Origin of the sequence: Paraburkholderia sediminicola (assembly GCF_046027355.1) — a bacterium.
GTDB classification, from domain to species: Bacteria; Pseudomonadota; Gammaproteobacteria; order Burkholderiales; family Burkholderiaceae; genus Paraburkholderia; species Paraburkholderia sediminicola_B.
The window spans coordinates 114,119-171,789 of the sequence record NZ_JAQQEK010000015.1 but is presented as its reverse complement, the minus strand read 5'-3'; the positions used below and the strand labels follow the sequence as shown (position 1 = coordinate 171,789).

Below are 57,671 nucleotides of genomic sequence, written 5' to 3'. Positions count from 1 at the left end.
GGCCGCGCTCGCCACTGCCGAATGCATGGCGCAATCTCTCGCGAACGCATAAAGGAGCATCGACATGAGCAAGAAAATCTACATCTCCGACGTTACGCTGCGCGACGGCATGCATGCGATCGGTCATCAATATTCGATCGCAAACGTGCAGGACATCGCCCGCGCACTGGACCGGGCGAAAGTCGACAGCATTGAGGTCGCGCACGGCGATGGCCTGCAAGGCTCCAGCTTCAACTATGGCTTTGGTGCGCACAGCGATCTCGAATGGATCGAAGCGGCGGCGGATGTCGTAAGCCACGCGAAGATCGCGACGCTGCTTCTGCCCGGCATCGGCACGATTCACGATCTCAAGGCGGCATACGATGCAGGCGCGCGCGTCGTGCGCGTGGCGACCCATTGCACCGAAGCCGACATCTCGAAGCAGCACATCGAATACGCGCGGGAACTCGGCATGGACACCGTCGGCTTCCTCATGATGAGCCACATGACCACGCCCGACAAGCTCGCTGCCGAAGCGAAGAAGATGGAGAGCTACGGCGCGACCTGCATCTACGTGGTCGACTCGGGCGGCGCGATGAACATGAACGACATCCGCGCGCGCTTTCGCGCGTTCAAGGACGTGCTCGATCCCGCCACGCAAACGGGTATGCACGCGCACCACAACCTCAGCCTCGGCGTCGCGAATTCGATCGTCGCCGTGGAGGAGGGGTGCGACCGAATCGACGCGAGTCTCGCGGGCATGGGCGCGGGGGCGGGCAACGCGCCGCTCGAAGTCTTCATCGCGGCAGCCGGGCGCCTCGGCTGGAATCACGGCACCGATCTCTACACACTGCTCGACGCTGCAGACGATCTCGTGCGGCCGTTGCAGGACCGCGCGGTGCGCGTGGACCGCGAGACGCTGGCGCTCGGCTACGCGGGTGTCTATTCAAGTTTCTTGCGGCATTCGGAAGTCGCGGCGAAGAAGTACGGCCTGAAGACCGTGGACATTCTCGTCGAGCTTGGCAGGCGCCGCATGGTGGGTGGCCAGGAGGACATGATCGTCGATGTCGCGCTGGACCTGAAGCGCGAACTCGAAACGCGGATCTGAACGGATGCACTCATAGCCCCAGCATCATCGCCACCAAGAGCGACGCTAAACCTACATCGGAGACTTTTCATGAACACGTCAGCACCGCGCCGCGCAAGCGGCGCCATCACAATCGCCCTGTGCCTCGTCGTCGCGCTGCTTGAGGGACTCGACCTGCAATCGACCGGCGTCGCCGCTCCGCGCATGGCGCGCGAATTTCACCTGGCCGTCGCGCAGATGGGCTGGGCGTTCAGCATCGGTGCGCTGGGGCTCCTGCCGGGGGCCGCGATCGGAGGACGCCTCGCCGACCGGATGGGCCGCAAGCGTGTGCTGACGTTGTCGGTTGCACTCTTCGGCCTCTTCTCCATCGCGACGACGCAGGTCTGGAACTTTGAGAGTCTGCTCGCCGCCCGCTTCATGACGGGTCTCGGACTCGGCGCCGCGATGCCCAATCTGATCGCGCTCTGTTCCGAGGCCGTGCCGCCGCAGCAGCGCAGCACGGCGGTCGGAGCGATGTATTGCGGCATGCCGTTCGGCGCGGCGATCGCGGCGGTGATCGGCATCGTGAGTCCGGGCGATGAAGGATGGCGGCATATCTTCTACGTCGGCGGTATCGGACCGTTACTGACCCTGCCGTTGCTCGCGCTGTTCCTGAAGGAATCCGCTCAATTCATCGCGACCAGGTCCGGCGAGGCGGCCCATCATGAGGCGGCAGCGGGGGTTACGCAGGCACTGTGGAAGAAGGGTCGCGCCGGCACGACGCTCGCGCTGTGGGTGAGCTTTCTCGGCACGCTGATCGTGTTGTACTTTCTGATCAACTGGCTTCCGTCGATGGTGCTAAGCCGGGGGCTCACGCGTACGCAGTCGGGCGTCGTGCAGATGATGTTCAACGTCGGCGGCGGTATCGGCGCGATCGTCATCGCGGGTCTGATGGACAAAATCGGCCGGCGGCCGACGGTCATGGGCATGTATGCGGGTATAGCCGCGGCGCTTGCTGTGCTCGCCAGCGCGAGCACCGGCGCCACGATGGCGTTCGGCGGGCTGCTGGCGGGTCTCTTTCTCGTCGGCGGGCAGTCGGTGCTGTATGCGCTTGCCAGCAGCATCTATCCGACGCAACTTCGCGGCACGGGAGTGGGCGCCGCCGTCGCGGTGGGCCGCATGGGCTCGATCCTGGGGCCGCTGATCGCAGGGCAGTTGCTGGCGATCGGCCAGAGCGCGTCGGTGCTGGTGATGGCGAGCATCCCGCTAATCGCGGTGGCCGCCATCGCGGCGCTGCTCGTGGTGGCCCGGTTTCCGCGCGGGCAACTCATGGCGGTGGCGCACTAACCCGATAACCCACGGTGGGTCTTTGCAACGTAGCGCCCGCTCCGATACGAACACTGAAACGAGGTAACTTGAAATGACAGCAGCGATGAAGCTTCAAAGCGAAACGGCAACCAGCAAATTCGTGAGCATCGGCGAAGGCGATGGCGAACTGCGCCTGCACTATAACGACGCCGGCCACGGCGACGAGACGGTCGTGATGCTCCACGGGTCGGGCCCGGGCGCGAGCGGGTGGGCGAACTTCAACCGCAACGTCGACGCGTTCGTCGACGCCGGATATCGGGTGATTCTGCTGGACTGCCCCGGTTGGGGCAAGAGCGATTCCGTCGTATGCAGTGGCTCGCGTTCCGAACTGAATGCGCGCGCGCTTGAGCGGTTGCTGGATGCGATCGGCATCGCACGCGTGCACATCATCGGCAATTCGATGGGCGGGCACAGCGCGGTCGCCTTTGCACTGGCGAATCCCGAGCGTGTCGGCAAGCTGGTGCTGATGGGCGGCGGTACGGGCGGTCCCAGCCAATTCGTGCCGATGCCCACCGAAGGCATCAAGCTGCTTCAGGCGCTCTACCGCGAGCCGACGCTCGACAACCTGAAGCGGATGCTGAACGTCTTCGTGTTCGACACCAGCACGCTGACCGAGGAACTGATGCAGACCCGTCTGGAGAACATGCTGGCGCGTCGCGATCACCTTGAGAACTTCGTGAAGAGCCTGGTGGCGAACCCGAAGCAGTTTCCCGATGTGGGCCATCGTCTTTCGGAGATATCCGCGCAGGCACTCGTTATCTGGGGACGCGACGACCGCTTTGTGCCGATGGATGTCGGGTTGCGTCTTGTGTGGGGCATGCCGAACGCAGACCTGCACGTGTTCAGCCGATGCGGCCACTGGGCGCAGTGGGAACATGCCGCGAAGTTCAATCAAATGGTGCTGGAATTCCTGGGGCGTTGAGGCGCTTCACGATCATCAAGCGCGTGAAGTCGGTGTCCGATCAAAAGACGAAGCGCGGCGATTCCGTGACCGTCAGGTTCACGTCGGACAACGGGCAGTCACGAGCGGTCCTTTAGGGGCCGCAAGGGGTCGTGCACTGCCGCTCGGCGACGTTCAAAGCGGCCGTTCGCCCGGACTGGTCGACCATCGTCAGTTGAGGAAACCATACCTGCCGTTGACGCCTTGAGGGACCAACGACCGCTGTGGCCGATGACATGCCGTGCCGGGTGCGTAGCCGAACGGCCGTTGCGCCCCGGAAGCTGCCCCCGACTTTGTACGTGCCTGAAGGGTGGTTCAGGGTCGATTTCGGGCCTACGCGCTGTCGGCCTTTTTACCTACTGGAGCTTCGACAGAAAGCGCTGCTATTGAAGAATGGTCGGCGCCCGGGTCTTCTTCGTTCGGGTAGTCTTCGCAGAAGATGTGGACGGAGGCGGGTTCATGCTGGCGCGCCTCGGCTCGGACATCAAGCGCGTGCACTGCGGACGCGGCGCCGAAACGGGTGTGCTGGCAGCGCTCATGGCGCAGGCCGGCCTGCAATCGCGTCTCGATACCTTCGAGCATGGCGACTGGGGCTATTGCCGCACGATGGTTGCGCGCAGCGACGGTTTCGATCTGAACGCAATTACCGCGGGCCTTGGCGAAGATGTCGTTGCGTTTCGCCGAACCGCTATCAAGTACTACCCGGTGGGGGCCGAAGTGCTGGGTGTGATCGACACGATCACCGCGCTCAAGCGCGAACACCAGTTCGCGGCCGACGACGTCGAGCGCCTTGAAATTGGCACGCCGGCGTTCTTCGTAAAGGCTGAGGCGCACGAGTTTCCCGAGCGCGACGCCCAGATTCATTTCAACTCGGAATATGGTGCCGCGATGGCATTGGTGCGCGATGTACGGCCAGTCTACGACGACCCGTCGATCCTGACCTATTGGGCAAACGTCTATCACGACCCGGCGGTGCGCCGGATCGCATCCCGTATCACAGACGTGGTCGATCCCGAAAGGGATCGGCAGAACCCGTACGGCATCGATTCGACGGTGCGTGTCGAATTGCGCGATGGCCGACGTTTCGAGGGGCGGACGGGCTATGTCGACCGCGCTGACTCCAGTGGCACGATGCAGTTCAATACGATGACCGAAGCGCGCATCGTCAGCAAATTCCATGCGTTACTGGAGCGCCTCGCGCCGCACGAAGCGCGTTCGCGAATCATCGACGCGGCGCTCAATATCGGCGCCTTGCGAGACGCCAACGCGTTGTGGGCAACGTTGCAGGAAATCACAAAGAGCAACTGATTTAGGTCTCAGTGGGAAGAGTCGATTTCCGGGTCGACTCCCGTCTCACGGTACAACAGACTGCGACACGCAGCCGTCCGAAAGATCTGGAGAGAGACACCATGATGCAATTGTCATCTGCAACGCCGACGCCCGATCCGCTCGCCGCTACTGCTCACGATTCGCTTTATCGCAAGGTCACCTGGCGAATCATTCCGTTTCTGTTCATGGGCTATGTGATCGCGTTTCTCGACCGGATCAACATCGGCTTCGCGCAGTTGCAGATGAAGCACGATCTCGGCTTCAGCGACGCGATGTACGGGCTCGGCGCGGGCATCTTCTATGTCGGCTATGTGTTTTCGAGGTGCCGAGCAACATGCTGCTGGCCCGTTTCGGGGCACGCTTCACCTTCACCCGGATCATGGTGCTGTGGGGACTAACCTCGGCCTGCATGATGTTCGTTTCGCGGCCCGGTGAGTTTTACACGCTACCATTTCTGCTCGGCGTGTTCGAAGCGGGCTTTTTGCCGGGCATTACTGTCTACATCAGCTACTGGTATCCGCCGCAACGCCGCGCCGGCATCATGTCGATCTTCTTCGCGGGCACATTGATCTCCGGGGTGATCGGTGGTCTTTTCTCCGGCTGGATCATGCGCGATATGGCGGGCGTCGCCGGTCTGTTCGGCTGGCAGTGGCTGTTTGTGATCGAAGCCGCGCCTGCCATCGTTCTCGGCGTGTTCGCGGCGTTCTGGCTCGACGACGGACCGCAGCGCGCCAAATGGCTGAGCGATGACGAGAAACGTAGCCTGCTCGCGCAACTCGACGCAGAGGCGAATCCGCTGCTGGCGCGCGCAAAGAACGCGTTGCTCGACGCACTGCGCACGCCTCGCGTGTATCTGTTCGCGTTCGTCTATTTCTCGGTCGCCTGCGGAGGCTTGCTCATTAATTTCTGGATGCCGCTGATCATTCGTGACTTTGGCATTCAGGGAATCGTCTCGATCAGCCTCTATACAGCGATCCCGAATGCAATAGGCGCCATCGGTCTGCTGCTCATCGCGCGATGCTCTGACAGGCGCCGCGAGCGCCGCTGGCACTTTGCAACGTGCACGCTCGGTGGTGGGATCGCGTTGTTTTTGTTGACGCTGCATATCCCGAGTTTCGCGGTAATGTTGACCATTCTTTCGGCTGCTGCGGTGCTGATATTTGCAGCAGTGCCGATTTTCTGGGCAGTACCGTTCGAGCACTTGTCGAAGCGTGCGGTCGCGCCGGGCATTGCGTTGATCGGAAGTCTCGGCATTACTAGCGGGATCGTGACGCCGTGGGCCGTCGGTCAGATCAAGACGCTAACCGGCAGCATCGACAACGCCTTATACATTCTTTCCGCGTTGCTGGTTGTGAGCGCGCTGGCTTTCCTCGCCGGTGTGCCGCGTCGCGCGGGACGCCGCAATCCTATCGGCACGGAGACCCTGTCATGAGCCTCGCTGGAGTCATTGCAACCTATGGCGTGACCACGCCCGGCAGTGCAATTCCTGAGCAGGTTTACAAGGCAAGGGCGCGTTGCGGCGGTGGATGCGATCAGTTGCATGATCGCCGGCGCACGAACGGACGTTGCCCGCGCGGTGGGAGCGACCCTGGAGGATGTGCCGTCCGGGCAAGGCGCCAGCGTGATTGGCAGCACGCGCCGGATGAGTGCGCGAGATGCGGCAATGGCCAACGGAACGAGCGGGCACGCGCTCGATTTCGACGACGTGCTGTGGTCGCAATATGGCCACCCCAGTGTCGCCGTACTGCCTGCCGCACTCGCAGTCGCTGAGCTATGTGCTGCCAATGGCCGCGAAGCGCTCGCGGCGTACGTGCTTGGCGTCGAGGTTGTGTCCCGGCTGGGCCGCTTCGTCAATCCGACGCATTATGAGCACGGCTGGCACACGACTAGCACTATCGGCGTGTTCGGCGCGGCACTCGCGGCGGCGCGGCTGATGCATTTGAGCGTCGCGCAGACCGCGACCGCGATCTCGATAGCCGCATCGATGTCGGGCGGCGTGCGGCGTAATTTCGGCAGCATGACGAAGCCGTTCCACGCGGGCAACGCTGCACGCTCCGGTGTGCATGCGGCTGAACTCGCTCGCGCCGGAATGAGCGCCGACGGCGAGGCGCTTGAAGGTCCGGCGGGCTGGTTCCTGGTGCTCGGCTCGCGGCAGATGCCGGACGATGCGGCGTTGCAGGCTGCGCTCGCCGACGGCTGGGATCTGCTGACGCCAGGAATCGCATTGAAGCGCTACGGGGCGTGCGGATGCACCCATTGCGCGTTGGATGCGCTCATCAGTCTGAAGCAGACGCACGGCTTCAAGGGAGCGGATATCGAAACGATCGAGTGCGTCTCGCATCCTCTCGCAAAGAAGGTTCTGCAACACTCCCGACCGAACACTGGACTGGAAGGCAAGTTCAGTATGGAGTACTCGCTGGCGGCGGCCGCCGTGGACGGGATGTTGACGTTGGCTCACTATGAAGACGCCTCCGTGCAACGCGAGGACGTGCGCAGACTGATTCCGCGGGTGCGTTTCGTGATCGACGAGGCGCTTGCGAGCGTTCCATTGGCCGATGCAGTCCCCGCAGTCATCACGGTACGTCTGCGCGACGGCCGGGCCTTCAGCGAGCAAGTCGACGTGCCGCTTGGGGATCCGCGTCGCCCGCTCTCGGATGCGGATCGACGCCAGAAACTCGCCACCTGCGTTGCCCCGAGTGCCGATGTGGCCACTGTTGACGCCTTGTGGAACCGGCTCGAGCGGCTGGGTGCCGAAAACGACTGGCGCTCGCTGTGGACGCTGGCGGCGCAAGTTGCTTAACGTTTGACGCCTGATTGGGGATACTTTGGAACTACACCGTGCGACTGTACCGCCCTCGCGCTTTCGCTTTGAAGGCTCGACATACCGAATGCGCAACCACGATCGCGCACATCCGTCCGAATACCTACTTCCGGCGAAAAATTTCAAATGTGGCCGGCAGTTCTGCGGCGTCGAAGCCCTTGGCCCTTGTTTTCTCCAAATAATCTGAGAATAGCTGGAGCAGGCTATAGTCGACTCCGGCCGATCTTGCTCGATCGCGAAGTGTTTGAACACCGTATGAGTGAACAACAATCGAGGCTTCGTGTCCCGTGTAGTCGTTTCGAGAAAGAGAATCTGTCGCCCTGGCAATCGTCTTGTCTAAGACATGCCGGAAAGAGTCAACCGCATTTTTTAGCGTTTCGACTGATACGTCTGCCGCTTGCAACATGGCGGCGCTTTGCAAGAAGCCGAAGGTCGTTGCGTAGTACAGCGTCAACAGGCCGCCGTCGAGATGATTTGCGGCGGCCGGATTTTTTCCAACATAGGTAAATCTGCCGCCCAATAATCGAAGGTGGTCTTCGTAGTGGTTATAACTTGCTTCGGGACCCGAAGCCAGCAGCAAACACTCGGCGGTGCCGACGGCCGCGGGATAGTCCATGATCGCGCCGTCAAGATAGGAAAATTCGGCGTCCTTTGCCCAAGCCGCAGAGCGAGCGGCCTCATCTCCAGTTCCAGTGGTCAGTTGTATAAAAGTCTTGCCGCTCAACAGCGCCTGAACTCTCGGTTCGCGGAATAACGTGTCGCTGATATCGTAGCTACTCAAGCAAACGACGATTAGCTCGCTCGCTTGCACCGCATCTTCTACGCTGTCCGCTAGCTGAGCACCGAGGGCCACAAGCGGTGCGGCCTTTTCCTTGTTTCTGTTCCAAACGGTGACTGCATTTCCGCCTCGCAAGAGCGGCGCGACCAAGGCACTTCCCATCTGCCCCAAACCTACGACCGATACAGTAATTGGTTTCATCATGCTCTCGAGTTGTGTAAAGACAAGGGTCTGACAGCCTGTAAGAAGCAGTTTGCCGGCGGCGCGCTACAACATGGATTGTCAGAACTGACTGGAAACGACATTTGGCTGCGTCCGGCAACTCAAACATTCAGCTTGTTCGGAATTGGAAAACGGATCCCGGTCAGAAATGGCTTTAATGCGGGTCAATTTGCGAAGTGCTCGCTTGGCGCCACGATGGCTGTGACCTGTACGGAGATCCTTGGTCTCGTTTCATGGCGTGGGCGAGGACGCTGCGGTTTTTTCTTTCTTCCGCTGCTTCAATGTTTTGATGGTGTGATGTCTACCGCTAGCTCCGCCCATCTCTGCTCGATTATTGTTGCCGGCGGCGCTGGCACCGTGCGGCGCATCCTTTCCAGATCCTGTACCGCTGCTGATTCCGTTTGCAGTACCACCGCCGCCCACGGCTCCGCCGCCGCTAAACGCGCCAGCGCCGCCACCCTGTGCAAATGCCGGGGGAATGGTAATTAACGCGAAGGCGACTGCAACAGCGAAAACTGTCTTCATCGGTTGCTTCTCCATATAGTTGAAAGGCGGGCATCAGGCGCCGATGTGTTGAGCCGAGGCAAGCGTGTCGTCCGTCAGTTCCGGGTGACTACGTCTGCTAATTGTTTCGGCAGGTCGATCATGTGCGATCGAAATATCTCCGCCTAGGTTCGCGCGAGCCAAGTTTTGTGTGAATGTGGGACATCCATTCGGACGCTCTCCCTCATTTGCTGCGACACGGCAGCGACCGTCAGCTTGATAAGCAGCCGCGCTTGCGTTGGCATTTTGAAAGCCAAGTGCGTTCAGCATGTCAGGCATCGGAATTCGCCGGCTCGAACCAGACTTGGCCGTTTTGCACACGACACCGGCTCTCACGCACCTTTTTTCTACCCAGCTTTCGGCCCATGCTCTTGTAAGATGCGCGGGCCTTGACTTCGCGGGTCAGCATCCGGCCGTCGAGATTCGGCCGCTATTCGCGCGGTAAACGCTAACGGTGGTTTGACGTAGCTCCATGACCGGGTCCGTCGGGTGGGAGATGTGACCCGTTCGCCGCAAGACGATTGGATTTTCCTCTGGAGATTTGCAGTGACTCAAAACGCGCGACGAAGCGAAGTTTCGGTATTCGGACTTGGCGCAATGGGTGGAACCCTTGCCAGGGCGATGTTGGCGGCTGGCCATGCCGTCACCGTGTGGAACCGAACGAAAGGGCGGACGGATGAACTCGTGGCGGCGGGCGCTTTGGAAGCCCAAGCGCCTTCAAACGCCGTCGAAGCCAGTCCGTTGCTTGTAATGTGCACTATCGATAAGGTCGCGTGCGAGACAGTACTACGAATGAGCGAGGTTTCAGGTTTGCTCACGAATAAGACCGTGGTGAATTTGAGCACGGGGAGCTCAGACGACGCACGCCGTATTAGCGAGTTTGTCGAGCGACAGGGAGGACGATACGTTGACGGTGGGATCATGGCGTACCCGCGCGACATTGGAAAACCCGGCACGACGATACTGTATTCGGGCAATGAACCAGGTTTCTCCGAAAACAGGAAAGTACTCCAATCGATGGCGGGCAATGCCGTATTTCTTGGAGATGACGCGGGAACCGCCTCAGTCGTTTACCTGGCGCTATATGCCTACTATTTTGGCGCGGTGACTGCCTTCATGGAGGGGGCTGCACTGGCAGAGAAAGCGGCAGTCGCTCCAGAGGCTTTTAGAAAACTCTCTGGCATAGTCGAGACGATGCTCGCCGATGGCCTGGTCGATATAACCAGGCGCCTTGACGAAGGGGATTATTCGGGTGATCAAGCGACGATCGATGTGCATCACGCGGGTCAAACTGCCGTGCGAGACGCTTATATCCAGGATGGCATCGGTTATGAAACAACGAAGGCCTATATGAGTTACCTGGAGAAGGCGCAACGCGAAGGCAACGGCGATAAAGATATCGCTGCGATGTACAGCGCTGTCAAGACGCGCAACTAAAAATGCAGTCGTCGTCAGCGCGTTTCAAGCGCGCTGGCCTCAAAGGCTACCTTGCTGAGGGATGGCTTCATCAGCCCTAAACGCGGCTTTTCCATTCACTCATTGTATCCAGTGTTCTTGAGATGCTTCTGCACTCACTCTTTCGGGTGAACTGCGTGGGCGTTCGGCACGTCCATCAAGTTTTCATTGGCTCAAGCACTACAGACGGGTTCTTGCTGAACTGTCACTACTGCGCGCGAGCGTTGCGCACTGCAGGACAGTCATTCGCTTCCTGACTATCAGTCGTGCCGGTGTCATTGTCCGCCTGGGACCGACAATTGTCCCTCGAAAACATGTTTCGCGCGATACGCCTGCTCTAACCTTATTCCATCGCATATGGAAATCAAACGAAACGCGGTGGATAGCAGTATTCATTGCTGACAGGTACGTGGAAGCCGTTCTTCACGGATCTTTCGATTTGAGCGATTAGCCCGGCCGTTAGCACGGCGTAAACCGCAGAGGACGTGATGTCGATTTCTCGAACGAAACTACTTGCCGCAATTTCATTGGCGGCTATCTTGTTTGACTCGACGGCGGCGGCAGTCGCTGCCGATCTGACCTACGCCGGCGCAGAGGCCGGTGCCGGAAAAGACGGTGTTCCGGCTTTTGACGGCGCTAGTAGCATCACGCCGGGATGGACGCCGGAAAAAAGTCGCGCAGACTCCTGGAAGTACAAGGGTGAGAAGCCGTCCTTCGTCATCGATGCATCGAATGTCGATAAATATGCGGACAAGCTCACCCCTGGACAGATAGCCCTACTGAAGACAAACAAGGGTTATTCGATGCCGGTCTATCCTTCACATAGGGATTGTGTGCTTCCTGCGTTCGTCCAGGAAAATACCAAGGCCGCCGCCGGCAAGGCTACGATCGGAGCCGATGGGTGGTCGTTGAACAACGCACAGATGCCAAGTATTCCGTTCCCAGAACCAAAATCTGGCATTGAAGCAATGTGGAATTTCCTTACCCGCTATCACGGCGTCGGTATGGAATGGACTGATGGCTACACGATGGTCTCCGCGAGTCCCGGACAGAGCAACCGAATTGACATTCGCTGGAAGCAAACATATTACTTTCCGTGGGGCAAGAAGGGGCAGACTACGCCTATGTCGAGCAACGAGTTGCTCATGGGCGCCTTCTATGGTTACAACACGCCAGCCGCCCTTGCCGGGCAGGCCGTTGTGAATCGTGTTTATTTCAAGGAAGACAGCGAGTCATACTATTACTTCACTGGTCAACGTCGGGTGCGCCGATTGCCGAGCTATTCTTACGATGCTCCACTCATTGGCTTTGAGAACCAGTACACAGTCGACCAGAGTCTTAACTTCTTCGGGCTCCCTGACAGATTCGACTGGAAGCTCGCGGGCAAGAAAGAAATCTACGTTCCGTACAACGCGTTCGGTATGCTCGATACAAAGACATCTGCAACGGACGGCGCACAGGACCACTTCATCAACCCGAACAACCGCCGTTACGAGTTGCACCGGGTATGGGTAGTCGAGGGAACGGTGAAGTCGGGAACGCGCCACATTATGCCGAAGAAGGTCTTTTACCTTGATGAGGACTCTTGGATTGCGGTCGCAGGTGACGACTACGACACTCAAGGAAAAGTCTGGAAAGTCAAGGAATCGCCTGCAATCCCCATTGCCGAGCTGGGCGGTGCATGTACTGCAGACCAGTTTGTCATGTACGACGTCAACTCGAGCCGTTACGTTGGCGATGGTCTTGTGTTCGGAGGAACGAAGCCGCCGAAGTACTTCCTGGATAGCGGCGACAACCCGATTCTACGCGACGACTTCTATACGATGCAAAGTCTACAGCAGCAAAGCAGCCGCTAACCGGTTGCACTGCGCGAGCCTGGTTTTGCATGGCTCATCTTGAAGGGTGACGCCTTGTTTATCGGCCTGACAGCTTCCGCGGTCAGGCCGTTTCTATTGGTGCGTGTTAGCACGACGCAGAAGCCCAACGGGTAATGGACCGGCAAAGAGAGCAAGTCGCCCTTGACGCTCCTTTGCAGATCGTCAATGTCACGTCTCGGCACGGCTTCAATAGATCTTCCCCCACGGCTACGCAACTTGTGAGCATGGCCAGAGCTAGCCTCTTCTAACTTGGCCCCTGCAAACCACACGCTTGGCCGTTTCCAACATTGGCTGACAAATTTCCGCTTATTACTGTGCGGTTGTCGGATCCTTATGCGCCGTGGTCTCGAAATCTATCGTGGTGAAGGCGTCGCGCGAGTCGGTTCTTACTCACGTCCGCTCGTGAACAAAATTGAACGTTTAGGGGAGAAGCATGAAGCTTCGGAAGACTAAGTTAGCATCCGTTGGCGTATTGACTGCAGTAGCAGCATCGTGTGCACAGGCTTTCACGTTCACATACGGCGACATATCAGGAAATTTCGACTCAGCCTACACTGCGGGACTTGGGTATCGGCTACATGGCCCGAGCTGCGCGCTGACGGGGGATTCCGCAGTTTGCGGTGGCCCCGCCAATACGGCTCAATGGTCTAACGGAGATGACGGCGACCTCAATTATCACCGGAACAAACTGTTTACCGCTTATTTGAAGGGAACGAACGAGCTGTATCTGGATGACCCAGCGATCGGTGCCAAGTTCCTCGCGCGTGCGACGTACTTCTATGACTTTGCCGCCGCCAACACTGATCGTACAGAGCTGAGTTCGGCCGCGTACGCGCAAATGGTGCGAAATATTCGACTACTCGACCTGTGGGCTGAGAAGGACTTTCGCATCGCCGATCAGTCTGCACACATCCGGGTGGGTAACCAGGTGATCAACTGGGGCGAGAGTCTCTTTCTCGCTGGTGGTATCAACGCAACCAATTCCTTCGACTATCAGAAGCTTCTCGTCCCCGGCACGCAATTGAAAGAGGCGGTTTTGCCCGCACCGATGGTCGAGTTTTCGTCGGCACTGGGGCGTGGCCTCACTATGTCTGCGTACTACCAGCTCGGATGGAACGGCAATATCTATCCAGCGGTTGGCTCCTATTTCAGTACCTCGGATTCGCTTAACAACGGAAACGTGCCGCTCAGCGTAAGCACAACGAATGGCAACGTTAGCGCGTCGGACGGTGCGACCATTGCGGGTAATGGCTCTCGTAGTGCGTATGGAGCAGCGAATGGTGCTCTTGTCAACGGCGTGTTTGCCGGTGCGCCATACAACGCCATTGGCGTTCCCGTAGCGGGAAATGTCTACGGTAAGAATAGTGGGCAGTACGGGATTTCGATGCACTACAAGCCTAAATCGATTGAGGCTGATTTTGGGCTTTATTACCTCCGCTACAACGATAAGAGCCCGGTGCTCAACATTACCTCTGCGGGGCAGTATCAATATCAATACCTGAATAGTCGCCAGCTCTTCGGCGTGAGCACAAACTTTCAGATCGGTGATTGGGCCATCGGCGGGGAACTGTCCTACCGTCCCCACGATGCGGTGTCGCTGTCTGGGTGCTACAACGCAGGCGGTGCCATCGACGCTTCCAATGCAGCGGCCGGATCGTGTCCTCTCTGGGAGGATAAAAAGAAAATTAATCTCGACTTGACGGCACTTCTAGGCATCACGCCGGCAAACTATCCGTTTATTCTCAAAGGGCTCGGTAACGCCAGCGCGGCCAACCTTTCCCTTGAACTGGGCTTGACGAAATATCCTGGCGTCAGCTCATCCGGCGAAATTGTTCGGACCGTCAACGGACAGCAGGTGGTGCAGGTGCCGGCAGCAGGTTACATCACCTGGCTGAACAACCCTTCCAGCGCGAGCGCTTCGCCGATTGGCGTCGGGACGTCAACTTCGGCTGGAGCCGTCGTCGACTTCAACTGGACATACGACGGCACGTTGATTCATGGCTGGCAGGTGACGCCTGGAGCGACCTATTCGCGCACTCTTTTCGGCAACACACCGACGTACAGCGCCAACTACCTCCATAACGCAAGTTCTCTCAATGTCTATGTGCTCTTCAACCAGAATCCGGCAACGTGGCAAGCCGGTATTAACTGGACCACATACATGGGCAAAGCACCTTACCAGTACTACCGTGATCGCGACTTCGTTGGTGCATTTGTAACTCGCAATTTCTAGCAGTCGGTCCTCCTGCTCGGGGGACGTCGCTTTTTTTGAGGAAGAGACCGTGCTTATACGTGTAATTGGAAAACTCGAGCGTTGGTTGTTCGCGCATCGAGCCATAACCCTCATCGCCTTCTTGCTTTTCACGGTTGTGATGGGAGCGTTCGCAATCCAACTGCGTATGGAGGCGGGCTTTGAGAAGCAGATTCCCATCGGGCATGAGTACATCAAGACATTCCAGAAATATCGCGACGACCTGCTGGGCGCGAATCGTCTCACGGTAGTCGTCCGTGCAAAGCATGGAACCATCTGGAACCAGGAGGGGTTGACGCGCCTATACCGCGTCACTCAGGCGGTTGCCTATCTTCCCAACGTCGACCGTCTCGGCGTGCAGTCCCTCTGGACGCCAAACAGTTTCGTGAATGAAATCACAGAAGAGGGTTTCCGCGCTGAGCCGATTATTCCAGGGACGGTAACGCCGGAAAATATCAGTGCATCGCAGGTTGAGGCCGCCAGGAAGGCGACAGACCAAGGCGGCTACATGGGGTCACTTGTTTCGCGAGACCAGAAGGCGGCGATGGTGACGGCATCGATCAACGAGGTCGGAGCCGACGGCAAAGTGCTCGACTACGTCGCCTACAACAAGTTGATCGAGGAAAAGGTCCGCAAGCCTTTCGAAGACGCCGGCTACGAGGTCCAGATTATTGGTTTTGCGAAGCAGATTGGTGACATTGCAGATGGTGCGCAGGGAGTCCTGCTGTTCTGTGGGATCGCATTGCTTTTGACAGGAGTAGCGGTCTATTGGTACTGCCATTCCCTGCGCTTCACCATTTTGCCAATCGCATGCTCGCTTACGTCGCTCGTTTGGCAGTTCGGAACGTTGAGGCTTTTGGGATTCGGGCTCGATCCGCTGGCCGTTCTTGTCCCGTTCCTCGTCTTCGCGATTGGTGTTTCGCATGGCGTTCAGCAAATCAACTTTATCGTACGTGAGCTTGCTCATGGAAAGACGACAGAGGAGGCCGCGCGCCACAGCTTCACCGGTCTCCTGATCCCCGGGACGCTAGCATTGGTTACGGCGTTCGTCTCGTTTATCACGTTGCTGCTGATTCCGATTCCGATGATTCGCGAACTGGCGATTACGGCGTCGCTTGGCGTTGGATACAAGATTCTCACGAATCTTGTGATGCTTCCTGTGGCCGCGTCATGCTTCACGTTCACGCGAGAATATGCGCAAAAGGCGATGCGCAAGCGCGAGAGTCGTGCCCGATGGCTCCTGGTATTGGCCCGTATCGCCGAACCGCGCAATGCAGTTATCACCTTGTTTGTGGTCGCAGGAATCTTTTCCGCCGCTGTCTGGGAAAGCCGGGACCGCGTAGTTGGGACGTTGCAGCCTGGGGCGCCCGAGTTGCGTCCCGACGCGCGCTTCAATCGGGATGCCGTGTCGATCGCCGGCAGCTTCGACGTAGGGCTGGACTGGCTAACTCTGGTTGTCGAAGGACCGGCAAACTCGTGCGAGTCACCGGCTGTCGGCCAATACGGCGATGCGCTCGCGTACGACATGAAAACTGTCCCTGGGGTTGTATCAGTTAGTTCATACGCGGGGATGTTGCGCACCTACAACCAAGGATATAACGAAGGTAATCCCAAGATGGGCGTCGTGCCAATTGACCCGGGTAACTACTCGTCACTTAGTGCGGAAATCAATCGCGTTCGCGGGTACATGCGTCCGGATTGCAGCATGACGGCGGTCCACCTTTATCTTTCCGATCACAAGGCATCGACCATTAATCGGGTGATCGCGACAGCTAAGTCGTTTGCCGCGGCTCATAAGACCGAGGGCGTCCAACTCCGATTGGCCGCGGGCAATGCGGGTGTCCTCGCAGCAACGAATGACGAGGTGGAGAAAAGCGAACTGCCGATGATGCTGTACGTCTATCTGGCGATTGTCCTGCTCGTTTTTGTTGTCTATCGGGACCTCCGCGCGGTCGTTGCGTGTTGCTTGCCACTGACCGTGGGCACATTCATTGGCTACTGGTTCATGAAAGAGTTCGAAATTGGACTGACTGTCGCGACGCTTCCCGTGATGGTGCTCGCCGTCGGCATTGGCGTGGACTACGCGTTTTACATCTACAACCGGCTCCAGGCTCATCTTGCGGGCGGCGAACCTATCGTCAAGGCTCTCGAACACTCGATTCTGGAGGTTGGTATGGCGACAATCTTTACGGCGATCACCCTGGCGATCGGAGTAGCGACCTGGTCGTTCTCGGCACTCAAGTTCCAGGCTGACATGGGCAAGCTGCTGGCTTTCATGTTTGTCGTCAACCTTGTCATGGCGATGACGGCGCTGCCGGCGCTGGCAGTTGTCCTCGAAAAGATTTTTCCGCGGCGTCGACCTGTACGGGCGCCCGGGGTTCTCAGTCACTGAGGTGTTTCCATGACAAATACTTTTCCCGGTATGTTTCGCTCGCCCTTGACCTCATCACGGAAAGGAGCCCGATCGTGTGTAGCGGCCGCCTGTTTGCTGGCGGTATCAGGTTGTGCTCTCGCTGCGGATACGCCCAGCGGCAAGCCAGCACTCGCTGTCACGCCGGCGCCGCATACCGTCGGTGCGCTCAGCGCCACAATGCTAAGCGCCGCAACGGTTGGAAAGCGGGTTGTGAGCGTCGGCGACCACGGCGCCATCTTGCTGTCTGACGACGAAGGCGAGCATTTTCGGCAGGCTACACTCGTGCCGGTTAGTTCGATGCTGACGTCTGTTTCGTTTGCCAACGACAAGACTGGATGGGCCGTTGGCCAGTGGGGCGCAATCCTGAGGACCGACGATGCCGGCGAAACGTGGCGGATTCAGCGGGTCGATGTGGCAAACGACCGGCCATTCTTTTCTGTCTACTTCAAGGACAAATCTGAAGGGTGGGCGGTGGGACTTTGGTCCCTCATGCTTCATACGACCGATGGTGGTTCGACATGGCAAGAAGTCGCGTTACCGCCGCCACCCGGCAGTGCCAAGGCCGATGTCAACCTTTACAGTATGTTTGCCAATGCGAAGGGCGAGTTGTTCATTTCGGCGGAAAGGGGGTTTGTTCTACGGTCGACTGATGCGGGAAAATCGTGGACTTACCTTACAACCGGATACGTGGGCAGTTTTTGGAGTGGCGCTGCACTGAAGGACGGTACGCTGCTTGTCGGCGGCCTTCGCGGCTCGATCTACCGCAGCAGCGATGACGGGCAGAGTTGGAGTAACGTCTCCACCAGCGTTCATAGCTCAGTGAACGGTATTCTCCAGCGTTCGAATGGAATAGTCCTGGCCGTTGCATTGGACGGCGTCTCAATGCTGAGCAACGACGAGGGGAAGACTTTCGGAGCGGCACAGCGTTCTGACCGATTGCCATTGACGGCTGCCACCCAGACGCAGGGCGGAAAGGTTGTAGTCTTCTCCGACAGTGGTCCCGTGAAGCAATGACCTCTGTGTAGAGAAGTCCGCTCGTCCGCTCTGAGCTTGCCGCGTCTCAGTTTAGCTAATAGAACTGCGCATGGTCGACTACCAATAGCGGTCGGTCACCATGCGCAATTTTATGGCGACGACGCCAGGATCGGGACGGTATTCGTCGGGACGAGTTGCTCATGCTATCAAGAGAGTTGATGATCATGAACTATTACCGTGGCTATTCCCTATTCGTTGACGAAGTGAGTCATTCCGACGGCAGCTTCAGTGCCTACGGGATCATTTTCTACAGGAACGAGTTGCTGATGCGATCGCGAGAAAGCGCGCGGTTTGAAACTGAGGATGCTGCATCCAGCTATGCGTTGCTGTGGGCGAGAACGTGGGTTGACGAATGGGACTTGCAGATCGCCGCATAACGCATGCTCAGATAGTTGACCTATCTTGCTCGCGGTACTTGCCGTTGCGGAAGAAAGGCATAAATGCTCGCGTAGGCGACCTGGCCAACTGGCCGACGCCTGCAGGGGTTGATGCCAGGGATTTTCATGGAAATGACCATGATGGGCGATGGTCGCCATCTATACACACATTGCTTTGCGTATTTGTCTTGTGTCGGAGGCACGACGGGAGACGACGTTACGCCGTCGTCTCCAGGCAATGCTAGACCGCTGTGACTTCCGACTTGTTCAGCTCGAGAAAATCGCCCAACTCAAGGTAGTCGACCTGCCAGAGACTTCCGCCGCCGAGCTTGGAATTGTGGAAGGACCGGAAGCCCATGAGTTGCTGAGCTCTCGCACTCATCGTGCGAGCGATCTCAATAGGTACGACAAACGGATAAGCCTCTTCGGGCACCAGCCATCCACAACAAAATGCCAACGCGAGCGCACGTCGGGGCTTGGTGCTTCGGTTTGCGCCACCGCCGTGCAGCATCTTTCCGGAGTACAGGAGCGCGTCGCCTTTCTCCATCACGGCCGCAATAGTTTGGGATTGATCGCCTCGGTCTTCGAAGTCGGCCCACTTGTGGCTGCCCGGAATGACACGGGTAGCGCCCATTTCTTCCGTGTAGTCCGAAAGCGCTACCAGGCAGTTGCACATGACTTCAGGTGCTTCGGCGCCATACTTGCGAAATATCGGGTAATTCTCAAGATCCCGATGCAGCATTTGAACTTTCTCACCTGGCTGAAGTTCGATCACTTGAGCCGCATTCATCCAGTACGAATCGGAGGTTTCGAGCATCATGGTATCGACATACGAGAGCATGGTTTCGTCGTCGATCATTTGCTCACGAAACACCTTGCTTCGTGCAACTAGCTGAGTCAAACGTTTGGTCTGTCGGCCAGCGAACTCCTCCATCCATTCATTGCCTCGGACGCCTTCATGCCACTTCGAAATGATGGGGTCAATTTCGGCGTTCATCGCGTCGACTTGCCTGGCGAACAAGCCCTTGATTATGACGCCGCCGTCAGCATCGATAATTCGTTTCACTTCGGTCGCCGGTGTGCCAGCTGGGACTTCCTGGAGGCGTGTTGTATTCGAGGTTGAGGACATGGGTTGGCTCCGTGACAGATATTCAGATAGTTTCGTTACGCTGATTCTTGGGATCCGAGCATCGATACTGTTTTTGCGTTTAAGTTGGTTGGCAACTCGTAAATCGCGGGTTAAGTCTAGTCGGCCACATATCAATAACAATGTGCGCAAGGGACATTTGAGTTTGAGCACGGGCCTCAGCTCACAGATACCGGCATTAACTCATTCGATTCAAGCGGAGGCTTTGCGGGCACTTCAGGTTCAGGTGGGAGAAGTTCGGAAGATCATCGGCCAGGTAGACGCGGAAAGGCCGCAGCACACAAGTGATTGTCCGTTGCTAACCTCGCCGTGTTGAGGTTGCATGCGCAGAATTGATGGTGATCTGTGGCGTTTCTTTTGTATATGTGCAACGTTCTAATCGCCCAACGTGTTTACGTTGGAGGCTAGCCTCTATCATTCCAGGCCACACTCATGAATATCATCTTTCCTTGTTTGGACGACGTATCGTTTGAAGACGGACACGCCGTATTTGAAGCTATCGTCGACGGTGAGTCAGTGAGCTGCCTGGTTACAGAGAGTGCACTGAGCGCAGCATCCCGTGTCGACCATATCATCCCGAAGAGGGACGCATTTTCTATTGGTCAGTCGACCATTTTTGAGGCGATTACCCGGCTTATCAGAACCACCCCGGGCGTGTCGGTTGTCCTCACATGGGCTGATCTTCCCATTCCGTCGGCCTTATTTTCCTAGGCGCACTAGCGTGGTACCTCCGCATGTCCAATTCCGGCGGACGGAGTTTGCCCTCTCGAGTGCCGCAAAGCCGGCGTCTGAATACATCTGGATCGGAGGAGGAAGAGCGGCCTGCTCCCAGGAATAACGTGCGCTCCGCGGTCAAGCGGTTTGAGCGCGCCACGTCCGGACGCTGCACGGGACGGTGTGCAACTGACCGTTAATCACAGCCGGCAGGCCTTCGTGCACATTTCGGCGAATTTTTGTTGGCGATAGTCTGGCGTTGCGGTGATCTCCAACAGGGTGAAAGCCGCATTCGTAGGCAGGGTTCCACCCGAATTGCAGAACCCTCGGGCGCGCACCATCCTGTTGGGTCGAAGAGGTTGCACGCGCTTTGACTTTTGCGGAAGCGCCGGCCGGCTCGATTACTTTACTAAATGGTTGCGATGATGAGCAGGATTCATGAGATTGTAAGTAAAGAGCAGCATCATCTGCACGATTTTTTCGTCAAGGCGGATGCGGATGTGGTTCATCGAGACCTGGAAGACAGATTGCGAGCATTGAGCAACGACGAAGTCGCCGGCGCTGAGTCTTTCGAAGGGAGTGGCCGCATAGCGTTCGAGTCACTGTTGTGGTTAGTTCTCGCTGCTGCTGTATATGTCGCGACGTGGGTGATGGCTACGAATTAAGGGCAGGAGAATTCTGATGAGCACAGTGACTGACAATATTTCCGGCGGCTCCGGTTCAGCCAGTGATTCGACAGCAGCGCGGCTGCCGACTCGGCCGGGTGAGCGCATCTACAAGAGTTATTTCTCATTCTTGTGGAGTGGCGTGGCATTCAGCGCGTCTACGCTAACCTACGCTATCGGCGGTGCGCTCCCATTTGTCGGCAATACGTCGTTGGCGATCATCGGGTATGTCTGTGGTTTGATTATCTGCATGGTGCCGACCGTGTTAGCCGGCATGCCTTCATATCGATACGGTATCGATACGATGGATGCAGTCAAAACCGCTTTGGGGGTGCGCGGTGCGGTTGTGATGCTCTTCGGCATTCTTGCCTCGAGTCTCGGCTGGACTTTTGTCCTGCTGGCTTTGTCGTCGCGAGGATTTGGTGTTCTTGTCCACTCGGTGTCTGGAGCGGGGGGAGGCGTCAATGAAACATATGTCGTGGTCTTCGCTTTTGCAATGCTTTTAGTGCTGTGGGCCTTGTCAAATCGTGGTGCAAGCGGAATGGAGCGAGTGACGGCGATGGTTGCGCCGGGCCAATTGATTTCGGCTGCGATTTTGCTCGGTCTTTTGATTTACAAGTTTGGTTTGTCGCAGCTGTTCCACGCAAACGTGCCGGCCGACAAAGCTTACACCCATGACCCCGCTCAGAGCCTGGCTTTAGCATTCGAATTTGGGTTCGCAAATGTGCTGACGTTTATTCCCTTTGTGGGGGGATTGACCCGTCTGGTATCAAGCCGTAAGCACGTAATGGGGCCGATGGTGACGGGTTGCGGAATTGTCGGCGCGGGATTCGTATCGATGGTCGCTTCGCTCGCGGCAGTCCTTAGTGGGACTGCCGACCCCACCATTTGGGTGGTGTCGGTCGGGGGCCGGTGGTTTGGGTCCGCGCTTCTACTCTTCATGCTGCTCGCGAACCTGGGCACGATGGTCGTGTTTGTGTATATCGGGGCCGTCGCGAGTCAGCAAATTCGTGTGCTGGCGGGTATTCGCTGGTCGTGGCTCATCGCAATTCTTCTATCGCCAGGTGTTTACCTCGCTTTTAGAACGGAGTGGCTGCTTGAGAAAATTATCGCATTCATGACATACAACGGCTTGTTCTTTGTTGGGATTCTAGCTGTGGTGCTGACGGACTACTTTCTCCTTCGGCGCCAGCGAATCAATGCGGCGCACGTGTTCACGCATTCGCACAACGGCGCGTACTGGTTCTGGGGCGGAGTCAACTGGATTGGAATCTTGATGGCAGCGTTTGGATGCGCGATTTATCTGTGGATGTATGACCCGGTTTCACTCAGAACAGTTGGAATGTTCCGATATATTGGCGCTGGCGTGCCAGCATGCTTGAGCACAGCGGTCGGATACTATTTGTTAATGAAAGTTTTCGTAGTGCGTGGTCGAAGAGGCGGATACCCGGAAGGAAAACGGTACGAGAGTTCGAAGATCGAGGTCACGCTTTAAGCGTTGCAGTCGAAGGATGGGCATCGGCGGCCGGACGAGTTTTTCGCCGGCCGTTTTGTTTTCCTGGGCGCGGCATGCTCCTTCTGCTCGCCGATAGTAGATATTGTTTGGCAAGAGATTATTCGCGAGGACGCGGCATGCGACTGTCAATGGAAATCCCAGCTACTTACCACCAGTGACATCGAGGAACGTGCCAGTGATGAAGGAAGCCTCGGCGCTTGCTAGCCACAAGATCGCACGCGCGACCTCTTCAGGCTGGCCGCCTCTTCCCATGGGGATCGAGTCCTTGACGCGATCCACCCGTCCCGGCTCTCCGCCGCTCGCGTGCATGTCAGTGTAGATGTGCCCGGGGCGAACACAGTTGACGCGTATCCCATCTCGCGCGACTTCTTTTGCAAAACCGGTAGTGAATGTCTCAACGGCGCCCTTCGACGCAGCGTAGTCGACATACTCGTTTGGACTGCCGAGCCGGGCCGATGCCGACGAGATGTTGATCACGGCGCCGCCCCGCCCGTTGTGACGATAGGACATCCGCTTTGCCGCTTGTTGTGCACAGAGGATGGGGCCGATCGAGTTGACCGCGAAGATACGCTGCATCCGCTCGAATTCGAGATCCTCTAACCGGGACTGCGGCGCGAGTACCGCGGCGTTGTTCACCAGTACATCGATCCGGCCGAATTCCTGATCGATTGCCGCGAATAGCTGTGCGACCTGCTCAGGATTCGCGCTATCCGCACGCATCGGTAAAGCCCGGCGTCCAGCAGCTTCTACATCAGCCGCTACCGCAAGCGCGGCAGACTCGTTGGAGACGAAGCTTATCGCTACATCGTAGCCTTGTACGGCAGCGAGCCGGGCCGTTGCGGCACCTACGCCACGACCTCCGCCCGTTATCAGAATGAGCGGTGCCTGCGGGACGGAATCCATTTAGCGAACCTTCGGGTGGTGGTGGGAGAAATAGTTGGGCTGGGCCAACCGGGTGCCGGCGGCTCATCGGCGGTTTTGGCCGATCCGCCTCAACGCAGACAGACACGAGGATAGCTATGGTGTGATGTTGAGGCAAAGCAGATTAACTACCGGTCCGAGTTAGAAAAACTCTTTCGATAAAAAGCAGCTCGAACGTCTGCTCGACCAGTTGTCGTTTGAATTCGCTTGGAACGTTCAGGCGCTACCCACTGTTTCGTTCTTGTCATCCTCAAGCGCGGCCAATTTGGCTCCCACCAATACATTTGGTGAGAGCCAAAAAGATACCTCCACTGGCTGCTGCCCGGAGAAGGTCGCAGCGAGGCGCTTACAACTTAAGCAGCGGTCTGAAGCAGATTGAAACGATATGAGGAGCGGGGAATGACAAGCTTCGCTGCCGGCTCATCAATCGGGTGGTTCGACATTGCGCGATACTGTCGCGGAGCCTGACCTGTCCATCGTTTGAAAGCGTGGCTGAAATTGGCTGCGTCACTGTAGCCAAGTTTCTCGGCGATTATTTCGGTCGTCAGGCTGGTGGATGCGATGTATCGAATGGCCATCGTCTTGCGGACATCGTCGAGCAACTGACTATAGGAAGTGTTCATCGTGTCAAGCCGGCGCCTGAGTGTTCGTGCCGACATACATAAGGTGCTAGCCACTTCGGGTAGTGTCGGTATCGACGTGGAGGCATTTGCCAAAATCGAACGCACGCTCGACGCAAGGTCGAACTGGCAGCCATGCGCTTCGAGCAGTTGATCGCAGGCCTCAAGGCAGGCTTTATGAGTGTGTGGATTCGACTGTGATAACGAATGATCGAGCCATCTAGCGTCAAAGCGAATTTGGGTGACTGTATGCTGAACGACGCTATCGCAGTGCAGCAGGACGCCTGCTTTGTTGCGGTGCTCTGCGGATGCCGAGTGTAAATGCAGGGACGAAGGCTTGAAATGAGGGATTTGTAAGTCTCGCAGGAATGTCAGAACTTTTGCCAATTCGAATTCGAGGCAGTATTCAGTGTCCTCGCCGGACAATCCGCCCGGTTCCGCAAATGAAAGCGTTGCCGTCGGGCCGACGACCGTCAAAGTTGGGCCACATTTCAGATTCAGCAGCGGCGCATATTTGCGTGCAACGGATAGCGCCTCGCGCAATGTGTCACCGCTCCAGAGCGCATATCCGACGATGCCGAAAGCAGTAAGGTGCGCGCGCGTTCCCGCCTTCAGGGCGAGCAGTCGGTCACCAGTGAGCGTTACAGCATTCGTGAGTGCGATCACATGTTGCTGGACGGAAGTTTTGCCCTTGCCTTGATGCATCGCGGCAGGCGCCAGCCCCGTACCCTCCAGGATGGCGGAGGCGCAAATGCCTATCGATGATGCCGTATCTGCGATTAGCCCAATTTCCGCCGGGTTCAGCGCGGCGAACGCGACAGCCGAATCTATGTGTAACCGTTCCATGCTCGCTCCGTAGGCGCTTTCAGCATTGTTGTCCTTCGCCTGCTACCAGGGGAGCATCGAATGACAAATAATTTGGTGACGTGACCTAAGTCTAGAGGTGCATCGACCAAAAAATCAAGGCGAAAATAAAAGCGTGGCACAGGTAGAATCCCCTATATACCGGGATTTCTGCCCTGAAACGGTGCGTAATAAGTGTCGTACTTTGGTGCTATGCAAGAACAGTTTGTTTTTTGTAAGGATGAATAGGACGGGTGTTTTGACCTATAATGTCCGTTGGACATAGAGGAATGGTTCCGTGAGAGACGTTCACTTGCCAGCGAAGTCTGGTGCTCAAGTCGATTCAACAGAAACCCAGGATGGTGCCGCAGGCGCCGGTTCCGTGCAGCGGCGCAATCGTGAGCGCCGTATCGCCGAAATTCTTGATGCCGCGACCGAAATTTTTCGGGAGGAGGGTTACGCGAGCTTCGCTACGCGGAAAGTTGCCGCGCGTGCCGGTCTTACCCTTAGCAATCTTCAGTATTACTTTCCGGACAAAGACGAACTGCTCTCCATCATCATTGAGAGATTCCTGAGGGGCTACCTCGAAGCGTACCTCGCCATAGCGACGCGTGTCGGAGTGACGGCGCAGCGCAGGTGCGCGGCACTCATTGAGCAGATTTTTGAGGACATCAACAAGTCGTCCGACGCGGAGAAGTTCCTCTTCGAGACGTGGGCATTCGCTCAGCACGAATCGTACGTATCGGTGCTGGTCGAACGAGCTTACGAGGAGTACAGGGGCATATTTGCAAAACTGCTCGCGGAAATTAACCCTGACCTCTCGCCTGACGAGTGCAAAGCGCGGGCATCCGTGCTTACAGCGCAAGCGGAGGGCATGATGATATTTGCGGCGCGTAGTGACGATTCCGAGAAGGATTTCGAGGAGTTCGCGCGCACCACCAAGCGAAGTGTTAAGGCGATTGCCGGTCTCACCGGCAAGGGCCTAAGCAGTGAGTTCAGCGAAAAGCAGAACTTTGGATCGGCAAAGGATCTCCCCCGCACGCAGAACGTCGCCCGGGAAAGCTTGTTCGGCTCCGAAACGCACATCAGCCGAGGGCACTACGAAATTACCGTTAGACGGAACGCCTCGGAGCCAAGTTATCTTCGCCCGACTATGCAGAGTCGCAAGCGCGAGGCGAAGATAAATGAAATTGTCGCCGCAGCAGCCAATGTGCTCGCATCCGAGGGATACGGGAATTTCACACTGGCGCGCATCGCGAAAGAGGTCGGAATGTTGGCTTCAGGGCTCCAACATTATTTCCCGACTCATGACGACCTTCTGAGCTCTACCATCAATGCGCTATTTTCCGCCTATTACGACCGCTGGTCGGAGATGAGTAAGCCGAGCGACAAGAATGCAATTGATCGTCTGCGCGAAATTATTGAAGACGTTTTCGTAGAGGCTTGCGACCCGCGTGTGTGCCGATTCTCCTTTGAGATGTTTGCCTTGGCCGAACACTCCGCGTTCACCCACCAGCTTCTGAGCAGGTCCTACGCCGAATATCGGCAAATTTACGTCAGTCTCGTCCGTGAGATCGACCCCGAAGCGTCCGGGCGGGAATGCTTTGCACGGGCAACGCTCATTGCGGCACAGCTTGAGGGTTTGATGGTCTACACATACAGCGCCGGGCGGTTGACCCCCGCGCTGGATGCTGTTTTGGAACTGATTACGAGCGTGTCGTTAGAGATTGCTCGCGGAGGGGCGGGTAAGGCCAGAGGCGGCGCGCTCTAGCGATTTTGGCTTCCGCTACTTGAAGTGGAATTACCGCCGCGCGGGTGTCGATGCTGCAATGCTAAAAATAGAAATCTCAGGCCGACAACCGTGAAACTGGCGTGATCGTCTGCTGACGACGGAATCCTGACGACAATAAAGAATACTGTCTCTGCTTTCGTTCAATGCACGGGTCGAAGCCGCAAGAGCTGGAGAGGCGGGCCGCGGTTTTTCAGTGGTCGCAACCGAAATGAAGCGGCTTGCAGACGGCACTGACCGACTTGCAAAAGGGATCGCCGTCAAAGTCAGCCGTGTTCGGTCCGCGATGGCCGATCGAAACGGCAGCTCAATACCGCTAACGTGGCCACGACACTTCGCCAGTTGGCCTTTCCCGACATGGCGCCGGTTGATTGCGGCCCTATCATCTATCGGTATGCCGGCGCATCTCGGACGCGCCGGCAATTTTTCCTGAGCAGCAGTATGGACACGATAGCTATGACAATCACCCCCGCCGCAAACATCATGCTGACCGACCCGTTGCATGCACGTGTCGACTACGCGCCGGAATTCGACCATGGGAGCGCATACGTCAACGGCAAATTCTGCCCCATTGACGAGGCTAGCATTCCGATTACCGACAGCGGATTCATCCAGGCCGACGGTGCGTACGATGTCGTGAGCGTAAGCAAGGGCTTCTTCTTCCGGCTGGACGACCATCTCGACCGTTTCGAAAGCGCCTGTGAGAAGTTCTATCTGCGCAATCCGCATGACAGGACCGCAATAGCGGAAATCCTGAACAAGCTTGTCGCGCTTGCGGGCACCCGCGAGGCATACGTTTGGTGGGCGGTAACCCGTGGCCCGACGCCCGCAAAGCGTACGAATCCGGCTAACTATGAAAACCGGTTCTATGCATTCGCCATTCCCTACCGGTTTATCGCAAGCGACGAACAACGTGAGCGTGGGCTTGACTTGCTCGTGAGCAAGCGGTACATCCGCATTCCGCCGAATTCGGTAGATCCGACCGCCAAAAATTTTCACTGGATGGACCTGAAGCTTTCATTGTTCGAAGCAGGGGAGCAGGGTCGGGAGTGGAGCGTTCTGTGCGATGCCGATGGGAATCTTACCGAGGGCCCAGGGGTGAATATCTTCTTCATAAAGAACGGAGAATTGTTCACTCCTGACTCTGGCTGTCTTGAAGGCATTACCCGAAAAACTACGTTAGAAATTGCCGCTGAACTCGGAGTCTCCACCCACGTCCAGGCCGTGAAGGCCGGTGAACTGCGGGAGGCAGACGAGGCGTTTTTAACTTCGACTGCAGGCGGCATTATGCCGGTCAACAGCGTCGACGGAGTTGTTCTCGGCGGAGAGAGCGGGCCCGGTCCTCTGACGACGAGGTTGCATAACCTCTATTGGTCAAAGCGCTGGGACGGTTGGCTCGGCACAGAAGTTACGTACATAAAGTAGCCTGACGCAAGTGGCTTTCCAACTTCCGGGGGCCGACTAATTCATTCGAACGCGCGTGGTGACCACACTTCTGGCGGGTGGTGGTGCGGCACGTCCACGCGTGCTCGCATCGCAAACGTGCCTGATCGTCCCTGTAAGTGGCCACCTGTCGAAACATATTGGCCGTCTCAAACATGTCTTGAGAGGTCGCGACTGAATAATATTTTTAAAAGATTGGCACGGTGACTCCAGCTTATCTTGCGAAACACTCAGCGCATTTAAAGTCGTCACCGCGCACCTACGAAACCCCTTGCAGGAGCATTCATTAATGACGTTGAAATTACAAGGCCGCGTAGCCGTGGTTACAGGCGCTAGCTCTGGTATCGGCCGTGCGGTGGCACTCGCGTTTGCAAGGGAGGGAGCGTCGGTTGTGTGCTCGGACATTCGTAAGTCGGCAAATGCGGATGGCTACGAGCCCGACCTCAATATCGACACGGATGACCTGATCGTGCAGCGAGGCGGTTCCGCACACTTTGTGTCGTGCGATGTGACTCGAGCAAATGACGTTAAATCGCTAGTGGCCGCTGCCGTGGAAAGGTTCGGGCGCCTCGACGTGATGGTGAACAACGCGGGCGTCGCGTTCGACTTCGCTACGGTGGTCGAGGAACGCGAAGAAGACTTCGATATCACCATGGCCGTCAATGTAAAAGGCGTCTGGTTGGGTTGCAAATACGCAATCGAGCAGTTCTTGAAGCAGGAGCCAGTCGAGTTGGGCAATGGCGGCATTTTTCGTGGCAAGATTGTCAATATGGCATCGATGGCCGGTCTCGTCGGACTTGCCAAGGAGCCCGCATATTGTGCTTCGAAGGCAGCTGTTGTGGGGCTCACGAAGGAAATCGCAATCGACTTTGCCGAACATCAGATCAACGTGAACGCTATATGTCCCGGCTTTCTCGCGACATCCATGGTTCGTTCCGCCCTCGAAGATGAGGCGACGAGCAAGTGGTTGCATGGACTCACACCATGGCCTCGTTTGGGCACGGTTGAAGACGTTGCGAAAGCAGCGCTCTTCCTTGCATCGGACGACGCGGAATGGATGACTGGCTCCATGCTTACCGTGGACGGCGGATTCGTTGCCCGCTAATGCGGCTAGCTGAAGGCATTGGAAAATAAAAGGCTGATATGAATCGACTCAAAGACAAAGTAGCGATTGTCACCGGTGCTAGCAGCGGAATTGGGCGTGCAATCGCGGTCCATTTCGCAAGAGAGGGGGCGAAAGTCGTGGTCGCCGACCTCCACGAAGGTCGAAATCCTGGTGGATTCGAAGATGAATTGGCCGCGACGACAGTGGAGGAGATTGCGAAGAACGGTGGCGACGCATTCTTTGCAACTTGCGACGTAACAAAGCGGCAGCAGGTCGCGAAACTGGTCGATCGCGCGATTGAACACTTCGGAAAACTCGACGTCATTGTGAACAACGCCGGCATCTATCGCGCAGGAAAGCTTGTTCACGAGTTTGACGAGAAGGACCTGGACGCGTGTTGGGATGTCAACCTGAAAGGGACGTGGTTCGGCTGTCAGGAAGCCATCAAGGCGTTTCTGAAAAGCGGCGGGGGCACGATCGTCAATATCGTTTCAACCGCGGGCATCAGTGGACATCCTAAGCAGTCTGTCTACAACATCTCGAAGGGTGCGGTGTCGAGTCTGACCAAATGCGTGGCGATCGAATACGGAAAGGATGGTATCCGGGCCAACGGCATCTGCCCCACGTACGCAAAAACCTCGATGACGCGCGGGCATTTTGACGACTCCAACTACGTAAAGGCATTCGCTGAATCCATTCCGCTCAAGCGGTGGGGCGAAGTGGATGACGTCGCGAATCTCGCAGTGTTTCTCGCAAGCGATGAATCGAGCTACATCCACGGCGCGTTGATTCCGGTCGACGGTGGTGAGACGCTCGGGCGTTACTCCGTTGAAGATGAGTTGTGACGTCGTGAGTTCGTCGCGCTAACGCGGATGCTTGTCTGAAATCGACGCAGCGAACAGCGAGCGTTTCGCCTTCTGTGTGAATTTGAAAAAGCTTTTATAGACTTAAAGACTGGAGATGTTGCATGAAGAGCCACCTCGATGTCATCGTTTTGGGTGCCGGTTTCAGCGGAATCGGACTCGGTGTGAAACTGTTGGAAGCAGGGAAGCACAATTTCGCTATTCTTGAGCAGGCCGATGACATTGGCGGTACGTGGCGTGACAACACCTATCCGGGCTCTGGATGTGATACGGAATCGCATCTTTATTGCTTCTCCTTCGCTCTCCATCCGACTGTCAGTCGAATTTACGCGCGGCAGCCGGAAATCCTCGCTTACATGAAGCGTATTGTCGACGACAACGGCCTTCGTCCGTATATCCGGTTGCGAACGAAGGTCACATCGGTAAGGTGGGATGACGAGAGGCTTCTGTGGAGTGTCGAGCTTGCCGACGGCAGCGTGCTAACCGCTCGCAATTTCGTTGCTGCGTGGGGGCAGCTCAACCGTCCGCAAACTCCAGTCATTGAAGGACAAGACACGTTCAAGGGTGTTCAGTTTCATTCGGCCCGCTGGAGACACGACATCGACCTGGTCGGTAAGCGAGTTGCGAGTATTGGCAATGCCGCGAGTGCCGTGCAGTACATTCCCGAAATCGCACCTATTGTTGGGCACCTCGACGTTTTCCAGCGCAGTCCGAACTGGGTTGTTCCCCGCATGGACCGCCCTTACACGGAGAAGGAAATCAAGGACTATTGCACCATCCCCGACTACTTCGCGACTCATCGTGAGGAACTGTTCGAATGGCGCGAGACCACGTTCCTGCGGATGAAACAGGGTAGCGCAGAGGCCGAGGAGCTTGAGCGTATCGCGATCGAGCATTTGCGAAACCAGGTGCCGGACCAGGAATTGCGTAAAAAACTCACACCCGACTATCCGCTCGGTTGCAAGCGAATTCTGCGGTCCGACGACTACTTCCCCGCTATCGTGCGCGAGAATGTATCGCTTGTTACGTCAGGTGTTTCTCGCATCGAGCCGGAAGGCATCGTCACGGCCGACGGCGAATTGCATCCAGTCGACGTCATCATTTACGGAACCGGATTCGAAACGCAGTCGTTCCAAGGACCTGTCGACGTTTTCGGGCGCGAAGGGCACAGCCTCCGCGATACCTGGAAGGAAGGCGCTTATGCCTACCTCGGGATGTGTGTGAGTGGTTTCCCGAATTTCTTTGTCATGTACGGCCCCAACACAAACCTAGGTCACAACTCCATTTTATCGATGCTCGAGGCGCAGTTCGGGTACGTTATTCAGGCTCTGACCGCACAGGAGAATCTTGGTGTTGAGGCGTTGGAGGTACGGCCGACCGTCGTTGCCCGTTTCAACGCAGAGTTGCAAGGTGAAATGGACGACGCGGCGTGGTCGGGGGATTGCAATAGCTGGTACAAAAATGCGTCGGGGAAGGTTATCAACAACTGGTCTGGTACCGTACACCAATACCATGACAAGACTCGCAGCTTCGTTAGCGACGAGTTCATGGCTTTGTCCGCTTCCGAGGCCGTCCGCCAAAGCTAATATTGGTGAGGAGCGACGCTCCTCTGAACCTTCAAAGCGAGGAGACACATGAGCTTGGAGCCGGACGTCCTGGCCTATCTGGACCTGGTGGAACGTGCGAAGCGGCCGCCATTGTTCCAGCTGCCCGTGCCGGAAGCGCGCGCCGCATACGCGCTGGGCTGCGAGATGAACGGATTGCCGCGCGACGCCTCAGTAGCGACAGCAGACATGGTCGCGCATACGTCAAGCGGCCCGCTTAATCTCCGTTCATACTGGACCGTGGAATCGGAACGGTCTCTCGCGCCAGGACTTGTTTTCTTCCACGGCGGGGGCTGGGTCGTTGGCTCACTGGACACGCATGATTCGATTTGCCGTGAACTTGCTCGTGCGTCAGGGTGCCGGATAGTGGCGGTGGACTACCGGTTGGCGCCTGAACATCCGTTTCCAGCTGCTATCGATGACGCAGTCGCTTCGTACCAGTGGATCGCGCAGAATGCAGAAGGGCTAGGCATCGACGAATCCCGGCTGGGTGTTGTCGGCGACAGCGCGGGCGGCTTTCTTGCGACGTTCGTCTCTCTGTCTGCCGGCGACTACCCGAAAGAGACCCGACCGAAGCTACAACTGTTGTTCTATCCGGTAACGGACCTCACGGCTGAATCCGCAGGCTATTTGCGCGTTGCGTCCGGTTTGCCCTTCACGTCCGTAACCATGCGTTGGTTCCGTGACCACTACGTACAGCGCGCCCTTGACGCAGACGATGTGCGCCTGGCACCCTTGAATGCTCTGGATCTGACTGCATCGCCCGATACGTTGATTGTCACTTCGGGTTTCGACCCGTTGTGTGAAGAAGGCACGGCATACGCACGACGGTTGCAGGACGCTGGGGTACGTGTCAACCACCTCCATCTCGCAGACCAGATTCACGGTTTCCTTACGCTCGGTCTTCGTATGAACACGGCTCGGACTGTGCTCGACTGGGCATCGGCCTACACGCGGCAGAAGTTCATGCTGAACGACGTTCCCGTGCGCTAGTCATTGCGGCGAGACCCCGCCGACATTACGTCGTCAGAAGCTCAAGTGCGATTCTGACAAAGTACTCGCGCCTGCTCGGCGAACTGTTTCACCTGCGCATTGGACAAAATGATCGAATCGACGCGCGGTGGAAGAGACCGTATTTAAAAACTTCTAGAGGCAAGCATGAATCCCTTCTCGTTTGAAACCACGCCATCAATCCGCTGCGGCTCCGGTATCAGCAAGGACGTTGCGGCAATCGTCAAGCCGACGTTGGGACAACGGATTCTCATCGTCACCGACGCCGGCATTCGCAAAGTAGGATTGCTCGCGCCAGTGGAAAAGAATCTCCGCGGTGCTGGCGTCGAGGTCAGCGTCTACGACGATGTCGCTGCGGACCCGCCTGAAGCAAACATTCTGGGTGGGGTTGCGGTGGCGAGGGAGAGAAGAGTGACTGGCGTGCTTGGCATCGGCGGTGGCTCGCCGATGGACGTAGCGAAGGTCGTAGCTTTGCTTGCCGGCAACAACGGCCACCTGACCGAAGCGTATGGAGTGCGCGTTGCTAATGGCCCGCGCTTACCGCTTGCGCTCATTCCGACGACTGCCGGTACTGGATCAGAAGTCACGCCCATTGCCATCGTTACGACGGGTGAATCAGAGAAGAAAGGCATCGTCTCTCCGCTGCTTCTCCCCGACATCGCGATCCTTGACGGAGAATTGACGCTGGGTCTCCCCGCAGCGGTGACAGCCGCGACTGGTATCGACGCAATCGTTCATGCGCTCGAAGCCATCACTTCGGCATCCACGAACAACAATCCGATTTCGAAAACTTTGGCGCTCCAGGCTTTGAGATTGCTGGGGGCGAATATTCGTACGGCGGTTTTTGACGGCGCAAACGCGGCGGCCCGCAATGCAATGTTGCTTGGCTCCTGTCTCGCTGGACAGGCATTCGCGAATTCACCGGTGGCCGCGGTGCATGCGCTCGCGTATCCGGTTGGCGCGCGCTATCACGTGCCACATGGTTTGTCGAATGCGCTCATCCTTCCACATGTTATGCGCTTCAATCTGAGCCATGCCGATGGCATGTATGCGGAGCTCGCTGCAGAACTGTTCCCGGAGCTGTCGCGTTGTCCTTTGAGCGAGCGCGCGTCCTCATTGATTGACCAACTGCAGGCATTGAGTCGCGAATTGGGTGTCGCACAGCGTCTTCGCGACGTCGGCATCCCGGAGGATGCACTCGCAACACTGGCGTCAGATGCCATGAGGCAGACGCGCCTGCTGGTCAACAATCCTCGCGAGGTCACTGAGCAGGACGCCCTTGCGATCTATCAGGCAGCGTTTTGAACGCCTCAGTACGGACCTACGTCTCTAACGACTCTATTCCAGGTTGAAATCAACATGTCGAATGCACGATTTGCTACTGCCGTTGCTCTGAAAGACGAGAGTCTGGTAAAAAATTCCTGCTTTATCGATGGCGAGTGGACCGGTGCCGATAACGGCGGCATTATCGAGGTCACCAATCCCGCAACCGGCGAAGTGCTGGGCACCGTACCGAAGCTGGGGGCTGCCGAAACCCGGCGCGCGGTCGAGGCCTGCGATCGGGCGTTGCCTGAATGGCGCTCGAAAACAGGTAAGGAGCGCGCTGCCATCCTGCGGCGCTGGTACGAACTCATGCTGGAGAATCAGGATGATCTTGCGGTCATCATGACAGCAGAGCAGGGCAAGCCGCTCTCTGAGAGTCGAGGTGAAATCGGCTACGCGGCGTCGTTTCTCGAATGGTTCGCGGAAGAAGGTAAGCGTGTCTACGGCGACACCATCCCCGCCCATGCTCGAGATAAGCGCATTATCGTTTTGAAGCAACCCATCGGGGTTTGCGCAGCGATTACGCCGTGGAACTTCCCGGCGGCGATGTTGACTCGCAAGATCGGTCCTGCGCTTGCCGCAGGTTGCACAATGGTCCTGAAACCCGCCAGTCAAACGCCGTTCTCGGCGCTCGCCCTGTGCGTGTTGGCCGAACGGGCCGGCATGCCGAAGGGCGTCATTGCTTGCGTAACCGGTGCGGCTAGTGCTATCGGCGGTGAACTTTCGAGCAATCCCATTGTGCGTAAGCTGTCCTTTACCGGGTCGACTGAAGTCGGCAAGGTTCTATTGGCCCAGTGTGCGAGCACGGTAAAAAAGGCGTCTATGGAGCTGGGTGGCAACGCTCCCTTCATAGTATTCGACGACGCGGACCTCGATGCGGCTGTGAAGGGCGCCATCGCGTCCAAGTATCGCAATGCAGGCCAGACGTGTGTGTGTGCCAATCGGCTGCTTGTGCAGGACGGCGTGTACGACGAATTCGTGGAAAGACTTGCTCGGGAGGTGTCGAAGCTCAAGGTCGGCAACGGATTGGAGACCGGAACGCTTGTTGGGCCGCTTATCGACCATAAGGCGGTCGCAAAGGTCAAGGAGCATGTGTCGGATGCCGTTGCAAAAGGCGCCAAGGTCGTGCTCGGTGGAAAGAAGCATGCGGCCGGCGAGAACTTCTACGAACCAACAATCCTTTCCGGCACCACGCCGGACATGCTCATTTTCCGTGAAGAGACGTTCGGACCGGTCGCGCCTGTGTTCCGCTTCTCTACGGACGAAGATGCGATCCGGTTGGCCAACGATACTGAATTTGGCCTCGCGTCCTACTTTTATAGCCGGGACATCGCGCGGGTCTGGAAGGTCGCGGAAGCGCTCGAATACGGCATCGTAGGCATCAACGAGGGGCTGATATCGACGGAGGTCGCGCCGTTTGTTGGCGTAAAAGAAAGCGGCTTGGGTCGTGAAGGTTCGAAGTACGGCATTGATGACTACCTTGAGTTGAAGTACCTCTGTATCGGCGGCGTGCAGTAAATCGATTTCTGCCATTGAATTGGGCTCGGCGTGATCTGGCGGCGCTTCCAATAAGCGGGCGCACCGGCCGAAGCAGACAAGCGGTCTGCGCCTCGCTGTCCGTCGTCGCCCGTATTACGTAGTCTGCCGCTGCCGCTGGCTATGCAGGCACACCGCTCAAAGCCATCAATTGTTTGGCCCGTAACCGCAGAAGTTTGGCCGTCTCGAACATGTGCGCACAAATCGCACGCATTCATCATTTGCGAAACATCTACAGGTTGCTTCACTCCGCGCTGCCACTCTAGTACGGGAACATCCACCGCAGCCTGCGTCGTAGCACTACGTCCGTTGTCGCAGCAGCCGAATGGTTCAAGCGCGACCTCTGATAAAGCCCATTGATTTCGAAGGAAGCATTTATGTCCGCTGCAAAATGGCCGGAAGCACACAGCCAGTCCAAAGCCCTTTACGACCGTGCCAGCAAAGTTATGCCCGGCGGCATTACCCGCATCCTGCCATGGCAGGAGCCTTTCCCGGTGTATGCCGGAAGCGGCTCCGGAGCCTATGTGACGGACGTCGACGGCACGCGCCGGCTGGACCTGCTGAACAACTTCGCCTCACTTATCCACGGTCATGCTCACCCGGCGATCGTGGCGGCTATTCAGGAGCAGGTCACCAAAGGCACCGCATTTACCCTGCCGACGGAACCCGAGGTGGCGCTGGCGGAGGCCATTTGTGCGCGCGCCGAAGGCTTTGAGTGGATTCGATTCTCTAACTCCGGTTCCGAAGCGGTGATGTGTGCGATCAAAGCCGCACGTGCAATCACTGGCCGCTCCAAGATTGTCAAAGCCGAAGGCGTCTATCACGGCTCCTACGATTACGCCGAAGTCAGTCTGGACTCGTCACCGGAAAACTGGGGCGACGACCCCAAGTCGGTCGGATATTCAAACGGTACGCCCGAGGGCGTGAAGAACGACGTCGTCGTGATCCCGTTCAACAACGTCGAAGCAGCGGAGCGTATCATCCTGGCGAACCGCGATTCCATTGCTGCGATCATCATCGATCCGGCTCCGAGCTACTTCGGCTTCGTCCCGGTATCGCATGCCTTTATCGAAATGATCCGGCGAGTTGCAACCGAAATCGGCGCTGTGTTCATTCTCGACGAGGTCATCACCTTCCGTGTGCACAGCGGCGGTGCGCAGACGCGCTTCAATATCAAACCCGATCTGACCGTGCTTGCGAAAATTATCGGCGGTGGCTTCCCTGTGGGAGCCGTGGCAGGCCTGCGCAAATTCATGCAGGTGTTTGATCACCGCGAGGGCAAGCCGCTATTGCCTTGGAGCGGTACTTTCACCGCCAACCCAATTACCATGACCGCCGGCAAGATCGCTCTGGACCTGTATACCCAGGCGGAGTCGGATCGCATGGACGCGCTGGGAGACCGTTTGCGTACTGGCGTGACCCAGGCTTTCGCTAATGCGGGTTTTCCGGGTCAAGTCACCGGCTTTTCGTCGATGTTCATGGTGTTCGGTCATCAACGCGAGATTAACGATTATCGCTCCGGTTATTCCAGCAAGGATGAGATGAAGCGGGTGACCAGGCTGCAAAGAAATCTTGTACTCGAGGGTTACCACATCGCCAAGACGGGTAAAGCATTCTTGTCCACTGTCATGACAGAGGGGGACGTCGACGGGTTTATTGCCGCGACCGAGCGGGCAGCGACACGAGCTATGGCCGAGGTCTGAGCAGCTACAAGCTCAGGTCACTAAGCGTGACGAATTGACGGTGGCCTCCCGAAACCAGGCTGTGTCCCGCGACAACATGTTCCTATGCAGTGCTGGCGGTTAAGCTGAGTCAACTCGTAAGGCGCAGTCATGCTTATGCGCGTCTAAATATGATGTTGACGTTTTTTTATTCGTTTGGAAATCCGTTATGAGTATCGTCCTGAATCACACCATGTTGCGTGTTCGCGACCCGCAGATTTCGCTGCGTTTCTATCAAGAAAATTTCGGTATGAAGCTGGTTAATAAGTTCGATTTTCCTCAGGGAAAATTCTCGCTTTATTTTCTTGCCCCTTCAGATTCGGAAGAGAGTTCTGGCAGTGTGGATTGGATCCCGAAACAGAAGGGACTCCTGGAACTGACTCATAACTGGGGAACCGAAGCCGATGCCGACTTTGCTGGCTATCACAACGGAAACACGGAACCCCGTGGGTTCGGCCATATCTGTTTCTCGGTACCAAACGTGAATACGTTTTGTGACGAACTGGTTGAGAAAGACGTGACGTTCGTGAAACGGCCGAACGATGGCTCGATGAAGGGCATTGCGTTTGTTGCTGACCCGGATGGCTACTGGATCGAAATCATTGATCAACAGTCGTTTGCAAGTGTTGTCTCGTGAGGGGCGACCGAACCCGCACGCAGTCATTTTTCTGGAAATAAGGAAACAGCCATGGCCCTCCAAGATATCACTCCGCTTAACCCCGCATTGATGGACACACTGGTAAAACATAGCGACACGGAGGGTTGGTATCCAGATCCGAATGATCCGGAACGCTCGTTCACGAAAGTCCTTTGGGCCGGTCACGAATCGGGGCGAATCGCCCTGTTGTATCGGTGGTTGAAGGGATTTCAGGCCCCTCCGCACAAACACATTGGGGCGTCGCACACCTGGATCATCAAGGGAAAGCTGCAGGTGCGTGATGCGGTGCTCGAGAGTGGCGACTACGTTTACGAACCGAACGGCATGATCCACGGTGCGACGACGGCGCTCGAGGACACGGAATACCTGTTCCTCATGGAAGGGGCAATCATTTTCTTTGACGAGAACGGCCTCCTCGGATACGAGAGTTGGGAAGAATATATTCGTCAATTGCAGACTCAACCGCGCCTCAGCGAACAGCGTGCTTGAGTTGGCGCGATCGGCGTCGTGAACTCGGCCCATAGTCGTACGTGAGTGACTACCTTGACTCAAGGCGGCTTTGGGCCTCAGTCGACAGACTGGCTGGTTAAGACAACGCGAAAAGCGACATGGCAAAAAGCCTGGAATATATCCCTGTGCCGTTTTTTGAGGACAATTATGCGTGGGTCGTTACCGACGGGACCTTCGCGATTGTCGTCGACCCGGGAGTGGCCGAGCCAGTCGAGCGGTTCTGCAAATCAAGAAATCTGCTTATAAAGGCGGTGCTGCTTACGCACCATCACCGCGACCATGTTGACGGTGTTCGTGCATTGCTTCGCTCTTGCGGACAAGCAGATACACCGGTTTTCGGCCCTGACCGGGAGCCGATAGCGTGCGTCACACGGCGAATGGGCGATGGGTCTGAAGTTGAAGTGAGCGAATTGAATTTTCGCGCTTCAGTCATTGCTACACCTGGGCATACGCACGGGCACATCGTCTTCTTCCAGAATGGCGTAGACGGTCAACCAGGCCATCTTTTCGCCGGCGATACGCTATTTGCAAGCGGATGTGGGCGACTTCTCGAAGGGTCGGCCGAGGAAATGCTTGCATCACTGGATAAGCTTGCCGCTCTACCGGCGTCTACGCTCCTGCATTGCGCTCACGAATACACACTGTCCAATTTACGGTTCGCAGCCGTTTGCGAACCAGGCAACGAGCAGATCCTTCGCTGGCAAGAGAAAGCCGCCGCACTCAGATTGGCGGGGCGACCGACACTGCCTACAACCATCGGGCACGAGTTGTCGGTCAATCCATTTCTGCGGGTTCAGCAGCGTGAGCTTCAGGGTGTGCTTATCCAACGATTTGGATTGCCGGTGCCTCATCGACTTGCGGCCTTCATTCTGCTGCGTGTATGGAAGGACATGTTTCAGGGAGAGTACCCAGACCTCATCAACCGATGACGTTTAGAACTTATCGGCTTTCTGAAGCGTCCGAGTTCATTCAAACGCGCATTGTGGGAATGCGCTTATCTAATGGCCACCTGGCGCAGGTGTACGTTAGCGGATGCTGCCCGGCTCGGCAATCTGCCGGTAACCGCATCCACAGGGCACCGTCGCCTTGCTGTGTCGTCGTAGCCAGAAACTCATGAGAAACCATGAATAAGCCAATCAGTGATCTGTCGAAGGCAGACATCGCTTACCAGTTCCACCCATACACTAACGCTCGTCTGCACGAGCAAACCGGGCCATTAGTCATTACACATGGTGAGGGCGTCTATGTTTTTGACGAACACGGTCGCCGCTACATCGAGGCCATGTCTGGACTTTGGAGCGTTGGTCTCGGATTCAGCAATGAGCGCCTGATCAGGGCTGCAGAGACGCAGCTCCGAACGCTGCCGTTCTACCATCTTTTTTCGCACAAGTCCCATGCGCCAAGCATCCTGTTAGCGGAAAAGCTCATTGAGCTTGCTCCGGTTCCAATGAGCAAGGTCTTCTTTACGAATTCCGGGTCTGAGGCGAACGATACCGTTGTCAAGATGATCTGGTATCGAAACAACGCGCTGGGAATGCCCGAGAAGAAAAAGATTATCAGTCGTTTGGGCGGCTACCATGGCGTGACAGTCGTCAGTTCGAGCCTCACCGGACTGCAGGGCAATCATCGCGGTTTTGATATTCCGCTCCCGGGATTCCTACACGTCAGCAATCCGCATCAATACAGATTCGGGCTGACGGGGGAGACTGAGGAGCAATACGCCGACCGGCTTGCGGCAGAACTCGAAAATTTGATTCAGAAAGAAGGGCCGCACACAATCGCTGCATTCTACGGCGAACCTTTGATGGGGGCCGGTGGCGTTATTGTCCCACCGAAGACTTATTGGGAAAAAATCCAGAAGGTTTGCCAGAGACATGATGTTCTCGTAGTAGCCGATGAGGTCATTTGCGGCTTTGGGCGGACCGGAAACATGTTCGGTTGTGAAACATTCGGAATCAAGCCCGATGTGATGGTTCTCTCGAAGCAACTGTCTTCCTCGTATCAACCTATTGCGGCGGTATTGGTGAGTGACAAGGTATTTCAACCGATCGCAGAGCAGTCGCACGATCTTGGTACCTTCGGACACGGCTTCACAGGTGGTGGCCATCCGGTTGCTTGCGCTGTTGCGCTTGAAAACATTCGGATTATTGAAGAGGATGGTTTGGTCGTGCACGCTCGCGAGATGGGTCACCGTCTGCACAGTGCCTTGTCTTCGTTGATCGATCATCCAATGGTCGGCGAAGTCCGTGGAGTTGGTCTTATCGCTGGGGTTGAACTGGTTCTGGATAAAGCTGAGAAAGTTGCGTTTGCGGAGAAAGGTAGGTTAGGCCGGGAGTTCCTGGGTAGAGCACACGCGAATGGGATGATCGTTCGCGGCATTCATGACACGATTGCGCCGTGCCCGCCGCTGATTAGTTCGCCGTCGGAAATCGACGAGATTGTTGAAAAGTTTGGGCGTACGCTAGATGAACTCAGGCTTGCGCTTCATTCTGCGTAATCGAATGACAAACAGGGCATCAACTGAGTCCATCGATGGCGGCTCGGCCAGATCGAGGATCGAATCGCTCGCTGGTCCGACCGAATGCTCAGTTGCCTGATATGCAACCGGGGCCGCCGACGATCCTCAGCGTATAAACCGTAGACGCGCCTAGTTGCTGTGGCGCGATCGGCTCGACCAGCCACGAAGGCAACTGATTCAGGTCCAATTCGCTTGGGCCGAGTTCGATTTTGGCAGCTGCCAGTGTGATGACCAATGTCGGAAGAGCGGCATGGTTGAACACGACAAAAAACGGATCGTTATAGGCCAGGCTGCCGCTGGTGGTCGTCTCCTTCTGCGTTGTCACCATGCGCTTGGCTTTGTCAGCCTCGACGGACCAGGCGTGCGCACGGCCTCGGGTCCGAACCGCCAGTTGCAGCGTGGCCGCATCGATCTGCTGTAACGCAACTGAGGGCACGTGGGCCGGATCGGTCGCATCGTCGTCATGCAGCGACGGGTGTGTGAGTTCATCACCGGCAGGATCTTCGATCCGGTACAGATGGCTGTCGACTTGTTCGCGCCGGCACGAGGGATAACAGCTTGCCTGCGGCACGTCGATACGCTTGATCAGATGTCCATCGGGGACAAGCGTGGTTCGATCGACAAACTCGATCACTTCATAGTGGCCCGCATCGCCGGTGGCGCAACGGATGGCTTGATCCGACGCCGCGCCGCCGGCCATAGGCGCGCCGGCATGCGCGAGCGCGATAGGCAAACACGAAGCTGCAAAGGCCCGTGTGAAGGCTCTCATCGACGCTCCAGCATGTGACGTTGACCCGCCATGTCGTTGCGCGCTCGCAGCCTCGTTCGAATCAGATTCAGATCGGTTCAGACCAGTTCGCGTGTGGCGGCTTCGAATTCCTTCAGATCGAAACCCGGTGCCGCTGCTTGCGCGATCGTTGGCAAGGCGGCGCGGGCCAGCAACTTGCGCGATGCCATATGGTCACCCGGCCTGTTACACGATTCCACGGCGATCAGGCGGCCGGCGCGGAAGCACAACACGCTCAATTGCCGGCTCTCGCTCGAACCGAGCAAGACCGTTTCGTCATGACCATCGGAGAGTCCCGCGATCTGCAGTTTCAGATCGCCCTGGTCGCTCCAGAACCACGGCAACGCGGAGTACGCCACCGGCTTGCCCATCAGACGCGCCGCGACATTGCGCGCCTGGTCGACGGCATTCTGCACTGACTCCAGGCGAATCGGCGCGTCGCTCCAGACCGACGGAAAATTGACCGCATCGCCAATGGCTGAAATCGACGGATCGCTGGTCAGCAACTGCGCGTCGACGCAGATTCCGTTCTGCACGGCGAGGCCCGCGTCGGCGGCGAGATCGGTGTTGGGCAGCACGCCGATCCCATACACGACCAGTTGCGCGGGCAACCGGCGGCCGTCGCCCGTTTCCACACCCACCACGCGGCCGTTTTCGCCGACCAGTCGCGTGACGGTCTGTCCGAAGTCGAACTTCACGCCCCAGCCTGTGTGCGCAGCGCTGAACAGCGTCGACATATGAGTGGAAAGGGCGCGCGCCATCGACCGTGTGCCGAGTTCGACAACGTGAACCGATAAGCCCTTGGCCGCCGCAACCGCCGCGAATTCAAGGCCGATGAAACCGGCGCCGATCACGACCACGTCGCGCACGGCCGCTACGCGTGGCGCGAGTGCGTCAGCATGCTCAAGCGTGCGAATGCCGAACACGCCGTCGAGTTCGATTCCCTCGATGGACGGCACGCGGTTGCGCGCGCCGGTGGCGAGCACCACATGGTCGTACGGCACATGCTCGCCACTGGCGAGTTCCACACGCTGCGCGTCGCGTTCGATCCGCGCGACCCGCGCCTCGATCCGCTCGACCCGCTGCTGCTCGAACCATTCATGCGTGCGAAAGCGCAGCGCGGTCGTGCCGATCTTGCCGAGCAAGTAGGCCTTCGATAATGGCGGACGTTGATACGGCACGCCGGGCTCGTCGCCGATCAGCGTGATGCGTCCTTCGAAACCTTCCTGCCGCAGCGAGGCCGCGGTCTGATATCCGGCCTGTCCCGCGCCGACGATGACAACGTTGTTCAATGACATGAGAGGATCGAGAGTACGAGTAATCAGGCCAGATTCAGCGAATCGAATTTCGGGTAACGACCGAGCGGCAGCAGTGTGATCGCGCCGAGCAGAAAGGCGCCGCCGCAGATCGTCAGCATCGTCGTGTATGAGCCGGTCACGGTGTAGATCCGGCCGAACAGCCACGGCGCCAATGCCGACGCGATGGTGATCAGCGCGACGTGCATGCCGAACAGGCGGCCGTAATCGCGCATGCCGAAGTAACGCGCCATCAGATAGGCGGCAATGTCGAATTCGGCGCCGGCGCCTAGCCCGATCAGCAACGTGGCGAGCGCGAGCGTGGCGGCGTGATCGGCGCTAGTGGTGGACAGCAGCAGACATCCCAGGGCGGGCATGGCCAGCGCGACGGCAGCCACGGCAGGTGCCCACAACCGGTCGATCAGGTAGCCGACCAGCAGACGACCACCTATCAGCGAGAGCCCGAAGCTGCCGAATATATGACTCGCTTCGGCCGCCGAAAGCCCCTTGTCGCGCAAGAGCGGCACGGTATTGCTGACCATGGAGACCGTAGCGGCCACGACGAGCGAAAGCGCGATGTTGAGCGTCCAGAAGCGTGCCGAACCAATCGCGTCACGGAATGCGAGCCCCGTGTGCGCCCGCACCGGCGGCGCGGCGCGATGGCCGGCGGCACGCTTGCTACCGTCTTCGTGGGCGTCGTGCCTGCTCGGCGTGTGCAGCCACATCAGCACCAGCGGCAACACTAGAACCAGAGGCAACGCCGCGAGTAGAAGAAACGCGGCTTGCCAATTCCAGCGGCCGATCACCCACGTCACGGCCGAAGGAATCAGAATCGCCGAGAGGCCGGTGCCCGACAGCATCACGGCCAACGCCAGGCCGCGATTGCGCTCGAACCACAGATTGACGAGATGTGTCCACGTAATGTGCATCGTGCCCATGCCGGCGATCGGCAGCAGTGTGCACATCAGATAAAGCCAGCCGATCGAGTGGCCCATCACCTGCATCAGCGACATTAACGCGTAGACCACGGCGAGTCCGATCAACGATGCGATCGTCACATGCCGCATCCCATAGCGCTCGTTGAGCCAGCCGACGATCTGCGCGCCGATCACTGCGCCACCGAACAGAAAGCTGATTGCCGGTTGCAATTCACCACGGCTCCAGCCGAACGCATGTTGCAGCGGAATCACGAGCGAACCGAATGCATACAGCAGCGAAGCGTTGGCGGCGACGCCGAGCCCGAGCATCGCCATCAGCACGGGGCGCCAGCCGGCGCGGAATTCGGTGAGGTCGATGGCGGCGGATTGAGACGAGTCAGAAGGGGACATCGGCGGTTCCTTTACGGATCGGCAGGCGGGCACTGTGCGCGCGAGACGCGCCTGGAAAACAGTCGCCCGTCAGTTTGATATTCCACATACAGAAATTAATTCTACATTCAGATTGATGCGGATAACTCGGTACATCCCCTGGGATGGCGCGTGATTGGCCGCGCCATCGCCTTAAGCTGAGCCGCGTCATTGCTTGACCAGCAACACGCTGGCGCCGAGTGGCCCGCCGCCTGCCGCTGCAATCGCCACCTCGTGCGGCGCGACCTGGCGTTCGCCGGCGCGGCCCCAGAGCTGCGTACAGGCTTCGTGCACATAGCCGAGGCCGTGCGTGCGTCCGCCGGACAACTGGCCGCCGTTGGTGTTCAAGGGCAACTGGCCGTCGCGCGCAATACGCCGGCCGCCTTCGATAAACGCGCCGCTCTCGCCGCGCGGGCAAAGACCGAGGCCTTCCATCCACAGCATCGTCAGGATAGAAAAGCCGTCGTAGAGTTGCGCGTTGCCGACGTCTTTCGGTTGGAGATCGGTACGCGACCACAGCATGCGGCCGACGTCGAAGCAGGCGATTTCCGTCAACGAAATCTGGTCCCACGACCACGGCTGATGCAAAGCGGAGCCGATCGCTTCGAGCCGGATCGGCGCATTGGGTCCATTGCGCGCAAGGTCGGCGCGTGACAGCACGATGGCCGTGGACGCGTCGCAATGCACGTCGCAATCGAACATGCGCAGCGGCGTGGAAATCATGCGCGACGCGAGGTAGTCGTCCATCGTCATGGCGCTGCGAAACACGGCTTTCGGGTTGAGCATGGCGTTGGCGCGACACGTCAACGGGATTTGTGCAAGTTGCTCAGGCGTCGTGCCGTACTCGTGAAAGTGGCGTTGCGCATACAGCGCCATCAGGTTGATGCCGGAGACGACATTGAACGGCGTGTACCACTGCCAGAAATAGCTGCCGTCGCGGCCCACCGTCTTATTGGTGAGGGCGCTTGCGGTTTTGCTTTTGAGGCGCGCGCTCGCCTCGGTAATGGTGCGAAACACCAGGACGTGCTTGCACAAACCGGCGGCGATTGCCATCGCGCCGTTCACCAGACCCGTAAGTGGCCCGGGCCCTTCGTAGCCTGCTCCGTACCAGTTCACCTTCAGGCCGAGCACATTCATCAGCGCATTCGGCCCGACCGGCGAAAACGGATTGCCGTTGTCGTTGTCGCCGGGCCAGCACGAAATTCCGTCGATGTCCTCGCGAGTGAGGCCCGCGTCGGCAATCGCTTCGAGCGCGGCATCGACGCTCAACTGCATGGCGCTGCGGTTCGACGGGCGGCCCACTTCCGACTGGCCGATGCCGCTAATCGCGACGTTCTTCTCGAACAGGTTCTCGCTCATGCCGCGCTCCGTTCGGGATCGGCTTCGAAGAGTGGCAGCCACACGTCTTCCTGCTGTTCAAATTTCACACGTACCGGCATGCCGATATGCACGTCGCTGACTTCGCCGCCGACGATATTCGTCACGAAACGCAGGCCTTCTCGCTCCGCGAGTTCGACGATCGCGACGACATACGGGACCGGAAGATCCGGCAGCCACGCCTGATGATTGACCGTGAAACTCACCACCTTGCCGCGCCCCGAGACCGGCTTCGCGCCGACCTGCGACGACATGCAGCGCGGACAGAGCGGCGCCGGCGGGTGAAACAGATAGCGGCATGCATCGCAGTGGTAGACGTTGAGCAGGCCGTGTTCACCGCCTTGCCAGAACGGCGCGGTTTCAGCAGTCAGAAGAGGAAGTTTTCTCGGCATGGATGCGCTTGATTTCGTATTGCCTGGCAGTTGACCGTGTGTTGATGTCACCATAATATATGAACAGAAACGCGAAAAATGTATTAAATTAGCGAGAACGGTGCAGGGTTTTCCCGCCAGGGAAATCACTCAGAAGCCCGGTCAAACACAGGAGACAGGCGTTCATATGCCGACCAATCAACTTATCCATCGCAGGGTCATCGTCACGGGCGGTCTTGGCGCGTTAGGGCGCCAGGTCGGCGCTGAACTGAGCGCACGCGGCGCCCGCGTCGCGCTGGTGGATCGCGCGGCAAGCGTGACGATCGATGGTGTCGAAGCAGTGTTCGGCGGTGTCGATCTTGGCGACGCGGCCAGTACGTCGAATGCGTTCGGGCAGATCGCCGAGCGGCTCGGCGGCATCGACGCGCTGGTCAACATCGCGGGCGGCTTCGCGTGGGAAACGCTGGAGTCGGGCAGCATCGAAACGTGGGATCGTCTCTATGCGATGAACGTGCGCACGGCGGCGATCGCTTCGCGTGAAGTCCTCGCGTATCTGCTGCGCGAGAAGAGTGCGCGCATCGTGAATGTCGGCGCGCTCGCCGCATTGAAAGCCGCTGCAGGCATGGGCGCCTATGCGGCGTCGAAGGCCGGTGTCGCGCGGCTCACCGAAGCGCTCGCCGAGGAGTTGAAAGACCGCAACGTCACCGTCAATGCGGTGCTGCCGAGCATCATCGACACACCCGCGAATCGCGCGGATATGCCCGACGCCGATACGTCGCGCTGGGTCGCGGCGGACAAGCTTGCCGCTGTGATCGCATTCCTGCTGTCGGACGATGCCAGTGCGGTGACCGGCGCGTGTCTGCCGGTAGCGGGGCGCGTGTAATGGGCGCCGCGCTATCTCCCGAGCTGAACACACAGCGGCTGCCTGGCGTCGCACTAAGCTGGAACGACGGTTTCCTGCTCGGCTTCGCGGCCATGGACGACACGCATCACGAGTTCGTCGATTGTGTCGCCGCTTTGCAGCGATGCGATGAAGCGTCCTTACCTGAGACGCTCGCGGATTTCGAAAGGCGTGCGGTCGCGCATTTCGAGCAGGAAGAGCAGTGGATGCAGCGCACCGGCTTTCCCGCCGCGCAGTGCCATGTGGACGAACATGCGGCGGTTCTGCACTCGGTGCGCGAAGTTGCACAGATGCTGCGCGACGGCGCTGCTTGCCAGGTTGCGCGCGAACTTGCGGAAGCGCTCGCCGATTGGTTTCCCGGACACGCCGATTACATGGACGCGGCCTTGTCCCACTGGATGAGCAAACGCACCCACGGCGGCCTGCCGGTGGTGTTGCGACGTGCCATGCCGGGACTCTCCACCGCTGCGCCCGATCCATCTTTTCAAGCCGGAGCCATCCGATGAGACTCGTGACTTTTCAATTGGCCGACGGCGTGCAGCGCTCGGGCGCGCTGTTCGACAACGACCATGCGGTGCTGGATTTGCGCGAGGCAAGCCGCATCGTGCGTGGCGGCGACAGTGTCGCGTTGGCGAGCGTGCAGGCGTTGCTGACGGGCGGCGATTCGCTACTCGAAGAAGCCCGCGCGCTGCTGGCGCGTGCGCCCGCCGACGCAGTGCGCGAACGCAGCACCGTGAAACTGCTCGCACCGATTCAACCGCCCACGCAGATGCGCGACTGCTCGTGCTTCGAACTGCATCTGCGGCAGAGCTTCGCTGCGGCTCGTCGCGCACGCGCCCTGCGCACGCCCGACCCGGAAGCGACATTGACGGCGATGAACACGCGCGCCGACGATCGCGTGATCGACACTTTCAATCGTCAGCCGATCTACTACAAGTGCAACCGCTTCGCCGTGATCGGTCCCGACGACGATGTGATCTGGCCGGCCTATAGCAAGCTGCTCGACTTCGAACTGGAATTCGGCTGCTACATCGGCCAGCGCGCCAAAGACGTCTCGCGCGAGAAGGCGCGGACTCACATCTACGGCTACACGATCTTCAACGACATCAGCGCGCGCGACGCCCAGGCCACCGAAATGGGCGGCATGCTAGGGCCGGCCAAAGGCAAAGACTTCGACACGGCGAACGTGATGGGTCCGTGTCTCGTCACCGCTGATGAACTCGGCGATCCCTACGATCTGACGATGATCGCGCGCGTGAACGGTGAGGAATGGGGACGCGGCAACACGCGCGACATGCGTTGGCAATTCGAGGACGTGATCGCTCATATCTCTCGCTCCGAGACCTTGCATCCTGGCGAATTCCTTGGTTCGGGCACGGTCGGCAACGGTTGCGGACTTGAACAGCTCCGCTATCTGAAACCGGACGATGTGGTCGAGCTGGAAGTGGAGGGGATCGGCATCTTGCGCAGCAGAATCGTGCGGCCGGTCGTGCAGGAAGTCGAAGCATGAGTGGCGTTCAAGCCGACGCCGGGCAGCCGGTGCAAAACTCGCGGGCGGGTCTGTTAGCCGGCCTGAAGGTGATCGACTTCGCCATCGGACTCGCAGGCAGCGCCAGCGCGCTGTATCTCGCCGAAGCCGGCGCGGACGTCGTGAAGATCGAGCGGCCACGCCATGAGTCCGAGCGCGACGCGGCACTCTTTCATGTACTCGATCGCGGCAAGCGCCGGGTGACCGATGGCGACCTTGCCGCGCAGCGCGACCTGCTCGATAGCTTGTTGCCGGATGCGGACGTGCTGGTCCACGACCTCACACCCGCCGAAGCGGCCGCATGGTCGCTGGACGACGCGCGATTGCGGCAACGCTATCCGGCGCTCATCGTCGCGAGCGTCGGAGGGTGGCCGCGCCGTCACGCGCTCGCCGACGCGCCGGTGCGCGAAACGTTGGTACTCGCGCGTCTGGGCATTCTCGACGAACAGCCGGGGCATCGGCTTGGTCCCGTATTTATCCGCATGCCGTTTGCGAGCTGGATCGCGAGCTGGCTGAGTGCGATCGGCGTCGTGGCGCGGCTGATCGCGCGTGAACGCGACGGGCATGGCGGCATCGCGCACACGAGTCTCGCGCAAGCCGCGCTCGTGCCGATGACGATGCACTGGTCGCGCGCCGCTCAGCCTACGCTCGTATTCGCCAAGGGACTCGACAAGAGCGTGCCGATTCCGTTGCACTGTTGCGCGGACGGCCGCTGGATTCACGTGCATTACTCGCCCGATGCCGCACCGTGGATGGCCGAGGCGCTCGCCGCGATGGGCCCGGACGAAGTGGCGCGCGCCAATGCGCAGTGGCCGCCGAGCCATGTCGCGCCGAACTTCGGTGCGAACCGGGAAATCATCGCCACGCGCAACGCGCAGGACTGGGTCGAACATTTCTGGGCGCACGACGTTGCCGCGCAGATCGCCGCGCCATTCGGCGAGATTTACGCCGACGAACAGGCGCGCCTCAACGGTTATGTGGTCGGCGTGGACGATCCGGATTTCGGCAGCACGTCTCAACCCGGACCGGCTTATCACGTCGATCCACCAGCATGTGTGCGTGGGCCTTTGCAAGTTCCGATTGCAGCGCGCGGTATCGGTTGGTCGGATACAAATCGCTTTAGCGCCACTCCTCGTGCAGATTCTCATGCTGCGACTGGCGAGCGCACGTCGTCACATGCTGCTTCGGCTGCTTTACGTCCTCCCCTCGACGGCCTCAAGGTGCTGGACCTCGGTGCCTATCTCGCCGGTCCGTTTGCCTGCATGGTGCTCGCCGACCTCGGCGCCGACGTCATCAAGGTCGAGCCACCTGCGGGCGACGCGATGCGCCGCCTTGAGCGCGCCTTCGCCGGCACGCAGCGCGGCAAGCGTGGACTCGCGCTGAAGCTCGGCGCGGAAGGCAGCAAACCGGTCATCGAGGCGCTCGCGAACTGGGCCGATATCGTCCATCACAACGTGCGCTTGCCGGCGGCGCGCAAGCTCGGCATCGCGCCAGACCAGTTGCGCGCCATCAAGCCGGCGCTCGTCTGCGCGCATGTCAGTTCGTATGGTCCGCGAGGTCCACGCGCCGATTGGCCGGGCTTCGATCAGTTGATGCAGGCGGCGGTGGGCTGGGAGACGGAATCGGGCGGCGAGGGCAATCCGCCGAGCTGGCTGCGCTTTGGTGTCGGCGATCATCTGGCGGCCTTGTCCTCGGTGTTCGCGGTATTGCTCGCGCATCTCGCGCGCGTGCGGACCGGCGAGGGACAGGTGGTTGCGTCGTCATTGCTCGGCGCGATGACGATGACCGCGAGCGAAGCTATCGTGATCGATCAGGAGCACGCGTTGACGCCGATGGCGCATCTCGACGCGGGGCAGCATGGTATCGCGCCTACGCATCGCCTTTATCGCTGCAAGGATGGGTGGATCGCCGTGGCGGCACTGAGCGCGGCGGAATCTAACGCCTTCACGCGGATCGCTGGCGAGAAACCCGAAGCTACGTTTGCCGCGCTCGATGTAGCGGCTGCGCTGGCCGGGTTGCACGCAGCTGGCGTACCTGCCGAACCCGCATTGGAATCGCAGTGCGACGTCTTCCTCGACAGCACCGAGCACGCCGCCGCCGGCCTGCATGCCACCTACGGCCACGCGGTCTACGGTTCGCTGCAGCAGATCGGCGCGCTGTGGGATTTCGACGACCTGCCGCTCGTCATCGAACGCGCACCTCCCGCGCTCGGCGAGCACAGCCGCGAGCTGCTGGAGATGCTGGGCTTCGACGCGCAACACATCGACGAGCTGGCCAATCAGGGCGTCACGCGCATTTGAGCGCCACATTTGAGCGCCTCATTCGGGCGCCACGGAGACACTGATGAACGAACTGGATTTCACTGGCAAGAACGTGCTGGTGGTGGGCGGCTCGAGCGGTATCGGCAACGGAATCGCCCAGGCGTTTCGGGAGCGCGGCGCGACGGTGCATGTGTGGGGCACGCGTGCTTCGGTCTCCGACTACGCCGATTCGATCGATTCGAATCTGAAGGGCCTGCATTACGCCCAGGTGGACGTGTCGGAGTCGGCCAATATCGAGCGCTGCGAACTGCCGTTCGACAGGCTCGACGTGCTGGTGCAGGCGCAAGGAACGGTGCTTTACGACCGTCAGGAGTTCAAGACGCCGGGCTTCAAAAAGGTGCTCGACATCAACCTGACCAGCCTGATGGCTTGCGCGGACCGTTGCTTCGAATCGTTGAAAGCGGCACGCGGCGCGATGATCATCGTCAGTTCGGCCGCGGCGTTTCATTCGACGCGTGGCAACCCCGCGTACAACGCGTCGAAAACCGGCGCCTTCGGTCTGACCCGCACGCTGGGCGAAGCGTGGGCACGCGACGGCATCCGCGTGAACGGCATCGCACCCGGGCTCGTGGAAACCAAACTCACGCGCGTGACGACCGCGGACCCGAAGCGCCTCGAAGGCGCGCTGCGGCGCATTCCGCTCGGCCGCCTCGGCACGCCCGCGGATATGGCCGGTGGCGCGCTGTTCCTTGCGTCGCCACTGTCGGCTTACATGCTCGGCCAGACCTTGCTGCTCGACGGCGGCATGTTGCTCGCCTGATCTTTCATTCGCACGCTTACTTCGAAAGGCAACCGCATGTCTTGGGACTTTGAAACCGACCCTGACTTTCAGGCCGAACTCGACTGGATCGAGCAGTTCGTGCGCGATGAAGTCGAACCGCTCGAACATGTTTTGGGCAGCCCGTGGAATATCCACGACCCTAAGTTTCAGACGCTCGTGAAGCCGCTGCAGCAGCAGGTGAAGGATCGCAAGCTGTGGGCGTGCCACCTCGGCCCCGAACTAGGCGGCCCGGGCTATGGGCAGGTCAAGCTCGCGCTGATCAACGAGATTCTGGGGCGTGCGGTGTTCGCGCCGATCGTGTTCGGCTGCCAGGCACCCGACTCGGGCAATGCGGAAATCCTCGCGCATTACGGCACTGAAGCGCAGAAGACGCGTTATCTCGCGCCGTTGCTGGCGGGCGATATCGTCTCCTGCTTCGCGATGACCGAACCGCAAGGCGGTGCCGATCCAAAGGTTTTCACGACCCGCGCGGTGCGCGACGGTGACGACTGGGTAATCAGCGGACAGAAATGGTTTGCGTCGAACGCGCGGTTCGCAGACTTTTTCATCGTGATGGCGATCACCGATCCGGACGTGTCCGCCTACAAGGGCATGTCGATGTTCATCGTGCCGGCGGGCACCGCGGGCCTGAACATTCTGCGCAACGTGGGCATGGCCGACGAACCCGAAGCGACGCACGCGTATCTCGCCTTCGAGCAGGTGCGCGTGCCGGCCGATCATATGCTCGGCGCGTCCGGCGAAGCCTTCGTGGTCGCGCAGGTGCGGCTCGGCGGCGGCCGCGTGCATCACGCGATGCGCACCATCGGTCTTGCGCAGAAAGCGCTCGACGCCTTGTGCGAGCGCGTGCTGTCCCGCCACACACAGGGCAGCGTGCTCGCGGACAAGCAGATGGTGCAGGAAAAAATCGCGGACTCGTGGCTCGAACTCGAGCAGTTCCGTTTGCTGGTGATGCGCACCGCGTGGCGCATCGACCGCTATCAGGACTACCAGAAGGTGCGCAAGGACATCGCCGCCGTGAAGGCCGCGATGCCGAAGGTGCTGCACGACATTGCGGCGCGTGCGCTGCATGTGCATGGTTCGATCGGCGCTTCGTCGGAGATGCCGTTCGCCGGCATGATCTCGCGCGCCTTCCAGATGGGTCTCGCCGACGGCCCGACCGAAGTGCACAAGGTCACCGTCGCTAAACAGTTGCTGCGTGAATACGAGCCCTGCGCTGAACTGTTCCCCGCTTACCACCGGCCGACCGCAGCCGCGGCCGCCGAGCGCAAATTCCGCGCGGCGCTCGGCTAACTGCTCAAAGGGAGTAGGTGATGATGAATTCCGGCTGGCAAGCGGCCGTCGACCTCGAGCGGCTCACGCAATGGATGGACGCGCGGCAACTCGAAAGCGGGCCGATCGTCGACGCGAAGCCGCTCACGGGCGGCACGCAGAACATCCTGTTGCGCTTCCGGCGCGGTGCGCGCGAATTCGTTTTGCGCCGGCCGCCTTTGCATGCGAGACCGGAAGTGTGCGCGACCATCGCTCGCGAGGCGCGCGTGCTGGGTGCACTGGCGGAAACGGCAGTGCCGCATCCGAAGTTGTTCGGCGCGTGTATCGACGATTCCGTGCTCGGCGCACCGTTCTATCTGATGGCGCCGGTCGAAGGGTTCAACGCTTCGGCGGCCGCGTTGCCGGAATTTCATGCGCAGCCGCAAGCGCAGCAACGCATGGGCTATTCGATGGTGGATGCGCTGCTGCGACTCGGCGAAGTCGATCCATTGGCTGCCGGTCTCGGCGACTTCGGCAAACCGCAAGGCTTTCTCGAACGCCAGGTGGCGCGCTGGCGAGGGCAACTGGAGCACTACCAGGTGCATGCGGGTTGGCCCGGTCCGGCTTCGCTACCTGGTGTGGTCGAGGTCGCGGAGTGGCTTGACGCGAATCGCCCCGCGCCATCGCGCACTGGCATCCTGCACGGCGATTTCCATCTGGCCAACGTGATGTTCCGCAACGACTCGGCGGAACTCGCGGCGATCATCGATTGGGAACTGGCCACCGTCGGTGATCCGTTGCTCGATCTCGGCTGGCTGGTGGCGACGTGGCCGGATGCCGAAGGCCAAGGCGCGGGAACGATACGCGTCGCGCCGTGGCTCGGTTTTCCGGGCGCCGCCGAACTGGTCGACTATTACCGCGAGCGCAGCGATCGTGATTTATCCGCGATCGATTGGTACGTCGTGCTTGCGCGCTTCAAGCTCGGCATCCTGCTCGAGGGAAGTTACGCGCGCTCGTGCGCGGGTAAGTCATCGGCGGAGTTGGGCGATAAGCATCATGCGTCGGCGGTGCGCCTGCTTGGACAGGCCAAAGACCTGATTGCGCAGCTCGCGTAGCGTCAGGCGCTTGCCGCGGCACGTAGCGCAATCGATACGAACAGAACAGAAACACGGAGACAGGTATGGATATCCACAACAAACGCGTGATCGTGACGGGCTCAGCGAGCGGTATCGGCGCGAGCGCCGTAAAAGCGCTGGTCGCCGCGGGCGCGAAAGTGGCGGCGCTCGATCTGAACGACGAAGCGGGCCGCACCATCGCCGCTGAAGCGTCCGCAAAGGGCCCCGGAGAGGCGCATTATTTCCGCTGCGACGTCAGCCAGCGCGTGCAAGTCGATGACGCATTCAGCGCCGCTGTGGAGCGCATCGGCGGGCTCGACGCGCTCGTGAATATCGCCGGCGTCGAGCGCAAATCGCCGGCTGAGTCGATTACCCAGGAAGACTGGGACCTGATGTTCGACGTCAACGCGCGCGGCACGCTCAACACCAATCAGGCCGCCTTCGCGCATCTGAAAGAACGTGGCGGGCACATTATCAATTTCGCGTCGGCGGCGGGCGTGATGGGCGTGCCCGGTCTCGCGCACTATTCGGCGGCCAAGGCAGCGGTGCTCGGCTGGACTCGAACGGCGGCCAAGGAGTGGGGCAAGTACCGCATCACAGTCAATGCTTTGGCGCCCGCCATGTGGACGCCGATGTACGAAAAATTCCGCGCCCGGCTAGACGCCGAACAACTCGCGGCGCACGACGCTTTCATGGCGCAGCAGATTCCGCTCGGCGGCCGCCTCGGCGACCCCGACACGGCGATGGCGCCCATGCTGCTCTTTCTCGTCAGCGACGGCGCGAACTTCATCACCGGACAGACGCTGGCGGTCGACGGCGGCCTGATGATCCCTTGAACTCGGCGGCACGCCATGACTGAACGTTTGCAAGGCCAGGTCGCGTTGATTACTGGCGCGGCCAGCGGGATAGGCGCGGCGACGGCCCGGCGCATGTCGGCCGAAGGCGCGACTGTCGTGCTAGCCGATATCGATGCCGACGCCGGTGCTTCGTTAGCGCGGGAACTGGCGAACGCTTCGTTCGTACGCACCGACGTAAGCATTGAAGCGCAGGTTGCTCAGGCGGTCGAGCATGCACTGCATATGCATGGGCGGCTCGACTGCATGGTGAACAACGCGGGACTGGTGGGCGCCTTCGGCTCGATTCTGGAGACCGACGCCGCCGCCTGGCACGCCACGCTCGCTGTGCTGCTCGATAGCGTGTTTTACGGCATCAAACACGCCGGCCGCGCGATGGTGCGGCAAAAGAGCGGCTGCATTCTCTCGGTAGCGAGTACCGCCGGCGTGATCGGCGGACTCGGCCCGCATGCGTACACCACGGCCAAACACGGTGTGATCGGACTCACGCGATCAGCCGCCTCGGAACTCGCCCCGCTTGGCGTGCGCGTCAACGCGGTGGCGCCGGGTACGACCGTCACCAACATGATCGTGCAGGGTCGCGGGAGTCTCGAAGCCGCACTCGACGCAGCCGCCACGGCATCGCCGCTCGGCACACCGCTGATGCCGGAGGAAATCGCCGCCGCACTCGCCTACCTTGCAAGCGACGACGCGCGCCATGTCACCGCACACACGCTGGTGGTCGATTCCGGTGTGACGGTGGCGGGGGCATCCGGCAGTGGCCAGTTTCATCAGCGCGCGGCAGGTTTCATGGGCCGCATGCCAGAAGCAGCAGATCGAACCAATTGAGCAAGGCGCAGCGCAATGACGCGCCGTGCACGCATTTCGAACATCACGCCGCAGCCTGCACGACATTCGCGTAGCGACGGCGTCCATAAACGGCCATACCCCGCCATACAGGAGAAAGACCCATGCTGATCGACGTCCACGCCCATCTGTTCACCCCCGCGATGCTCAAGCGTCACGAGTTCTGGGGCCCATTCATGAAGACCAAAGGCCTGACTGTGGGTCATTTTTCGCTCGGCACGACGCAACCGTCGAAAGCGCGCGATGACGACGAAGCCGAAGCGAATCTGCTCGCGCGCATGACCCATGACGCACGCCGCAAACTGATGACCGAGCGCGGAGTCGACAAGCTGGTGCTGTCCACGCCGTCGCATGCGTTCATGTACTGGGCCGGCGAATTCGGCGACGAATACGCACGCATTTGCAATGACGAACTGTCCGCGTTCTGTGCAAAGGATCCGGATCACTTCGCGTTCTGGGCTCATGCAAACCTCGCTAATCCGGACGAGGCCGCACGCGAAATCGAACGCGCGGTGACGCAACTCGGTGCCAAGGGCGTGTGCGTGGGCGGCGCCAATTTCAATGGCCTTGAAGCGCACAGCGAGGAATTGTTCCCGGTGTGGGAGCAACTCGAAAAGCTCGATGCGCCGATCATGGTGCACGGCTTCAACCAGTCCATCTACTGGGGCGAAAAGCATACGGACGACAAGTTCGAGACCACCTCGATCGTCGGCGACTGTTTCGACGAAACGCTGTTCTTCTGGAATCTGATCAACGGCGGCGCGCTCGATATGTTCCCTGGCTTGAAGACCTATATTACGCACGCAGGCGGCATGGCGATTTTCCAGCTTGGACGCCTGAATGATCTCAATCGCGTGATGGCCCCGGACTCGCGCAACAAGCGCCCGGTGATGGACTATCTGCCAAACTTCTACTTCGACCTCGATGTGCATGCAACCGGTTTGCGACGCGGCGTGGTGGAGGTGGTCGGCGTGGATAACCTCTTATACGGCACGAACTTCGGCGGCGCGTATGAGCACGGCGATCTCACAGAAGGCCTCGGGCTGTCCGAAGCGGATCGCGAGAAAATCCGCAGCGGCAATGCGATCAAGCTGCTGAAGCTGGATGTCAACGAACAGGTTGCCGCCTAAGCATCAGCGAAAGAAGAACTCAACGCTCAAGGAAGTCTGCAACGCGAGCCGGTGCGATGCCCTGTTGCATCTCGCTGGCGAGCTTCGATAGAAAAGACGGAGACACGCGCATGACGACAGGCAACTGGTGGGCGGCGGCCCTTCGCGAATCGGTGAACGGCGAGAAGCCGCTCGCAGTGGTGTGCAACGGCGAGGGACTCGTGTTGTTTCGCAATGCGGCTGGCGAATTGGGCGCGCTGGAGGATCGGTGTCCGCATCGGCGTGTGCCGCTTGCACTCGGCACGGTTACGCCGAAGGGACTGCAATGCGGCTATCACGGCTGGACCTTCAACGGCACGACCGGCATGTGCACCACGATTCCGAATCTGCGCGAGGACGAGCGCGTGCCGTCGCGATACGGCGCGCGTGCCTATCGGGTGGCTGAAAGTCGAGGCTTCGTGCACGTATGGCTAGGCGAGGGGAGTCCCGGCGACTCGCCGTTGCCGGGCGCGGATTATCAGCCGCAGGGCGCCGAGTTCAGCGGTACGGCGGTCGTCAACATCGCGCACGACGAGTATCTCGCGGCGATGCTCGATGGGCCCGAATGTCTGCTTGAATTCGGCAGCGTGCGCATCACCGATTTCTTTCTCGGCGATCCACGCGTGGAAGCCGGGCGGCTCGTGGTCGATCGCGGCGCAGTGTGGAAGACGCAGATGTTGCCGGCGGCCTTCGTTGTCGATCATCCTCTGATCGTGCGCACGGCGGTGCCGCTCGAAGGCGGCACGATCCGCGTCGAGCTGCTGGACGCGGACGAAGCGCCGCTCGTGACCT

Annotated in this window: 50 protein-coding genes and 1 pseudogene (2 of these 51 running past the window's edge); 41 read left to right on the top strand and 10 right to left on the bottom strand. The window is 59.0% G+C overall.

From position 1 onward, the window contains the following. The 7 genes and pseudogenes from PQR42_RS25195 to PQR42_RS25165 all read left to right on the top strand — a co-directional run. On the top strand, positions 1-52 hold the 3' end of the coding sequence (locus tag PQR42_RS25195; RefSeq protein WP_408493904.1) for an acetaldehyde dehydrogenase (acetylating). Its footprint begins 890 nt before the window's first position; 52 of the gene's 942 nt are visible here — the last part of the coding sequence; the start codon falls outside the window, past its left edge; it ends in the stop codon at positions 50-52. Positions 53-64: 12 nt separating this feature from the next. Continuing rightward, a complete protein-coding gene (gene dmpG / locus PQR42_RS25190; protein WP_408387689.1) occupies positions 65-1,087 on the top strand; it encodes a 4-hydroxy-2-oxovalerate aldolase in 1,023 nt (340 codons plus the stop codon). Positions 1,088-1,156: 69 nt separating this feature from the next. Then, positions 1,157-2,392 (top strand): 3-(3-hydroxy-phenyl)propionate transporter MhpT, encoded by a 1,236-nt coding sequence (gene mhpT, locus PQR42_RS25185; RefSeq protein ID WP_408387691.1) that lies wholly within the window; start codon positions 1,157-1,159, stop codon positions 2,390-2,392. 85 nt (positions 2,393-2,477) lie between these two features. Beyond that, the gene (locus tag PQR42_RS25180; RefSeq protein WP_408387693.1) at positions 2,478-3,335 is read left to right on the top strand and encodes an alpha/beta fold hydrolase; all 858 of its coding nucleotides are present in this window, start codon (positions 2,478-2,480) and stop codon (positions 3,333-3,335) included. Positions 3,336-3,812: 477 nt separating this feature from the next. Beyond that, a complete protein-coding gene (locus tag PQR42_RS25175; RefSeq protein WP_408387695.1) occupies positions 3,813-4,661 on the top strand; it encodes an MmgE/PrpD family protein in 849 nt (282 codons plus the stop codon). A gap of 101 nt (positions 4,662-4,762) precedes the next feature. Beyond that, positions 4,763-6,114 (top strand): annotated as a pseudogene (locus PQR42_RS25170) (MFS transporter). Between the two features lie 45 nt (positions 6,115-6,159). Then, a complete protein-coding gene (locus PQR42_RS25165; protein WP_408493901.1) occupies positions 6,160-7,482 on the top strand; it encodes an MmgE/PrpD family protein in 1,323 nt (440 codons plus the stop codon). Between the two features lie 124 nt (positions 7,483-7,606). On the opposite strand, the gene PQR42_RS25160 is transcribed toward PQR42_RS25165, so the two are convergent. Next, entirely contained in the window at positions 7,607-8,485 is an 879-nt protein-coding gene (locus tag PQR42_RS25160) for an NAD(P)-dependent oxidoreductase (protein ID WP_408210659.1), read from the bottom strand. Between the two features lie 249 nt (positions 8,486-8,734). Then, entirely contained in the window at positions 8,735-9,028 is a 294-nt protein-coding gene (locus PQR42_RS25155) for a hypothetical protein (protein WP_408387699.1), read from the bottom strand. Between the two features lie 564 nt (positions 9,029-9,592). On the opposite strand from PQR42_RS25155, the gene PQR42_RS25150 reads away from it, so the two are divergent. The 6 genes from PQR42_RS25150 to PQR42_RS25125 all read left to right on the top strand — a co-directional run bounded on the left by PQR42_RS25150 (position 9,593) and on the right by PQR42_RS25125 (position 18,454). Beyond that, positions 9,593-10,483 (top strand): NAD(P)-dependent oxidoreductase, encoded by an 891-nt coding sequence (locus tag PQR42_RS25150; protein ID WP_408210653.1) that lies wholly within the window; start codon positions 9,593-9,595, stop codon positions 10,481-10,483. A 506-nt stretch (positions 10,484-10,989) separates the two neighbouring features. Next, positions 10,990-12,357: a DUF1329 domain-containing protein gene (locus PQR42_RS25145; RefSeq protein WP_165188906.1), complete on the top strand. Its 1,368-nt coding sequence runs from the start codon at positions 10,990-10,992 to the stop codon at positions 12,355-12,357. Positions 12,358-12,811: 454 nt separating this feature from the next. Next, complete coding sequence (locus tag PQR42_RS25140; RefSeq protein WP_408210649.1) at positions 12,812-14,611, top strand: DUF1302 domain-containing protein; 1,800 nt, start codon at positions 12,812-12,814, stop codon at positions 14,609-14,611. A 49-nt stretch (positions 14,612-14,660) separates the two neighbouring features. Then, positions 14,661-17,021 (top strand): efflux RND transporter permease subunit, encoded by a 2,361-nt coding sequence (locus PQR42_RS25135; RefSeq protein ID WP_408387701.1) that lies wholly within the window; start codon positions 14,661-14,663, stop codon positions 17,019-17,021. A gap of 231 nt (positions 17,022-17,252) precedes the next feature. Continuing rightward, entirely contained in the window at positions 17,253-18,056 is an 804-nt protein-coding gene (locus tag PQR42_RS25130) for a WD40/YVTN/BNR-like repeat-containing protein (RefSeq protein WP_408210644.1), read from the top strand. A 179-nt stretch (positions 18,057-18,235) separates the two neighbouring features. Then, positions 18,236-18,454, top strand: a complete 219-nt coding sequence (locus PQR42_RS25125) for a hypothetical protein (RefSeq protein ID WP_408387703.1) — start codon at positions 18,236-18,238, stop codon at positions 18,452-18,454. A gap of 241 nt (positions 18,455-18,695) precedes the next feature. On the opposite strand, the gene PQR42_RS25120 is transcribed toward PQR42_RS25125, so the two are convergent. Then, positions 18,696-19,583 carry a phytanoyl-CoA dioxygenase family protein gene (locus tag PQR42_RS25120; RefSeq protein ID WP_408210638.1) on the bottom strand — a complete coding sequence of 296 codons (888 nt, stop codon included), beginning with the start codon at positions 19,581-19,583 and terminating at the stop codon, positions 18,696-18,698. Positions 19,584-20,033: 450 nt separating this feature from the next. Here PQR42_RS25120 and PQR42_RS25115 point away from each other — a divergent pair, with 450 nt between their 5' ends. From PQR42_RS25115 to PQR42_RS25105, 3 genes are all read left to right on the top strand, one after another. After that, positions 20,034-20,312, top strand: a complete 279-nt coding sequence (locus PQR42_RS25115; protein ID WP_408210635.1) for a DUF1488 family protein — start codon at positions 20,034-20,036, stop codon at positions 20,310-20,312. A gap of 416 nt (positions 20,313-20,728) precedes the next feature. Beyond that, complete coding sequence (locus PQR42_RS25110) at positions 20,729-20,980, top strand: hypothetical protein (RefSeq protein ID WP_408387705.1); 252 nt, start codon at positions 20,729-20,731, stop codon at positions 20,978-20,980. A 16-nt stretch (positions 20,981-20,996) separates the two neighbouring features. Next, positions 20,997-22,475, top strand: a complete 1,479-nt coding sequence (locus PQR42_RS25105) for a cytosine permease (protein WP_408210630.1) — start codon at positions 20,997-20,999, stop codon at positions 22,473-22,475. Between the two features lie 162 nt (positions 22,476-22,637). Here PQR42_RS25105 and PQR42_RS25100 read toward each other — a convergent pair whose 3' ends face one another. Beyond that, positions 22,638-23,399, bottom strand: coding sequence for an SDR family oxidoreductase (locus PQR42_RS25100; protein WP_408210627.1), 762 nt, complete (start codon positions 23,397-23,399; stop codon positions 22,638-22,640). A gap of 371 nt (positions 23,400-23,770) precedes the next feature. Further along, positions 23,771-24,883, bottom strand: a complete 1,113-nt coding sequence (locus PQR42_RS25095) for an AraC family transcriptional regulator (protein ID WP_408210624.1) — start codon at positions 24,881-24,883, stop codon at positions 23,771-23,773. A 295-nt stretch (positions 24,884-25,178) separates the two neighbouring features. On the opposite strand from PQR42_RS25095, the gene PQR42_RS25090 reads away from it, so the two are divergent. The 14 genes from PQR42_RS25090 to PQR42_RS25025 all read left to right on the top strand — a co-directional run bounded on the left by PQR42_RS25090 (position 25,179) and on the right by PQR42_RS25025 (position 40,940). Continuing rightward, positions 25,179-26,651, top strand: coding sequence for a TetR/AcrR family transcriptional regulator (locus PQR42_RS25090; RefSeq protein ID WP_408210621.1), 1,473 nt, complete (start codon positions 25,179-25,181; stop codon positions 26,649-26,651). Positions 26,652-26,793: 142 nt separating this feature from the next. Then, a complete protein-coding gene (locus PQR42_RS25085; protein WP_408210769.1) occupies positions 26,794-27,102 on the top strand; it encodes a methyl-accepting chemotaxis protein in 309 nt (102 codons plus the stop codon). Positions 27,103-27,125: 23 nt separating this feature from the next. Then, a complete protein-coding gene (locus PQR42_RS25080; protein WP_408387709.1) occupies positions 27,126-28,094 on the top strand; it encodes an aminotransferase class IV in 969 nt (322 codons plus the stop codon). Positions 28,095-28,401: 307 nt separating this feature from the next. Next, complete coding sequence (locus tag PQR42_RS25075) at positions 28,402-29,217, top strand: SDR family NAD(P)-dependent oxidoreductase (protein ID WP_408387711.1); 816 nt, start codon at positions 28,402-28,404, stop codon at positions 29,215-29,217. Positions 29,218-29,255: 38 nt separating this feature from the next. Then, on the top strand, positions 29,256-30,062 hold the full coding sequence (locus tag PQR42_RS25070; RefSeq protein ID WP_408210613.1) for an SDR family NAD(P)-dependent oxidoreductase: 807 nt from the start codon (positions 29,256-29,258) through the stop codon (positions 30,060-30,062). A 122-nt stretch (positions 30,063-30,184) separates the two neighbouring features. Continuing rightward, a complete protein-coding gene (locus PQR42_RS25065) occupies positions 30,185-31,666 on the top strand; it encodes a flavin-containing monooxygenase (RefSeq protein WP_408387713.1) in 1,482 nt (493 codons plus the stop codon). 48 nt (positions 31,667-31,714) lie between these two features. Further along, positions 31,715-32,677, top strand: a complete 963-nt coding sequence (locus tag PQR42_RS25060) for an alpha/beta hydrolase (protein ID WP_408387715.1) — start codon at positions 31,715-31,717, stop codon at positions 32,675-32,677. Positions 32,678-32,842: 165 nt separating this feature from the next. After that, on the top strand, positions 32,843-34,000 hold the full coding sequence (locus PQR42_RS25055) for an iron-containing alcohol dehydrogenase (RefSeq protein WP_408387717.1): 1,158 nt from the start codon (positions 32,843-32,845) through the stop codon (positions 33,998-34,000). Between the two features lie 54 nt (positions 34,001-34,054). Next, positions 34,055-35,536 (top strand): NADP-dependent succinate-semialdehyde dehydrogenase, encoded by a 1,482-nt coding sequence (gene gabD / locus PQR42_RS25050; protein WP_408493895.1) that lies wholly within the window; start codon positions 34,055-34,057, stop codon positions 35,534-35,536. A gap of 395 nt (positions 35,537-35,931) precedes the next feature. Then, entirely contained in the window at positions 35,932-37,257 is a 1,326-nt protein-coding gene (locus PQR42_RS25045; protein WP_408387721.1) for an aspartate aminotransferase family protein, read from the top strand. A 187-nt stretch (positions 37,258-37,444) separates the two neighbouring features. After that, complete coding sequence (gloA, locus tag PQR42_RS25040; protein WP_408387723.1) at positions 37,445-37,912, top strand: lactoylglutathione lyase; 468 nt, start codon at positions 37,445-37,447, stop codon at positions 37,910-37,912. Between the two features lie 51 nt (positions 37,913-37,963). Further along, positions 37,964-38,422 carry a cupin domain-containing protein gene (locus PQR42_RS25035; protein WP_165188869.1) on the top strand — a complete coding sequence of 153 codons (459 nt, stop codon included), beginning with the start codon at positions 37,964-37,966 and terminating at the stop codon, positions 38,420-38,422. A gap of 119 nt (positions 38,423-38,541) precedes the next feature. Next, complete coding sequence (gene gloB, locus PQR42_RS25030) at positions 38,542-39,372, top strand: hydroxyacylglutathione hydrolase (RefSeq protein ID WP_408444305.1); 831 nt, start codon at positions 38,542-38,544, stop codon at positions 39,370-39,372. A 194-nt stretch (positions 39,373-39,566) separates the two neighbouring features. After that, positions 39,567-40,940 carry an aspartate aminotransferase family protein gene (locus PQR42_RS25025; protein ID WP_408493892.1) on the top strand — a complete coding sequence of 458 codons (1,374 nt, stop codon included), beginning with the start codon at positions 39,567-39,569 and terminating at the stop codon, positions 40,938-40,940. A gap of 88 nt (positions 40,941-41,028) precedes the next feature. On the opposite strand, the gene PQR42_RS25020 is transcribed toward PQR42_RS25025, so the two are convergent. From PQR42_RS25020 to PQR42_RS25000, 5 genes are all read right to left on the bottom strand, one after another. Then, the gene (locus tag PQR42_RS25020; protein ID WP_408387729.1) at positions 41,029-41,661 is read right to left on the bottom strand and encodes a hypothetical protein; all 633 of its coding nucleotides are present in this window, start codon (positions 41,659-41,661) and stop codon (positions 41,029-41,031) included. A gap of 146 nt (positions 41,662-41,807) precedes the next feature. Further along, positions 41,808-43,046, bottom strand: a complete 1,239-nt coding sequence (locus PQR42_RS25015; RefSeq protein WP_408387731.1) for an NAD(P)/FAD-dependent oxidoreductase — start codon at positions 43,044-43,046, stop codon at positions 41,808-41,810. 23 nt (positions 43,047-43,069) lie between these two features. Next, positions 43,070-44,371, bottom strand: a complete 1,302-nt coding sequence (locus PQR42_RS25010) for an MFS transporter (protein WP_408387733.1) — start codon at positions 44,369-44,371, stop codon at positions 43,070-43,072. A gap of 186 nt (positions 44,372-44,557) precedes the next feature. Continuing rightward, positions 44,558-45,748 carry a thiolase family protein gene (locus PQR42_RS25005; protein ID WP_408387735.1) on the bottom strand — a complete coding sequence of 397 codons (1,191 nt, stop codon included), beginning with the start codon at positions 45,746-45,748 and terminating at the stop codon, positions 44,558-44,560. Next, entirely contained in the window at positions 45,745-46,158 is a 414-nt protein-coding gene (locus tag PQR42_RS25000) for a Zn-ribbon domain-containing OB-fold protein (RefSeq protein WP_408387737.1), read from the bottom strand. Before PQR42_RS25000 ends, PQR42_RS25005 begins: the two co-directional genes overlap by 4 nt. Positions 46,159-46,324: 166 nt before the next feature. On the opposite strand from PQR42_RS25000, the gene PQR42_RS24995 reads away from it, so the two are divergent. The 11 genes from PQR42_RS24995 to PQR42_RS24945 form a co-directional block, all read left to right on the top strand. Continuing rightward, positions 46,325-47,020 (top strand): SDR family NAD(P)-dependent oxidoreductase, encoded by a 696-nt coding sequence (locus PQR42_RS24995; RefSeq protein WP_408387739.1) that lies wholly within the window; start codon positions 46,325-46,327, stop codon positions 47,018-47,020. Then, on the top strand, positions 47,020-47,544 hold the full coding sequence (locus PQR42_RS24990) for a bacteriohemerythrin (protein WP_408387741.1): 525 nt from the start codon (positions 47,020-47,022) through the stop codon (positions 47,542-47,544). The genes PQR42_RS24995 and PQR42_RS24990 overlap by 1 nt, the downstream gene beginning before the upstream one ends. Further along, complete coding sequence (locus tag PQR42_RS24985) at positions 47,541-48,548, top strand: fumarylacetoacetate hydrolase family protein (RefSeq protein ID WP_408387743.1); 1,008 nt, start codon at positions 47,541-47,543, stop codon at positions 48,546-48,548. Before PQR42_RS24990 ends, PQR42_RS24985 begins: the two co-directional genes overlap by 4 nt. Continuing rightward, positions 48,545-50,866, top strand: a complete 2,322-nt coding sequence (locus PQR42_RS24980; protein WP_408387745.1) for a CoA transferase — start codon at positions 48,545-48,547, stop codon at positions 50,864-50,866. The genes PQR42_RS24985 and PQR42_RS24980 overlap by 4 nt, the downstream gene beginning before the upstream one ends. Positions 50,867-50,909: 43 nt before the next feature. Further along, positions 50,910-51,647, top strand: coding sequence for an SDR family NAD(P)-dependent oxidoreductase (locus PQR42_RS24975; RefSeq protein ID WP_408210564.1), 738 nt, complete (start codon positions 50,910-50,912; stop codon positions 51,645-51,647). 36 nt (positions 51,648-51,683) lie between these two features. After that, the gene (locus PQR42_RS24970) at positions 51,684-52,958 is read left to right on the top strand and encodes an acyl-CoA dehydrogenase family protein (protein ID WP_408387747.1); all 1,275 of its coding nucleotides are present in this window, start codon (positions 51,684-51,686) and stop codon (positions 52,956-52,958) included. Between the two features lie 20 nt (positions 52,959-52,978). Next, a complete protein-coding gene (locus PQR42_RS24965; protein WP_408387749.1) occupies positions 52,979-54,031 on the top strand; it encodes a phosphotransferase family protein in 1,053 nt (350 codons plus the stop codon). A gap of 65 nt (positions 54,032-54,096) precedes the next feature. Continuing rightward, positions 54,097-54,867, top strand: a complete 771-nt coding sequence (locus PQR42_RS24960; protein WP_408387751.1) for an SDR family NAD(P)-dependent oxidoreductase — start codon at positions 54,097-54,099, stop codon at positions 54,865-54,867. 15 nt (positions 54,868-54,882) lie between these two features. Next, the gene (locus PQR42_RS24955; RefSeq protein ID WP_408387753.1) at positions 54,883-55,713 is read left to right on the top strand and encodes an SDR family oxidoreductase; all 831 of its coding nucleotides are present in this window, start codon (positions 54,883-54,885) and stop codon (positions 55,711-55,713) included. A 122-nt stretch (positions 55,714-55,835) separates the two neighbouring features. Next, positions 55,836-56,861, top strand: a complete 1,026-nt coding sequence (locus tag PQR42_RS24950; protein WP_408387755.1) for an amidohydrolase family protein — start codon at positions 55,836-55,838, stop codon at positions 56,859-56,861. Positions 56,862-56,971: 110 nt separating this feature from the next. Next, positions 56,972-57,671: the 5' portion of a Rieske 2Fe-2S domain-containing protein gene (locus PQR42_RS24945; RefSeq protein ID WP_408387757.1), read on the top strand. 245 nt of this gene lie beyond the right edge of the window; only the first 700 of its 945 coding nucleotides appear in the window; the start codon lies at positions 56,972-56,974; its stop codon lies off the right edge, out of view.

Coding starts and splice junctions, on each gene's coding strand:
- dmpG (WP_408387689.1), top strand. CDS start 65: ATGAGCAAGAAAATCTACATCTCCGACGTTACGCTGCGCGACGGCATG.
- mhpT (WP_408387691.1), top strand. CDS start 1,157: ATGAACACGTCAGCACCGCGCCGCGCAAGCGGCGCCATCACAATCGCC.
- PQR42_RS25180 (WP_408387693.1), top strand. CDS start 2,478: ATGAAGCTTCAAAGCGAAACGGCAACCAGCAAATTCGTGAGCATCGGC.
- PQR42_RS25175 (WP_408387695.1), top strand. CDS start 3,813: ATGCTGGCGCGCCTCGGCTCGGACATCAAGCGCGTGCACTGCGGACGC.
- PQR42_RS25160 (WP_408210659.1), bottom strand. CDS start 8,485: ATGATGAAACCAATTACTGTATCGGTCGTAGGTTTGGGGCAGATGGGA.
- PQR42_RS25155 (WP_408387699.1), bottom strand. CDS start 9,028: ATGAAGACAGTTTTCGCTGTTGCAGTCGCCTTCGCGTTAATTACCATT.
- PQR42_RS25145 (WP_165188906.1), top strand. CDS start 10,990: ATGTCGATTTCTCGAACGAAACTACTTGCCGCAATTTCATTGGCGGCT.
- PQR42_RS25140 (WP_408210649.1), top strand. CDS start 12,812: ATGAAGCTTCGGAAGACTAAGTTAGCATCCGTTGGCGTATTGACTGCA.
- PQR42_RS25125 (WP_408387703.1), top strand. CDS start 18,236: ATGATCATGAACTATTACCGTGGCTATTCCCTATTCGTTGACGAAGTG.
- PQR42_RS25120 (WP_408210638.1), bottom strand. CDS start 19,583: ATGTCCTCAACCTCGAATACAACACGCCTCCAGGAAGTCCCAGCTGGC.
- PQR42_RS25115 (WP_408210635.1), top strand. CDS start 20,034: ATGAATATCATCTTTCCTTGTTTGGACGACGTATCGTTTGAAGACGGA.
- PQR42_RS25110 (WP_408387705.1), top strand. CDS start 20,729: ATGGTTGCGATGATGAGCAGGATTCATGAGATTGTAAGTAAAGAGCAG.
- PQR42_RS25105 (WP_408210630.1), top strand. CDS start 20,997: ATGAGCACAGTGACTGACAATATTTCCGGCGGCTCCGGTTCAGCCAGT.
- PQR42_RS25100 (WP_408210627.1), bottom strand. CDS start 23,399: ATGGATTCCGTCCCGCAGGCACCGCTCATTCTGATAACGGGCGGAGGT.
- PQR42_RS25095 (WP_408210624.1), bottom strand. CDS start 24,883: ATGGAACGGTTACACATAGATTCGGCTGTCGCGTTCGCCGCGCTGAAC.
- PQR42_RS25080 (WP_408387709.1), top strand. CDS start 27,126: ATGACAATCACCCCCGCCGCAAACATCATGCTGACCGACCCGTTGCAT.
- PQR42_RS25075 (WP_408387711.1), top strand. CDS start 28,402: ATGACGTTGAAATTACAAGGCCGCGTAGCCGTGGTTACAGGCGCTAGC.
- PQR42_RS25070 (WP_408210613.1), top strand. CDS start 29,256: ATGAATCGACTCAAAGACAAAGTAGCGATTGTCACCGGTGCTAGCAGC.
- PQR42_RS25065 (WP_408387713.1), top strand. CDS start 30,185: ATGAAGAGCCACCTCGATGTCATCGTTTTGGGTGCCGGTTTCAGCGGA.
- PQR42_RS25060 (WP_408387715.1), top strand. CDS start 31,715: ATGAGCTTGGAGCCGGACGTCCTGGCCTATCTGGACCTGGTGGAACGT.
- PQR42_RS25055 (WP_408387717.1), top strand. CDS start 32,843: ATGAATCCCTTCTCGTTTGAAACCACGCCATCAATCCGCTGCGGCTCC.
- gabD (WP_408493895.1), top strand. CDS start 34,055: ATGTCGAATGCACGATTTGCTACTGCCGTTGCTCTGAAAGACGAGAGT.
- PQR42_RS25045 (WP_408387721.1), top strand. CDS start 35,932: ATGTCCGCTGCAAAATGGCCGGAAGCACACAGCCAGTCCAAAGCCCTT.
- gloA (WP_408387723.1), top strand. CDS start 37,445: ATGAGTATCGTCCTGAATCACACCATGTTGCGTGTTCGCGACCCGCAG.
- PQR42_RS25035 (WP_165188869.1), top strand. CDS start 37,964: ATGGCCCTCCAAGATATCACTCCGCTTAACCCCGCATTGATGGACACA.
- gloB (WP_408444305.1), top strand. CDS start 38,542: ATGGCAAAAAGCCTGGAATATATCCCTGTGCCGTTTTTTGAGGACAAT.
- PQR42_RS25025 (WP_408493892.1), top strand. CDS start 39,567: ATGAATAAGCCAATCAGTGATCTGTCGAAGGCAGACATCGCTTACCAG.
- PQR42_RS25020 (WP_408387729.1), bottom strand. CDS start 41,661: ATGGCCGGCGGCGCGGCGTCGGATCAAGCCATCCGTTGCGCCACCGGC.
- PQR42_RS25015 (WP_408387731.1), bottom strand. CDS start 43,046: ATGTCATTGAACAACGTTGTCATCGTCGGCGCGGGACAGGCCGGATAT.
- PQR42_RS25010 (WP_408387733.1), bottom strand. CDS start 44,371: ATGTCCCCTTCTGACTCGTCTCAATCCGCCGCCATCGACCTCACCGAA.
- PQR42_RS25005 (WP_408387735.1), bottom strand. CDS start 45,748: ATGAGCGAGAACCTGTTCGAGAAGAACGTCGCGATTAGCGGCATCGGC.
- PQR42_RS25000 (WP_408387737.1), bottom strand. CDS start 46,158: ATGCCGAGAAAACTTCCTCTTCTGACTGCTGAAACCGCGCCGTTCTGG.
- PQR42_RS24995 (WP_408387739.1), top strand. CDS start 46,325: ATGCCGACCAATCAACTTATCCATCGCAGGGTCATCGTCACGGGCGGT.
- PQR42_RS24990 (WP_408387741.1), top strand. CDS start 47,020: ATGGGCGCCGCGCTATCTCCCGAGCTGAACACACAGCGGCTGCCTGGC.
- PQR42_RS24985 (WP_408387743.1), top strand. CDS start 47,541: ATGAGACTCGTGACTTTTCAATTGGCCGACGGCGTGCAGCGCTCGGGC.
- PQR42_RS24980 (WP_408387745.1), top strand. CDS start 48,545: ATGAGTGGCGTTCAAGCCGACGCCGGGCAGCCGGTGCAAAACTCGCGG.
- PQR42_RS24975 (WP_408210564.1), top strand. CDS start 50,910: ATGAACGAACTGGATTTCACTGGCAAGAACGTGCTGGTGGTGGGCGGC.
- PQR42_RS24970 (WP_408387747.1), top strand. CDS start 51,684: ATGTCTTGGGACTTTGAAACCGACCCTGACTTTCAGGCCGAACTCGAC.
- PQR42_RS24965 (WP_408387749.1), top strand. CDS start 52,979: ATGATGAATTCCGGCTGGCAAGCGGCCGTCGACCTCGAGCGGCTCACG.
- PQR42_RS24960 (WP_408387751.1), top strand. CDS start 54,097: ATGGATATCCACAACAAACGCGTGATCGTGACGGGCTCAGCGAGCGGT.
- PQR42_RS24955 (WP_408387753.1), top strand. CDS start 54,883: ATGACTGAACGTTTGCAAGGCCAGGTCGCGTTGATTACTGGCGCGGCC.
- PQR42_RS24950 (WP_408387755.1), top strand. CDS start 55,836: ATGCTGATCGACGTCCACGCCCATCTGTTCACCCCCGCGATGCTCAAG.